Source organism: Paenibacillus dendrobii (genome assembly GCF_009807035.1).
Lineage (GTDB): Bacteria > Bacillota > Bacilli > Paenibacillales > Paenibacillaceae > Paenibacillus_AQ > Paenibacillus_AQ dendrobii.
This window is the reverse complement of record NZ_WUBI01000003.1, coordinates 230,687-288,357: the sequence shown is the minus strand read 5'-3', so window position 1 is coordinate 288,357 and position 57,671 is coordinate 230,687. Positions and strand designations below refer to the sequence as shown.

The following is a 57,671-nucleotide window of genomic DNA, read 5'->3' as shown; positions in this document are numbered from 1 at the left end:
CCGACAAACATCGTTTGCATGGAATCCAGAACCGCGAGCAGAGAGATATTAATCTTGAAAGTGCGCTGCTCTTCCGCGTCGAGAAGAGGAAACTGCTGCGCGTCTTTGGACATCGGAATTTCATCCGCAATCCAGTGGTTGAGCAAAAGAACCTTGTACAATTTATACATATGAGGCATGCGGATATCGTTCCAGTTCAGGATACCTGAGCATTCGCCTTCGATAATTTTTGTAGATTGGTTTGGCGCTTCGGTATTGAAAATTTTCTGTAATTGCACCGTCCGTTCACTCCTTAATGGTTAAGTTGTAAAAGCATCTATATCAACATCGGCATGATGTTGTGATCGTATGAGGATATTGCTATCTGTTTGTAATGTTTTACTGGTTCTATTTGTTAAGATTCGTGTTTTGAAAAAAACAAGCCGAGGCCGACCGCATTTTGCGAAGCAAAACAGGGAGGCCTGGCGTAGTTATTGTTTTTATTGCAAGTAAAATTACAGCGTGTCCCGTAGCGATGTTGCAAAGCAACAAGCGGGGGACGAAAGCGCTCCTAGCACGTCGTCACTTGCAAGCACTATATACCCTATCTCCACCAAACTTTCGGGTGTCCAGAGGGCAGAGCCCTCGGGGCCCTCCCTTAGTAAGGGAGGGTTTGGGAGGGATGGAAAAAAAGAATTTTTCTTAAACTTTACGATGCGCAAGACTCACATTCCTCAATCGTCAGCGCGCGGCTGCGCACATAGTACGTCGATTTGATGCCGGCACTCCAGGCATGCAGGTGCAGCTCAAGGAAATCAGATGCACGGATGTCCGGACGAACGTACAGGTTGAAACTTTGTCCCTGGTCAACGTGACGCTGGCGGGCCGAAGCCATCTTGATGGACCAGTTCTGATCAATCATGAAGGCCGTTTTATAGTACCAAATCGTCTTCTCGGACAGATCCGGAGCCGGATTGGCGATTTTGTATGTTGTTTTCTCTTCGTAAGACAGCAGATCATAGAGCGGATCGATACTTGCGGTAGAACCGGCAATGATCGAAGTCGAGCCGTTTGGCGCGATGGCGAACAGCCAAGCGTTGCGGACGCCGTTCTTTTGAACTTCCTGCTGAAGTTCTTTCCACTGCTCGGTCGTCACGAATTTGCCAACATGCTCGCCGTCTACATAACCGCGGCTGGTGAAGTAAGCGCCGCTTTCCCAATCAGAGCCCTCGAATTTCGCGTAACGGCCCTTTTCCTTGGCCAGCTCCATGCTGGAGCGGACGAGCAGGTAGTTAATTTTTTCGTACAGGTTATCGTTATATTCCACGGCTGCGTCGGACTCCCAGCGGATACCTTCGAGTGCGAGGAGGTGATGCAGTCCGAACGTACCCAGACCCACAGCGCGGTATTGGCTGTTCGTGTATTGAGCTTGAAGCACTTCGATATTGTTGATATCGATGACGTTGTCCAGCATGCGTACTTGGATCGGAATCAGACGCTCAAGCACGTCTGCCGGCACAGCGCGCGCCAGATGGATGGAGTTCAGGTTGCACACCACGAAATCGCCAGGAATTTTGGAGATCACGATGCGGGTCTGTCCGTCCTTCGTCACGAGCTCTTCTTTTTCCACCACGGTTGCGGACTGGTTCTGCATGATTTCCGTACACAGGTTGGAGGAATACACCATACCATGTGCTCTGTTCGGATTCGAACGGTTCACCGTGTCGCGGTAGAACATGTAAGGCGTACCGGTCTCGAGTTGGGACTTCATGACGCGCTTCATAATGTCGATGGCAGGCACGGTGATGCGGGAGAGCAGCGGATGGGCAACGGCTTCAGCATATTTTTCGCGGAATTCGCCTTGTCCAACAGTCTCATCATAGAAATCCTCAAGGCCGAGCGGCGTACCTTTTTCATCCTTCCAGCCCATTACTTTTTTCACTTCATGCGGACAGAAGAGGTTCCACTCGTGACGCTCTTGAACAGCCTCCATGAACAAGTCAGGAATACATACGCCGTGGAACACGTCATGCGCTCTCATGCGTTCGTCACCGTTGTTCAGCTTGAGATCCAGGAAGGCCAGGATGTCTTTATGGAACACATCCAGATAAACGGCAACCGCACCTTTGCGCGTTCCGAGCTGGTCAACGCTGACCGCGGTGTTGTTCAGCTGGCGGATCCAAGGAATGACGCCGGAGCTGGTATTTTTATGGCCACGGATATCCGATCCGCGGGCACGAACCTTGCCAAGGTAAACGCCGATGCCGCCGCCCATTTTACTGAGACGCGCAACGTCGGTGTTGGAATCGAAGATACCTTCGAGCGAGTCGTCCACGGTATCGATAAAGCAGCTGGAAAGCTGTCCGGCAACCTTTTTACCGGCATTGGACATCGTCGGAGTTGCTGCAGTCATATAAATGTTGCTCATGGCCCAGTAGGCTTCTTTGACAAGTTCCATCCGTTTCTCGGCTGGTTCGGTGTGCATCAGGTACATGGCAATGATCATATAACGTTCCTGAGGAAGTTCCATGACACGACCGTCGAAATCACGGGCGAGGTAGCGGTCGGACAAGGTGAGAAGACCTATGTAGTCAAACAACAAGTCACGGCTATGATCGATGCATTTTCCAAGCTCTTCAATCTGTTCTTTGGTGTAGCATTCCAGAAGCTCTTCCCGGTAGATGCCTTTTTGCACCAGCTCGGAAATGAGAGGATAGAGGGCACCATATGGTTCATCAGGGTATGCTTTATAGCGGCGGTTGTACGCTGCTTTTTTATATAAAGAAGTCAGTAGGGAGCGGGCTGCTGCGAATTTCCAGGCCGGCTCCTCCTTCGTTACAAGCTCAAGTGCCGACATCGTAAAAGCATTGCTGATTTCATCGCCGGTAACTTCCTCCCGGCGCAGTTTGCTGGTTACACCGCGAAGCAGGCGTTCCTTATCCAGCGTCTCCAATCCTTCCAGAACGCGGTCCGCGTAAACGGAGAGACGGATTTCATCGAAAGCCAGCTGACGATTGTTCGGTTTGGTCACGAGCTGAGGCATGTGCAGTTCTCCTTTCAAAAATGAGATAATATGGGTGAAATAAGTAAAATAAAACGATTGGAGAGCAAACGCTCTTTTTGAGGAGGTGCCGATGCCATATAAAAAGCATTTCCGGCGACCTTTCCTATTGTGAGGCCGAAAATGCTGCATGCCATTCTTATAGGCCCTAAAAATGGGCGCAAAAGAATATATCTACACACTATATGTAGACATGTTCATGACAACACGTTTCCTATTCCTCGTAGGTATTTTGTGCAACGAAACAGGCAGGTCTCCTGACTCCCGGAGCTTATATTGGCGCCTTCCCGTAAGGCTATGCTTACAGTGGCATCTGCCGATTTTTGCCGAAGCTGAAATCCTTCCGGCTGTCCGGTTACAGTGGCGGGACCGTGACGGATTTACACCGTTCTTCCCTATTAGGAACCATGGGCTGTTTGAAGCCTGATTCACCCGTCTCTACTATATTTGGTTATTGCTTTATTAATTTAACCCAATATGTTGTGTTTGTAAACACAAAAATCAAAAAGACAAGCAAGATGAATTATAGCAGAGAAGCGGTCTATTTGCTACTATGAGGGTGAAGGGATGGACCCGAAAAATGTCCGAAAATGCCCCTTTAAGGGCAAAAAAGCAGATGTGGCGCGATAAAAAAAATTTTTGGTGAAGACTTGGGACTTTGCTATCTTTTCCGTAGTTGGATACAATAAGGAAAGAGTCCGCAGAAGATCACGGGATTGTCTAAATATAGGGGATAGGGAGGAAAAAACATGGCAATTGCAGAAGTCACGGTCATTCCGATCGGAACAGCGACGACAAGTCTAAGCGCCTATGTGGCGGATATGCAGAGGGTGCTGGCATCCCAGCAGGGAATCAGCTATCAGCTGACTTCGATGAGTACGATCATTGAGGGACCGCTGGAAGAGGTATGGAAGGCTATTTCAGCATTGCATGACGCACCTTTCATGTCGGGAGCGCAGCGGGTGTCCACTTCCGTCAAAATCGATGATAGACGCGATAAAGCAGCTTCCAGTGAGCAGAAACTGCAATCGGTGCGGTCGAAGCTGCAATAAGTTCCAATGGGACAAGTATTGCATTTTGAAATGAAAGTTGTATAATAGTTTTTGTTTCGTTGGTTGCATCTAAATGAAATGATTTGTTTTAAGCTGGTGTAGCTCAGGGGTAGAGCAACGCACTCGTAATGCGTAGGCCGGGGGTTCAATTCCCTTCACCAGCATCTTTCAAAAGCCTTACAGGGCGCGGTATTCCGAGTTTCGGAAGCCGCGTCTTTTTTGTTGAAGAGGCCATGGAGACTTAGTTTTGCTCCATTTTATGGTCATGAAGGATTCTCTCCATGATGATCGGAATCAACAGTTTTTAGTGACGTAGGTCTTTTTTTGAGTGATTTCCATGGAACCCGTAATAAGGATTCTAAAATATCCTTGGGAAGCATCGGTGATAACGGGGCCAAATATGGGATTCCAAAGGTCCGGAGTCTTGAAATATAGACCAACAGAAGAATGATCCCGAGAATCAAGCCGTACATACCCAAGAAGGAGGAAACAAAAAACAGACCAAATCGGATGGTACTGGCGACAGAGCTCAAGGTTTGATTCACCAGCGTTGCCCCCGCAACTGCTGTGATAGATCCGACGACAACGGAAGAGGGGGAAACAAATCCAGAACGGATAGCAGCATCGCCAATGATTAATCCACCAATGACCGTCAATGTTTGACCAATGGATTTTGGAAGCCTGACGCCAGCCTCCCTGAATATTTCCAGTAGGACAAGCAGGAGAAATAACTCCATTTGGGCCGAAAGAGGAAGCCCGAGTCTGGCCGTTGCTATGGTTGCCATAAGCCGAAATGGAATTTGATCCTGATGGAAAGCGGCCAATGCAACCCAGAAGGAAGGCAGAATGATGGACAACAGCAAACTTAAGCCGCGGATCAGTCTTACAAAAGAAACATAGATATAGTTGAAGTGAACATCCTCTGGAGATTTCATCAGGAGCGAGAGCGTCCCGGGTCCGATTAATACCATCGGGTTACCATCGATGATCATAACAAAACGGCCGCTTAAGAGGCAGGTCATTACATAATCCGGGCGTCCCGTAAAATCCAGAAGTGGAAAGAGTGAATATTTCGAATCGGCAAGCAGTTCCTCCAACTGGTTGATGGAATACAGACCGTCGATATCAATCTTCGAAAGACGCTTTCGCACCTCATCCAGGATTTCGGGTGAGATGATATCGTCAAAATACATCAAGGCCACTTTGGTGCGGGTACGTTTGCCCAGGATCGATTCTTCGCAGCACAGCGAATTGCTTCTTACCCGTTTACGAATAAGGGCTATATTCGTGACGTAATCCTCGGTAAAACCGTCCTTTGGACCTTTAATGGATATTTCAACGCTTGACTCCTCAGGAGAACGCTTGGGAATGCTACTGATATCCATGGAATACAGATCGTTGTTATGAGGAAAGAACAATACAAGTTCGCCTTGATATACCATATCCTCTAATGCCTGATCGGTTATGGGACTTTTAAATTGAACGAGTGGAAGTTTGCCGTACATCACGTCACCCTGTTGTGAAGAATAACCAGTATCATGATACATCTCTTCAAGCTCAGGCAGAACAACGAGACTTATTTTACTGGAATCGGCAAGCCCGGTGGTATAGATCAACACAACATCTGATGCGGGTTCATCCTTTTTTATACGGTATTTTCTGATGACAACATCGGAACTTTTGATAAACAGCTTTTTTATTTTCTGAAGTGTCCAGAGTGTACTTTCTGCATGGGCAACGTTTGAGGCCACGATAAAGCCCTCCTTTCTTATATTAGAGCAATAGTGACGCAAGCTACGTAATGGGAAAATCAAAGTTGAATATTCAAAAACATTCAGACGACTACCAGAAAACCATCATTTGTATTTTGACTTTCCTCATCCAAAATTATGTAAAAAATTAAAATGCAATCGGCTAACGATCTGCGGCCATAACCTATGATCGATCAGAGACAGACACGGCACGGCTTTGTCAGATGATCAACACATACCTGAAAGAGATCAAGACTGATTTTTGGGTCCTCTGGAGACGAATATGTTTCTAACATCTTTTTCTAACGGATCTTCTAACCACATGCCAATATCTGAAAGCATCTATAGCATCTTAAATTAAAGCGCGGTGTCCGATATAATCGGAGGCCGCGTATTTTTATATTTGCAAACCGATTCCAACCCGTATATTCCAATCGGCGGAATCCTATCAGAAGCAGATTATTCTCATTAGTATTGTGCCGAATGGTAGGCTGATTCTTCATGTTTCGGATTTGTTCGCTTTGCTGTTGAAATGGTCCACACAACAAGGAAGAGGGGCTCATATGGTAATAAAAAAAGAATAGAAAGGTTGTGAGTTCATGGCGACAACAACAGGCATCATTACGAATACGGGAACGAGCCCTGCATCGACTCTTGTCATTAACATTAGCAATGATAACCTTAGCTTTTCATCCAACGTGGTTTATCACGTCTATGTATGGAATAGCTTGGTGAGCAAGTCACTGGTATATTCCAATTCACTGACGGTCAATGCCAATACTGCACAAATTCTTAGTTTCAATATCGCTGGCAATACTTCTTACGAAGTTCAATTTCTGGTTACAGGCACGGTTCCAACAGATACAGTCATCACGGTATTCGGAACGGATTCATCCGGGAACGTCATTCCTCATCAAAAAGTGCTGAATACACAACTCACCCAAATTGCCCAGCTCAACCCATAAGTGATGAAAACCGCAGCTTTCTAAAATATAGCAACAAGGGAGGTTACCATGGTCAACATACAAATCTCGCCAAGTTCAAGTGCTCAGTTTGAGCCAACCATTGCGGTGAATTGGCTCAATCCCTCGGTCATGGTGGCAGTAGCGGTGGATCTCAGTGCAGGACCGCCGAATATCGGCTTGTACAAGTCAATTGATGCAGGAGCAACATGGAGCACGACGTTACTCCCGTTACCAGCCGGGTTCGCGGGTATCGAGGCGCCTCATATTGATTACTTTTTTCCCAATTCATTTGTTGTATTAGCCCATGCTTTTGATTCGGATGGACTCAGCGGTTCGATCGTCTCCTACACCTCTAACGATAATGCTTCTTCATTTGCTCCTCCGGTGATTGTTAACCAGGGATTTGGACAGTTTGTCAATGATGACCAGGTGGTGGTTGTCGCCGATAAGGCCGGATCGAGCCCTTTTTTTGGAAACATCTACACCGGTTATACCCATGATTACAACACGCAATTTATACCGGGAAATACGATATTCTTTAATCGTTCTATAGACGGGGGGGACACTTACATGAGCCCCAGTCTGCTGTCTTCGATCGCTGATTTTGAAGAGTTTCCAGGCATCGCCGTCACATTAAACGGCATCCTTGTTGTAGGTTGGATAACCCAAAACCCCCAAAGAAACGAATTTAATATACGTACGTCACTTGATGGGGGGGTAACATTCCAGACTGAAACCATGGTCTCCCCGGTAGTTTCGCCTCCCTCGCCGCTACCCGGATATCAATTCAGATGTCTGACGTATCCTACCATGGCAGCGGACATCTCGAACGCACCAGCATCACAAGGCAATGTTTATTCCGTGTGGCAGGACTTTCGGCAAGGTTACTCCGATATCTTCATCGCAATCTCCACGAATTTCGGCGTGGACTGGGGTGCACCGATGCCTATTACGGGCAGTCCGGTAGGATCCCAGAGTTTCTTCCCGGTTATTACCGTTTCCCCAACGGATGGAGCGGTGTTTGTTTCCTATTACACCAACCGACTGAATCCGCCTGATATTGACGTTTATCTTGCTACGTCCAGGGATGGAGGAAACACGTTTACTAACACCCGCATTACGACAACCTCATTTAACGTCACAGGCCTTCCTCTCATTGGCGACTACATTGGAAATGCGATTGTCCCACAGACTGGACGTCTTGTAACCGCTTGGGCAGATACGCGAACAGGAACTTTAAATATTTGGTTTGGTGATAATCAATAATTTACTTGCAGCAGCAATGAGGATGGGTTCGATCTCAACAGATTCCGGATCGCAGCTAGAGATTACGTAAAGACGCATGCGCGGAGTGGGATTATAGAGCATTCATACGAAGCGCGGTTCATGATGAAATGGACTGTGCTTTTTTTATGAATAGAAACGTCAAATTCCTGGAACAGTTCGCAAGTTGATGACTTTCACATCCTGTATAATAGCTGCATGAGGTGATGAAAATGATCGTTGTGAGTTCCTGCCTTGCGGGGATGGAAGTCAGATATAACGGGACGCACTGTATGCAGGATGTGATCCGTAGATGGGGCGGAGCGGGTCATTAAAGAAGCAAAAGAAGAGTGGATCAATACATACCGGTCTATTTCATGATAGCAGAATGCATTGATTGTGGTTAAGTAAGATTGCCCTCCCTCCAATCCGTGTAAATAAGAAATAAAGGAATGGGGTATACTTCCTTGAAGTGACAAGCCAATTTTTGGAGGTGCAAGCCATGAGCGACAGCAGTGTTACGATTCATTTTGTGGGCGGAGAGTCATTAAACATCATTACGGACGACATTCCGGGTGTTATCGCAATGCTTAAAGGCGAAGAGTGGGTTGAACTGAGCGAGCACCATGTGAAGACATCAAGTATTTCCTTTTTCAGCGTATATGACCCGGGCTTTAACAAAAACAGTGAGAGAACCGTACCGGAACGAGGTTGAAGCTTCGCACGCAATCATTGGAAAGATATCGAATGACAAATGCGCGGTCCACGCTAAAGTGGGCTGCGCTTTTTTCGTCAAAGGGACGAAAGGGTACCACTTTTTGTGCAGTAGGGCTTTTTTCACATTGCCAAAAGAGCAGGAGTTGGAGTATAATAAGAACACTTGTTCTTGAAAATGTAATGGGAGATGATAATTTTGAACAGACAGCATCTATCCCCTTTGATGGCTTCGGATATAGCAGGAAAGATTGTCGGTACGGATGCAGCCGTACAACAGAAAGGCACGCCGGATTGGCCTTTGATGGAACGCGAGCTTTCCCTGTCGCTTGAAAAGCATGTCAAAATTCGTTTGACGGTGGATACTCCGCATGGAACCAGCCAGCTTCGAGGCTTCGTGACGGTGATTAATACATATTTGAAGGAAATTAAGCTGCGGGAGGAAGACGACTGGCAGTGGATCAGGTTTGAAGACATCAGGTCCGTGCAGACATAAGGATACGAAGGGAGCTCCCGATTCAAGATGGGAACCTTACATGGAAGCACTATAAAATAGATCCTCGCTAAATCCTGCCATGGGCGTAAGTCATCCGCATCTGCTTCCTGGACCAAGGTCCAGTATCAAACTGGTCTTCGGCTAGGTGTGGAAATATCCCCCAATCGTATAATAGATAATATACATAATCAGCGATATAAGAGGATTAAAGAAAACTCGGTTTATACGATTTGGAGGGTAAAGGAAGAATATGGGGATATCGTACAAATGGATCGGAGCCGGAACGATGCTTTCAGCTATACTCCTTTCAGGTTGTGATTTGGTGAATGATGCCGCGCAGGCTGTCAGGCAGGACGCGCAAGAGGTGGCATTTGCCGCCGGGAATACGGTGGTGGGAACCGTCAATGACTTCGCTGAACATTTGACACAAGATGGGGAGCGGATCGAATTGAGTTCACAGCGCGATATCGGTTCGGAAGCGGTGCTTCAGATCGACCATAAGGTAGGTAACATCAAGATCGTGCAAGGAACGGGGAACTCGGTATCGGTGAAGACAACCATCTGGTTTCTAAATGAAAAATCGTACATGAAAATAGCGGAAAATGCCGAAACTTCATTGGTATCTCGAAACGGCAAGCTGGAAATTGTAACGAATGCCAAGGGCCATTCAGACCGTGACCTGTGGGATTGGAGTCAGTCCAAATATGGATACTCCGAATTTAAGATTGACTATGAAGTGGAGGTTCCGGCAGCGATCACCGGCTTTGAGATTGCTAATAATGTTGGCGAAGTAACGATGGACCAACTTAAAGGTTCCTATCAGGTTGAGAATAATGTCGGGAAAATCGTAGTGAATGGAGCAAGCATCATGGGCAAATCTAGCATCAAGTCGGATGCTGGAAGCTTGCAGCTTAACATTAAAGATGCGGAGAAAGGCAGCAGCCTCAAAGCTAACACCAATGTGGGCAGCATACATGCCAGTCTGGAGGAAACGCTTGCCTGCTCACTGAAGCTGGATAGCGACCTTGGCATTATTTCTGGCGCACCCAGAGGCAAGAGCGACCTCAACGGCAGTGGGCCGCTCATCACGCTGTCTTCCTCGGTTGGGTCCATCTCCGTCGAGTAAGTCAGCAGAATGATCCATTCAGTCATCCTGCTAGTTATATCAAACCCGTTCTCTGTTATTGTATAGGAACAAACCCCTGATCGCGTAAGATCAGGGGTTTTTGATCTAGAGGTAACCCTTCAAACGCAAAAACCTGCGGATGAGCGGGCCGCAGGTTTTTTGCCGAGCGAGGGGAATGTTGGGTGAAGCAAGTGGTAGGCGGAGAAACGAAAATGTTATATATCATCTTCGTTTCTATTAATATATTCAGGTGGCATAAGATGTTTCGTGATAGAAACAACGGGAGAATCGCTCATTTCTATGGATGCATCGGTAATGGGATGAGCTGGAGAAGTCATCATGCAGTCTTTCAGCTGCAAAGGCGGGAAGATCTTTTTGAAAAGATGATCAAAAGAGAGATAGAACAAGCATAGAGGCGATAGGATTAATTTGAAGCGTTTACATGACGTTTTGTTAATGCTCCTTTTCATGCTTATAATGAAAAAAGTGAAAAATCGGACCCGGCAAACCTGAGAGTGGGGCGCCATGAGCAGGACATTCATCGTAAGGGAAAGACGAGCGGACGTTTTTAAACCAAACATCATTGGAGGGGTTATTTCTTTGGTTTTAGATTGGATCAAGCAAGGCTTCTTAAGTAATGTCAGAAAAGATATTTTATCCGGGCTAACCGTTGCGTTCGCGCTGATTCCGGAGGCAATTGCATTTTCGCTGATGGCCGGGGTGGACCCGATGGTGGGACTGTATGCTTCATTTCTGATCGCGGTTTCGATCTCCTTCTTCGGAGGGCGTCCGGGAATGATTTCGGCGGCGACTGGCGCTATGGCTTCCCTGATGGGACCGATAGTAGCAAAGTACGGGATAGAGTATCTGTTTGCAACGACCGTATTAACGGGGATATTGCAGTGGTTCATGGGGGCGCTGAAATTTGGCCGATTCATCAGCTTCGTTCCACAACCGGTCATTGTGGGTTTCGTTAATGCGCTGGCAATCGTGATTTTCATGGCACAGCTGCCGAATTTCGTGGATGCAACCTGGATGATGTACCTGATGGTTGCCGGAACGCTGCTTATTATCTATCTGTTCCCGCTATTGACCAAGGCGGTGCCTTCTGCGCTGATGGCGATTATCATCATGACGATTGTCTCGGTACTGACGCATGCCGATGTCAAAACGGTAGGGGATATGGGAGCCATTACCCAGACCTTGCCTTCATTCCATGTTCCATCCGTGTCATTATCCTTTAATATGATTCTGACCGTTCTGCCTTATGCACTGGCCTTGGCTGTGGTAGGGATGACGGAATCGCTGCTCACGGCCAATCTGGTGGATGAGCTGACGGATACAGGAAGCAACAAGAACCGTGAAATTAAAGGACAAGGTATTGCCAATATCATCACCGGCTTCTTTGGCGGGATGGCAGGATGCGCCATGATCGGACAGACCGTTATTAATGTGAAATCCGGCGGACGCTCCCGGCTCTCCACGTTTGTGGCAGGCGTGTTCCTGCTGTTCTTGATTATCGTCCTGGGCAGTGTGGTGAAAGTCATTCCCATGGCTGCGCTTGTTGGCGTGATGGTCATGGTATCGGTGGGTACCTTCGATTGGCATTCTTTACGGACACTCAACAAGGTACCTCTGGGAGATACCGTGGTCATGGTTGTTACGGTTGCCATTGTGGTAGCCACATCCAATCTGGCTTTGGGCGTCGTTACGGGCGTGATCCTGAGTGCTCTCCGGTTCGGATGGAAGATGGCCCGGATTCATGCTTCGGCGGTGGTAAGCGAAGAAGGTATCAAGGTGTACGGCATTGAAGGACAACTGTTCTTTGGGACAATGTCGCATTTCATTCAGTTGTTTGATTATCAGAATGACCCGGAGCGAATCCTGATCGATTTCAGCCGCTCTCATTTATGGGATCAATCGGCAACCAATGCTCTTTCCAAAGTGGTGGGCAAGTATGAAGCTTTGGGAAAACGAGTCATGGTAGCTGGAATAAACAAGGAAAGCCAGCATATCATGGATAAAATCGGCCTTTCCATCGATTCATCCCATTAATATTTCATAGGTTAAAGGCGGCCTCCGTTTGATAGGAGCCCGCCTTTTTTGTGTTCCTGTAGAATGGGGTGAGCCTAATCCGCTGACGGCTGCATTTTCTCATATAGATTAAAGCCGCTTGGCGTTTGTCCCTTATATGTAAAGCCTGCTCCGCTGTAAAGGCGGTTGAGTGCAGGTACGGATGCAATGCAGTCAAGCCGAACCCGATCTTTGCCCGGAAAGCGGACGCCATGCTCTGCCCAATGAAGAATGGCGCTGCCAAGCTGTTTGCCGCCGAACTCGCGATTAATGGCCAAACGGTGCAGATAGACCGCAGGCTCATGGCCGTCTTCTCCCCACAAGGACTTATCCCAATCGCTTGCATGCTGCTGGAGAATGACCATTCCGGCCAGCATATCATTCTGCTTGAAAATAAACACATCGCCGCGGTCAATCGCGTCGGTGACCCCGTGCCTGTCTTCACCGGCTAGAAGCTCATACCACTGTTTGGACCCCTTGTTTTGCAGCCATGCCGCTGCCTGAACCATAAGGGCGTTCACGGCCTCCTTATCCTCCGGCCCAGCTTGAACGGCTTGTATCCCAGGCTGAATCTCCTGCAATGTAATGCTGCATTCAGTGGTATTCATACTCATGTTTTCACCCTCCATAACCATATGATTCTATTGTAAGAAGTCGTCGGAGAATACGCAAATAAACGTAGTAAAAGGTTAAATTGGGCTTGTTCTCCCCCTTGTGCAGGTGTGTCCATACAGGCCACTCCAAGCAGGATTGCATTGTATAGAAGCAGATGAAGAAAGGGGGTGAAAGAGGGATGAATAGGGCTGATTTTATTGCGAAAATAGCGCCTCTTGCCACAGCAGACCAGCTTCAGACGGGGGTCCCGGCTTCGCTCACGATCGCTCAGGCGGCACTCGAGTCCTCCTGGGGAGGCAGTGGACTTACGGCCAAGGCGAACAATTTGTTTGGAATCAAGGGGGAGGGGCCGGCTGGCAGCATACGCATGCTGACCTCGGAATATATTAAGGGCACGCTGGTGCAAATAGAAGCTTATTTTCGAATGTATCACAGCTGGGGGGAGTCCATCCAGGACCATTCACGCCTGATTGTGAACGGAGTGGCCGGAGACAGGCGTTATGCGGGAGCCTTGAACGCGGACGGCAAAACGGCTGCACGGTTGGTGGCGAAGGCCGGATATGCAACCGACCCGCAGTATGCGGATAAGCTGATTCAAATCATGGATCAAAATAACCTGTATCAATACGATGCCAAATCGGAGGAGGGGGAACCGATGACGAAGGAAGAAAAGGCGGCCTTCGAAGCGCTGCAGGCTGCCGTTGCGAAGCAATCCGAATGGATGAAGCAGCAGGATAGCTTGCAGAGCATGCCTTGTCCGGTTTGGGCGAAGGATGCTTATGAATTTTACAAACCGTTTATTTCCGATGATAAGGGAAGCTATGATTACTGGCGGCAGCTGGTCATTCAGTATCGGCATGAGAACGGGATACGGGTGAACAACGCCGGCGGTTCCAAGTAAGATGCCCGCTTTCCGAATCGCGCATGATTAAAGTGTCAGAAATCCCTGCGGAAAGCCATCCGGCAGGGATTTCTCTGGGTTACTGCAGCAGGCTACTGCCGGATGGTGACCCGGGTACCGACGGGAACGTAGGTTGACAGATCCAATACGTCCTCATTATACATACGGATGCACCCATGAGAGACCTCGTGTCCGATGGAGGCTGGATCGTTCGTGCCATGGATGCCGTAATGCGGCTTGGACAGACCCATCCAGAGGACACCAAATGGACCTCCGGGATTCTGCTGTTTGTTGATAATGCGGTAATCGCCTGTCGGCGTGCTCGTCAGCATTTTGCCGATGCCAACTGGATACGATTTGGTTACTTGATCGCCGTCCAGCAGGTAGAGCATGCGGTCAGACAGGTCGACAATGATCCGGTAATCGGGCATTTGCATCACTCCTTATTTTCAGAGTATGTTTATCATGTGGAGAACGTATCTCCGACCAGAACGAATATTTTTTCGGATAAAGGAGCTATGAACGACATGCGCCGCAAAAAGACACTCCAGTACAGCACACTTGGCATTTTATTGCTCATCGCCTCCTTGTTTCTATGGAGACAGGGACCCTATGCTTACCATCCAGCCCGCACGAGCCATGGCAAGGATGGAACCAGCGCAGTCCGGGTCCATGGTTTTATCTCTACCAAACCAACGCCTAACGCAATATATTATAAAAATAAAGTCATTGTTCTAATGTATCACGACGTCCAGCCCCATCCCACCAACAGCAAGAGTCTCGATACGGAGGTATTCAAGCAGCAGTTGGACGCTATGAAGGCGAATGGCTTCCACTGGATTACGATGGACCAGTATGCGGATTTCATTACCAAAAAACAGCCGGTCCCGGATAATGCGGTGCTGCTGACGTTTGATGACGGATACGAGACGTTCTACCAGGACGTGTATCCGATTTTGCAGCAATATCATGTGCCCGCAACGAGTTTTCTGATTGTTGCAACGGTAGGGAACAAGCTGCATCCGGGCATTCCGAAGCTCGACTGGCAGCAGGTTCAGGCGATGCACCGGTCGGGAGTCGACTTTTACAGTCATACCTATGATTCCCATGCCTACGGCTATATCCGGATTGCGGGGAAAGGGAAGGATCGCCAAGAGCCGATGCTGATGGGACCGGAGGATAATAAGACGCTGCATCATGTGGAAACCGATCAGGAATACACTTCGCGTGTGACTCGAGATTTGGGGCTATCCGATGAGATTCTCCGGCAAAAGCTCGGGAATACGCGGAATATTCTTGCTTTTCCTTACGGCGGATACTCTAAACCCGTGATTGATATCTGTCAAAAGCTTGGTGTACAGGTCACGTTCTCCGTTAAGCAGGGGATTAACAGTCCGGGCCAATATATCGGCTATCGCGTTAACGCTGGAGGAATGGATAATGATCCGGTAGCGCTTCTGGAGTACATGAAGAGAGGGGCACCGATCAAAACGCCGATTAAAGGCTATAAGGTATAAAAATGGGCGAACCCCCGGGAAGCTGCCGCTGGCAGTTCTCCGGGGGTTCTATGTGTTTTTGGTCTGGCGCAGCATGACGCCAACTATTTAACCCCTGACAGTCTAACAACAGACTGCAGCCGGTTCCTGGTTTTTCTTGTGATATAAAATGAACTAAAGTTTAACTCTACATCTGCTGTGAGTCAGGTTATGAATACAAAGGGAAGGTATCTACCCTTTAGTTCAATTTATATGGTGAACAGAATAATGACATTTCTAAAACAACAAAAGCCCTACCTCTCTTTTGTCCTTGCGGCTCCGATGACCGCGCCAGTGTGAATCAGAATCTCGTCTTTACATAAACTCATACTTCGTTTGGGTTATTCAAAATAGGAATTTAAAACTTCGTGGTCACGAAGAGTTATTCTTCTTGCGAGGAACGTGAAAGGGGTTAAATGAAACTTACAATATTAAATAATATCATAAATCCAGGTTAATGGCAAGGGATGGAATGTGTAAGGCAGAATGCGAACAAAAAAATCATATGATCCCCATATGTGTTACCCCCCTTTCAGGTGGCCCTCTTTTCTTAGGAACAGCAGATATTCAGACAATTTACTGCAAAAAAGCAGATAAATATCATAGAAAGGACGAAAAAATTGTGAGAAACGAAACGTTTCGCCAGTTTATTGTCACAATTTTCCGTCTTTCGACCGATATTTATAGTAGTATTGGACCATATAGATTGAGCTGAAGAGAAAGTCAAGGTTTCTCCATTTATAAACGGCATAAGATCGAAGAATGGCAGAACGGGCTTTAGTTCATTTTATATAGCTATTTTATGATAAGGAAGGCTTCGTTGTATGAATACCGAATCTGCCTGTTCCGGGGCTAAAAAGCTTTACCGGTCATTTCTGAACAAATTGGTACGCAATTATCTGATTGGTTCGCTACTGGCCGTTCTAGTTGTAGGCAGTACAATGGTTCTGACGACTTTGGACGTGCCTTCGGAGGAATATAGACGTCTTGTATTCATCCTTCTGTCCTCGCTCGCCGTCATGGCTGGAGCAGAGCTGGTTGCATTCTCGCGCCATGTACACCCTATTCGGCTGGGGATACTGTCATCGGATGCTGATCTGGATATGCTGAGAAAAGCTTACATACAGACACATCGTCTACCGCTGCTGTCTGTATATCGGATTCTTGTACCGCATCTGCTGGGCCTGTCCATTCCGGCGATCCTGCTTACAGCATGGATGCTGAACAAGGGATTGTTAACCTTTCCCGGCTTTTATATGGCCATAGCGGCGATGGGAGCATTTCTCGTGGCGGGTATGCATGCCATGTTCGATTTTTTTCTGACGGCGGCTGCGATACGTCCTCTACTGCTTGAATTGAAAATGAGTGCGAAGGAAAAATTTCAAGTGGAGCTGGATGCGGGCGGCCATGTGTTTTTGTCCATCCGTCCCAAATTTCTGGTCAGCGCCATGCTGATGGGCATTTCGCCGCTGCTGCTGTTCAGTCTGGCTGCCCAAATCCGGCTGAAGAGCCTGGACAGTGCCATGTTCCAGAACTACTGGGGCTGGGCCAGTATTATTCTGATTATCGACATTGCCTTCGCCTACACAGGTGCAAGATTGATCACCTTGGATATCGAGCGACCGATCTCTAAGCTGTATGATGCGATGAACGACATCAAGGATGGACGCATGACGAAGATCCAGAACATTTACTCGGATGAATTTTCTAAACTGGTTGACGGATTCAATATGATGGTGGGCGCTCTGGAATTGCGGGAAAAACAGAGCCAAGCGATGCTGGACAGTTATTTCGTTACGCTGGCCGTGGCTTTGGATGCGCGTGATCCTTATACTGCCGGCCATTCGCTTCGCGTAGCTGAATACTCGGAGCTCATCGGCAGGCTTTGCGGGATGTCTCCGGAAGAATTGGTGGTCATCCGGAAATCCGCTTTGTTGCATGACATCGGAAAAATTGGCGTCCGGGATACGGTTCTGCTCAAAGAAGGCCGTCTGACGGAAGAGGAGTTCGACCAGATCAAGCTGCATCCGGGCCTTGGGGAAAATATTCTCCTGCAGATCGAACCGAAGGATGCCATGGCAGTGCTGCTGCCCGGCGTGCGTTCCCATCATGAGCGGTACGACGGCCAGGGTTATCCGGACGGACTTGCTGGGGAAGATATTCCGGTACTGGGACGGATCATCGCTGTGGCCGATGCGTATGACGCTATGACATCCGACCGCCCTTACCGCAAGGGGATGGCATCGCAGGTTGCGCTCCTGATCCTGGACGAGGGTAGAGGAACCCAGTGGGATCCCGTGTTTGCGAAGGTATTCGTCGAGCATATGCGCAAGCAGCTGCCATCCATACCGAAGCATGGGGCATAAAACGAAGGAAAGCGTCCGCCGGAAAAGGCGGACGTTTTTTTGATATATCGAAGGAATGTCCTGGAGAATATGCGGGCATTCATGCATTTGACTGGCGGACATGCCACAAGAGGATGAGGTGGCAGGCAAGGGGTGATGATCATTTTGTGAAATTCGCAACAAATAATAATTTTCATCGACATCGCTCATTGAAGCTTGCGGAGAACACAGCTATAATGGGGGCATCTAAGATTTGAAACTTTAAAAACTAAGGGAGTTTCGCGCTATGAAACGTGGAGACCTGCTGCTTGTTTCCGGGATTTTGGCGGCCGCCCTGCTGGTGATGGTTCCAAGATGGGTTCAAGGCGGTCAGATAAGTGAAAAAAATCACAATATTTCAAAAACAGCCGTGATCAAGGTGGAGGGGGAGGTGTACCGGACCGTAAAGCTGACAAAAGAAGAGCAGACGATCGAAATCCGTACCGACCGCGGCTATAACCTGCTCAAAGTTCATGATTACGGGATTGAGATGGCGGACGCCGATTGTCCGGATAAGGTGTGTCTGACCTTTGGCTTCCGGAGCAGGCAGGGGGACACCATCGTCTGCCTGCCGCACAGAGTCATCGTAGAAATCGAGGGTGCGAGCGGGGAAGGAGGGGGAGCCGATGCCGTTATCTGATGAAGAAACCTCGCTTGTGCTGAAGAAAACGGTGATGATCGCGATTTTTGCCGCAGTGGCCGTGGTGCTTAGCATTGCCGAATCGATGATACCGGTCAACATTCAGATTCCGGGTGCGAAGCTGGGGCTTGCCAACATCATGATTCTGACCTGCTTGTATTTTCTGAGAGCGAGGGATGCGCTCACGCTGGTGGTGCTCAAGACGATCTTGACCGCGTTTATTTTCGGGACCTTTTCCAGCCTGCTGTTCAGCCTGTTCGGGTCGCTCCTTAGCTTCGCAGTTATGGCGGTGCTGATGAAGCTCGGACGCCGTCAATTCAGCCTGATCGGCATTAGCATTGCGGGCGGCATTGCCCACAATATCGGCCAGCTGGCGGCCGCCTCCATCGTTTTTTCGACCTTGAATATCTTCTACTATTTGCCCGCCCTGCTGATCAGCGGCATTGCCACGGGCATCTTGGTCGGCATCGCCGTCAAGTATCTGGCCCCGGCCTTATCGCGGTTGACCTTGTTCAATGTATTCCAGAAGAGCTGAATTTACCTTACGGCAAGGGAGGGGAATCGGTATGAACAGAGTGAAGACGAGGCCGCCAAATGGCAGGTCTGCAGTGGGAAATCAGGTGAATTTCACCGCCGCCGGCGGGAAGGAGCATGTGGCGGCGAGGATGGCCGAGCAGACGGACATGGTACTGCTGGACAATGTGTCGTTTGCCTATGACGGTCAGCATGAGGACATTAAGAACGTATGCCTTGCCATCGGCAGAGGAGAGTGGGTCACACTGGCGGGCGCGAACGGCTGCGGGAAATCGACGCTCATCCGGTTGATGAACGGGCTGCTACGGGCCCGCTGCGGCTGCATTTCGATCGGCGGCGTCCGGCTGGAGTCAGGAACGGTTGGAGTCATCCGGCAGAAGGTGGGCATGGTATTCCAGAACCCGGACAATCAGTTCATTGGCGCGACGGTAGAGGAGGATATGGCATTCGGTCTGGAGGGGATGTGCCTGGGTGCGGAAGAGATCGGAAGCAGAATCACCCGGTACGCCATGCGTCTAGGGATCAGCGGGCTCCTTCACCGCCATCCGCAGGAGCTGTCGGGCGGCCAAAAGCAGCGCGCGGCCTTGGCCGCCATCCTGGCCATGGAGCCTGAGCTGATCATACTTGACGAAGCTTCCTCCATGCTCGATGAGAAGGCGAGGGGCGAAATGCTGGAGCTGCTGCGGGAGATGCACCGCGAGGAGCGGTACACGCTGCTGTCCATCACGCATGACGCGGAGGAAATCGCGGCTTCGCAGCGGGTATTGGTAATGGACCGGGGCCGGTTGACCGCGGATTTGGCACCGCGGGAACTGTTCCGAAACGGGGATTTGCTGCGGCTGTGCCGGATGGAGCTGCCGTTTCGGCTTCAGCTCGCTCAGGAGCTGGAGAAACGGGGGATACCGCCTGTGCCGGAAGGAGATCCGGCGGGCACTGCGGCGTATCCGGTCACGGAGGTGATGCGGAAATGGGCATTCAATTGGAGCATGTGAGCTATACGTACGATGCGCGGAGTCCGCTCCGGCAGACGGCACTTCGGGATGTGGAGCTTGATCTGGCGGAAGGCGCTTTGACCGGCATTGCGGGTTCATCCGGCTCGGGCAAATCAACGTTGCTACAGCTGCTGAATGGCATCCTGCTCCCAACGGAGGGGAGCGTGAAGGTGCTGGATGTAAGGCTGAACGCCGGGGAAAAGCTGCCCAAACTGGCGCCGCTGCGCAAACGGGTAGGGCTCGTCTTTCAGTTCCCGGAGCAGCAGCTGTTTGCCAGAACGCTGGAGGAGGACCTGGTCTTCGGCCCTTTGAACTTTGGAGCGTCGCCTGAGGAAGCAGCCGCATCCGCGCGAAAGGCGCTTGAAGCGATGGGGCTCGAAGAATCGCTGCTCGGCCGCCACCCGCTGCAGCTGAGCGGAGGACAGCGGCGCAAAGCGGCGATTGCCTCAGTTCTGGCGATGGAACCGGACATCCTGGTGCTGGATGAGCCGGGGGCGACGCTGGACCAGGTCAGCCGGACGGAGCTTATCCGGCTTCTGCATCGGCTGTGCAAGGAGGAGGGCAAGACGGTCATCATCGTCACGCACCGGCTTGATGAGCTGCTGCCCTATGCGGACCGCTGGATCATCATGCATGATGGCCGCCCCGTCTTTCAGGGGGCGGCGCGCGGGCTTGTGGATACGGCCGCGAAGCTGCCGGATTATGGCTTGTCGGTGCCGCTGTCCATCCGCTGCTGGCACGAGCTTGAAACGGCATACGGGCTTCAGGCGGAGGAGCCCTGCCTCAGCCCGGCTGCCCTGGCAGAGCGGGCCATGCAGCTCATGGAAGCCGATGCAAGGAAGGAGCTTAACCTATGCGTGAAAAGCTGCTGATCGGCCGACTGATTGATACCGGATCTCAGGTACACCGGCTGGACCCGAGAGCCAAGCTGACGGCCATGCTGCTCTATGCCGCCGCAGTGGTCGCGGCCAGGTCCTGGCCCGCATTGCTGAGCCTGGCTGCCTTTTCGATCGCGGTCATGGCTTTGACCCGCATTCCGCTCGGCACGTACCTGAAGGCGGCAAAGCCGCTGCGCATCCTGATGCTGTTCATCCTCATCGTGCAGTGCCTCGCCGTCAAAGGCGGCAGCGTGCTGCTGGCCGCCGGCTCCTGGCATCTGGATTCGGCCGGGCTCGAAGCCGGTATGCACGCGGTCTTGCGCATGGCGCTCCTCGTATGCTTCACGGCGCTGCTGACGTTTACGACATCGCCCGGGCGGCTGAATCAAGGCCTCGAAGGGATGCTCCGGCCGTTCGCGCGGTGCGGTATCTCCCCGGAACGTCTGTCGCTGATGACCGGCATTGCCCTGCGGTTCATTCCGGCCATTCTGGATGAGGCACAGACGATCATGAAGGCGCAGGCCTCGCGGGGAGCGGACCTGAAAGAGCTGCCCTGGAAGGAAAAGGCGCGGATGCTCACGGCGCTGCTGGTGCCGGTTACCGTCTCGGCATTCCGGCGGGCGGAGGATTTGACCGCTTCGATGGAGTCGAGGGGATACCGGCTCGGGGCACCGCGAACGCAGTACCGCCCGCTGAGCTGGAGCTTAAAGGATACATGTTTTGTCGCCGTTTTCGTGTTGATCTGCCTGGAAGTGGTATGGGTTGGATTTTATTAAAAAGAGATGGTGGAGGGGATCGCTGTGTCACGCTGGTTTGGACAAAAAGAGATTGAGCTGCTGGCGCCCGTAGGTACGTTCGAGATTTTCAAGGAAGTGATTCAGGCACCGTGCGACGCGGTTTATTTAGGAGGACCGGCCTTTAACATGCGTTTGATGCGCAAAGGCTACAATTTTACGCTGGAGGAAATCACGGAAGCCGTAGGCATGGCCCATTCGCTTGGGAAAAAGGTCTACGTGACCGTCAACAATCTGCTGAGCGAAGCGGAGGTCGAGGGGGCAAGAGAGTATCTGCGCTTTCTCGAGCAGGCCCGCGTGGACGCATTGATCGTGCAGGACTTTGCCGTGCTGGCTTTGGTGAAGGAAATGGGGCTGAGGCTGCCGCTTCATGCCTCGGTCATGATGAACGTGCACAATCTGGAAATGGTCAAGGCCTTGCAGGAGCTTGGCGTCACCCGCGTGGTGACCTCCAGGGAGATGGACCTGCAAACGGCTCGCTACATTCATGCCGTCAGCGGCATGGAACTCGAGTATTTCATCCATGGCGACATGTGCGTCGCGCACGGGGCGAACTGCCATTACAGCTCCTATGTGTTCGGCATGAGCAGCAGCCGGGGCAAGTGCATGAAGCCGTGCCGCTGGGATTACCGCGTGAAGAAGGACGGCAGCGTCTATCCTGCCGAATATCCGCTGGCCGTGAAGGACATGTACATGTATGAGCATATTCCGGAGCTGATCGAATCGGGGATTTGTTCCTTCAAAATCGAAGGGCGGATGCGGGATGCCTCCTTTGTCCTGATGCTCGTGAACAGCTATGCGGATGCCATTGACCGTTATATCGGCGATCCCGTCGGGTTTAACCGGGCGCAGGACGCGCAGTTTTTATATGAACATCGAAAACGGGACTTTTCCACCGCTTATGCATTCGGCAAACCGGGTCTTGCGAACATCAACCGCCGCTACGAGGGAACCGGCAAGTTTTACAGCACAGGCCGTGTGTTCAGTACTCCAACGCCGGAGAAGGAGATGAGTGATCAGCGAATATCGGAGGTGCGCGGGTGCTTGTCGGGCGTGCTGGAGAAGGCTCGCACCCCTTTGCAGAAACAGGCAGGTGCGCGGCTGTCCGTCAGGGTGAACAACATGGCCCAGGCCTGGATGGCGCTTGAGGAGGGCGTGGACGATGTGTATCTCTCCGGTGATGTATTCCTCCCCGATCTGCCTTTCACGAAGGCGGATATCGAATCACTGTGTGCGGCAAAGGGCCGTTCACGCATGATCCTCGGGCTGCCGCGTATGATGAGCGAACTGCATTTCGAGCAGTACGCACAGCTGCTTGGCGGCGGCGAAAGATTGGATCTGGATGGGCTGCTGGTGACGAATCTCGGGGCGGTGCATGCCTTCCGGGAGCTGGGTTATCCGATGCTCGGTGATGTGAGCCTGAATATTTACAACCATCTCGCGGCCGACTTTTATGGTGCGCAGGGGCTGGACAGAGTAACCGTATCGCCGGAGATCACGGCCGGACATCTCGGCGATCTGCTGATGCATGCCCGCGTGCCGCTGGAGATGACCGTGCATGGTTCCCCGACCGTCATGTATATGGAACATGACCTTTATGAAAATACGGAGCTGATGGAGGCGGTCGGCGAGGAAGATAACCGCTATGTCCGAAACGATATTCTGGTGCTGATGACCGATAAAGGCGAGAATCCGGTATACCGGGACCAGCATGGACGGAATCATCTGCTGCTCAGCAAGGAGTTGTGTCTTCTCCCACTGGTGCCTGAGCTGATTGGAGCAGGCGTAGGCTGCTTCCGGATTGAGGGAGCGCCATATTCTGTGCATGATCTGCGAACGGTGATTCAAGCTTACCGTCAAGCTCAGACTCGCAGAGCAGAGGCGAAGACCGTAGACGCTATGGAGCTTCGTCCGGTGTTTGCCGGCTATACGCTCGGATCACTGCAGTTCAACTAACACGGACGAGAACATCCTGAAAGGGGAGACAACGATGTCGGAAATTTTGAAATCACTGGATGCGTCCAGCGTGGAAGAGCTTCGCCGGCAATACTTTTATCCGTGCACACAGCATTTTTACAAACGGCCGCCGCTCATCGTGCGCGGCGTGATGCAGTATTTGTTCGATGCCGGCGGCAGGAGGTACACCGACTTTTTTGCCGGCGTTTCGGTGGTAGCGTGCGGCCACTGCAATCCCGTCATCGCCGAGGCTGCGGCTGAGCAGCTGAAGCGGCTGCAGCATACGTCGACGATTTATTTGACGGAGCCGAATGCCCTGCTTGCGGAGCGCCTTGCCGAACTGCTGCCGGGCGATTTGCGGCGGACGTTCTTCGTGAACAGCGGCACGGAAGCGAATGAAGGCGCGCTGCTGCTGGCACGTAGGCATACCGGACGCAAGCATTTTATTGCGCTTGAGCACAGCCTTCATGGCCGCAGCCACTTGACGATGGAAGTGACGGGGCTTGCGATGTGGCGGTCCGATCCATTCCTGGAAGGAAACACCGCATTTATTCCGCGGCCGTTCCAGCCGGGGCTAACGCCCGAGGAGGCCGAGCTGCGTTCCCTGGAGGCGCTGGACCGGGTGCTGGCTGAACGGGGGCACGAAATTGCGGCGATGATCGTCGAGCCGATCCAGGGTAACGGCGGAATGATCATTCCGCCCGCAGGATATTTCCGCGAGGTCCGGAGGCGGCTCGACCGCTATGGCATCCTGCTGATCGCGGATGAGATCCAGACCGGCTTCGGGCGGACGGGGCGGTTATTCGCCATGGAGCATTTCGGCACGGTGCCGGACATCATGACGATGGCCAAGGCGCTGGGCAATGGGGTTCCCGTGGCGGCATTCTCCGCGACAGACGCCATCGCGGCTTCAATGAACCAACCTTCGGCCTCCACCTTCGGGGGCAATCCGGTGGCAGCCGTGACCGCGCTTGCCGTGCTGGACTACATCCGAGACGCCGGCCTCGTCAGCCGCTCCAAGCTGCTGGGCGAGACGCTTCAGGCTGGACTGATGCGGCTGAAGGAACGCCATGAGCCGTTAATATCCAATGTCCGCGGCCGCGGATTGATGGTGGGCGCCGAAATATCCGGCAGCTCGCCGGAAGAAAGCGCGCAGCGGGTGGACCGGGTGCTGGAGGAAATGAAGGACCGCGGCTATATCATCGGCAAGAACGGCGTTCACCGTAATGTGCTTGCTTTCCAGCCGCCTCTGGTCGTTACGGGGGAGGATATTCGCCTGATGCTGGATGCGCTCGATCAGGTGTTGGCATCGATTCAAGACGAGATGAGGCCCTCAGAACGGCATCCCGTCACCGCCACGAAAGAGAGGAAGTGAGGAGACATGCAGGCTGCAGGCGTTCAGAAGGTACTGCATAAGACACGGCAGTTCAGCGAGCTGGTCATGTTCTCGCATACGCTCTTCTCGCTGCCGTTTGCCGTGATATCGATGGTGTGGGCCGCAGGCGGCTGGCCTTCATGGCATGTCATGTTATGGGGGCTTATTGCCCTCGTTGGCGCGAGGAACGGGGCGAACGCCTTTAACCGGCTTGCCGACAGGCGCTTCGATGCCGCCAATCCCCGCACGGCGCACCGGCATTTGCCCCGGCATCTGCTCGGAACGCGGGAGGTGGGCGTGTTCGTTGCGGTGAACTATGCGATTTTCGTGTTCGCCGCCTCGATGCTGAATCCGCTGTGCATGGCGTTGTCGCCGGTAGCGATTCTGCTGATCACGACCTATTCCTATACGAAGCGGTTTACCTGGCTAAGCCATCTGTATCTCGGCTTCGTGATCGCTTCCGCGCCGATCGGGGCGTGGTTTGCCGTTACCGGCGCCTTCGCGTTCACGCCGTTCGTGCTCGGGACGGTCGTGATGCTCTGGATTGCGGGCTTTGATGTCATCTACGGCACGCAGGATATCGAGTTCGACCGCTCCCACGGCCTCTGGTCCATGCCCAGCTTTTTCGGCCTCACTAACGCGCTGCGGATGTCCAAGGCGATGCATCTGGTCATGATGATGCTGCTTCTGTTGCTATATTATACGCAGCAGATGGGTTGGCTGTATTTGACGGGGCTTGGCATCGCTGCCTTGCTATTGATGACGGAGCATGGAATCATCCGGCCGGGAAATGCGCGTATGATGAAATTGGCTTCTTATAACTTGAACCAGGTCATCAGCATGGTCATTCTGTTCTGCACGCTCCTGGATTTCTTTTTCATATAATTGTCCATGTGATTTCACAAAAGTGGGAACATTTGTTAAACTATGGGCGAGGGAAGAATGGAGCGAACGGGAGGTGGGGATATGAGTCTGGGAAAAGCCGCGGCCTGGATACTGGAAGCGATGCGCAGCATCGTCTTCTTGCTGCTTGGCTTGATGGCTCTCGGGGCAGTCCAGCGTCCATTGCTAAGGGGCGGGCAGCTGACGTTGATCGAAATGCTGCTCGTTTCGACGGCGGATCTTGCCATCTTGTATGTCGTGCACCGCAAATTGCTGGCGCAGCGCAGATTCTACCGGGCTTCGCAAAAGCCCGTGCTCACTGCGGGTAAAACCTTGATTTTGCTCGGTTATGCTGGCGCCGCATTACTGATTGCAGCTTTATAAAATGACGCACAGGGTCTTAAGCTGCCCAGCCCATCGGAGAGTAATGACGATGAGAGAAGAGATGAATGAACGGGACGGAAATGTAGCGGCAAGGCCGAGTAAATATTGAAGCCAAGACCGATACGGATCGCAACTTGCCAAAACCGGAGCTCGAAGTCAGGGGAACCCGGGCAAGCTTTCGAACGAGCAGGCTTTCTTGAAGATGTATAACCCACTCATGGATAACAAGAAAAAAGCCCTCTATATATAGAGGGCTTTTTACTTTGAATTCGCTGGAGTGGAGACCGGGGATGGATTATGCAGCTCTCGCTTTATGCCGTCTTTCCGCCGAAATACCGGTGGAGCACCTCCAACTGTCCGTACGCCGGGTGACTGCGCAGCGGCTCGACCGCTTGCATGGCGCTCCGCAAATATTGCCTGCGCATCTGCTCGGATCTTTCGAGCGCGTCCCCGCTGCGGATGCGCTCAAGCACATCATTGACCTCCGCCGCCGGGGTTTCCGGCTGAATGGCGCGAATGTAAGGTTCGAGACCGGGATCTGCGAGCGCATAAAGAACGGGGAGGGTCACCTGCCCCCGGACGAGGTCGCTGCCGGCCGGCTTGCCTAGCGTCTCGGCCGTCGCGGTGAAATCGAGGATGTCATCCTCGATTTGAAACGCCATGCCAAGCGCTTCGCCGAAGCGGTAGAGCATGGCGGCCGTTTCGGGCCGCGCATCCGCGGACAGCGCGCCCGTACGCAGGCAGGTGGCCATGAGCTGGGCGGTTTTGCAGCGCGTCTTTTCAAGATATTGCTCCAGGGTCTGATCATAATCGTAGGCATGCCGCAGCTGTTCGTATTCCCCGAGGCAGAGCTGAGCTGTGGCCAGGGAAGAGAGGTCGTGGACGAAACGGTCATGGTCCGCGGTGTACCCGGAGAGCAGCTCTACGACCCTGGCGGACATGTAGTTCCCGATATGGATTGCCGCGGACACGCCGGTCTGCGTATGCAGGGAGGGGGCGCCCCGCCGCAGCTCCGAGCGGTCGATGATATCGTCATGGATCAGGGACGCGGCATGGATGAACTCGGCGGCAGCCGCAAGCTGATACTGGCGGCTGCCGGTCGCTGCGCAGCCAAAGCGGCTGCCGGCAATGACCAGCACGGGCCGCAGCCGCTTGCCGCCGGAGCGGATCAGCTGCAGGACGCTGCGCGCAAGCACCGAGGTGCGGGGAACGTCCTTGTCGTATTTGACGATATGCTCGATTTCGCGGTTGATGCGCTTGATATCGATATGAAGGGTTTCAGGCAGGGATGGCTTCATGTCACATTCCTCCAAGTCCTCATCTTTGTTATTGCTCGTAAATGCGGCTGACAAGCCAGCAGTTAGATGGCATGTTCTTCGCGGGACACCGCTTGTTCGGCCCGCAAATATCCTTCCAGGCTAACCACGAGCCGCTCGCCTCCGGCCTCGCCCAAGGCTAAGCGGACATAGTGCCTTTTGAGGAGCGGAGCGAGATATCGAACCAGTTCCATTTCTTCAAACTGAACGGCCAACTGGACGTAGAGGCTCTGAAAGTAGTCGCCGTCCAGTATTCGCCCGGTGAGTCGTTCATCGGCGAGGGTAAGGCCGTCATGGCGCTTGCGGGCCAGTTCCAACAGGGTAACCAAGGCCAAAAGCTTGGCGCCGCGGGAACGGGGAATCGCGTATCGCTCCAGCAAGGAAGCAGTCTCCTTAAGCTCTGAAGGATCCGCGTCCAGCACGGCCATGGCTTCCGGTGCGCAGGCGGCGGCAAGCAGCTGCAGGGCTTTTTCGATAAGTTCGGTCATGTCAAGCACCCCCTGATAAAATCGTTTAAAACGAAGATGGAGCAACGTGCGCGTTGCTGCACATTACTCCATCCTTGTGAGGTTCCGTACTGTGGCGTCAATCGGTATACAGATACCAGCGCCGTACCAACGGAATTCGTTTCCAATGCTTTTTCAACCAAGGAAGGACGTAGTAGTCCAGTCCGAATATACTGCCCGATCCTCCGATCAAAGCGACACCGGCGGTGAGATACCAGAGCATTTCATAAGGCGCCATGCCCGAGCACCAGATCATGAGGCCCATAGCGATGGTCGCGACCGAAGAAAGGGCGGTGAACAATCCGATGATCAGCAGGATGCCGAAGGTGATTTCGGCGAGGACCATGCCCGTCTGGAACACCTTGGCGAGTACCGTGTAATCTCCGTTTGATTGATAGAAGAAGATATCCATGAAGCCGTTCATCATGCTTGTAATAAAATGCGGCACAGGCAGGGCTTCGACCGCATCCTTGGCGTTCGTCACGGCCGATGCGGCTGCTTGGGCGTCCACCGTCTTGGCTACCGCGTCAACGGCCTGACTGGCCGCCGAGGTAGCATCCGCAGCATGCGGAGAAGGCGGAATCAGGAAGATGCGCGATGGATTGTCGATGATTTTCCATAGCTTTTCGAGCCCCTCCGACAGCCACATATAGCCTACATAGAGCCGCAGAGGCAGCAGCCAGAAGTTCGGCGAGCGCTTGGAAAAGTGTCCTCCGACGAAACTGCGGCGGTGATGCACATGGAAGAACTCGTGCATCATGTACGACCACACTTTATTGAAGCCTGCGACCGTGAACAGGTAGAACATATTGATAAAATGCTTGGCGAACAGCGCCATGAAACCGCTCAGCATGAACATGCGGTTCGGCAGGCCGACGTTGGCTACGCCGTAATGGCTGCCGATGCAGACCATCGTGCCGTGAAAGCCCGGCTTATACGATTTTTTCGGCTGGTTCTTGACGTCGGCATGGATGTTATGGGCAATGATCGGCGCTGCTTGCTCGGCGTTCTCCACCATTTGCGGAACCGGCCGCTCTTCGCCCTCAGGGATGTAGAAAATGTTATCGCCCACGACATACACATTGTCATGGTCCACGCTTTGCAGCTTGTCGTTCGTTACGATCCGTTTGCGGCCCTGCTGCTGCACGTCGAGCGAGCCCACCAGCTCGGAGCCTTCCACGCCTGCGGTCCAGACAATGGTATGTGCGGGAATCCGCTGATCGCCCATAATGACGGCCTGGGAATCGACGCGGGTTATTTTGGCGTTCGTGATGACCTCGACGCCCATCTTCGCAAGCCGCTTCTCCGACTTCGCGATCAGCTTATCGGGCAGGATCGGCAGGATTTTCGGAGCCATATCGGCAACGACAAGGCGGACCTCCTGCGGATCGATGAAGAACTCCTTGCACAGCTCATCGCGGAATTCGGCCATCTCGCCGACCAGCTCCACGCCGGTAAAGCCTGCGCCTACCACGACAAAGGAGAGCTTGGTCTTGCGCACCGCTGGATCGGTTTCCTTAGCGGCTTCGCCGAACATATCGCGGATTTGCTCTTTCAGCCGTACCGCATCCTCATAGGACCAGAGCGTGAAGCTGTTCTCTGCGGCGCCGGGGATGCCGAAGAAGGTAGGCTTGCAGCCCGTGCCGATGACCAGATAGTCGTATTTATATTTGCATTTCCGGGATTCCAGCGTTTGGGCCGTGAAATCGATATGGCGGACTTCATCCATAACGACCTGAACTTTTTGTCCCTCGAATATTTTTTTAAGCTCGATTTTGACCGCATCCTCGGGCGTGCGGTTGGCCGCCACCTCGTGAAGCTCCGTCAGCAATGTATGATAGGGATTGCGGTCGATTAGTGTGATCTCGACATCGCCGTCTTTCTTGAATTTCTTCGCCAGCTTCTTGGCCGTGAGGACACCGCCGTAACCGCCGCCCAGCAAAACGATTCTCTTCATGGAATGCTCACCTCGTTTGACTTAAATTCTGACCCTGAGCCTTGCCTCAGTGCGATGTAGTGCTTGCCTGCCTCGTTACTTCGCTTCATCAAGCGCTTTTTGGGCCAGGGTCACGTAGTCCTTGATGTGAATGCTGACGCCGGAGATGGCATCGGTCGTACCGTCATCCTTGAGCGTAATGGCCGCCGGATCCTGCTTCTCAATCAGGTAATCCTGCGCTTTGATTGCTTCTTCATGCCATTCGGCTTGTGCTCCGCCGGCTTTCATGCCATATTTGCCTTCCTTGGAAACGGTCTGTTTGTCTTCACCTTTGGTGTTGACACCGCTGAAGTAGGCATAGATGATTTTGCCGTTCGCGACCGTGATATCGACCGTAGGCTTCCAGCCGCTTTCCTTGTCGAATGCATCGCCTTCGGCATGATAGGAGCCGTCTTTATAAGTACCGTGGACTGCAGGTCCTGCGGACAAGGCTTGCTCGGATAAAGAGGTGAAATCTTTCACATGAATGGATACGCCGGAAACAGCATCGGTTTTGCCTTCATCCGTTACCGTAATCGCTGCCGGATCCTGTTTTTCGATCAGGTATTGCTCGGCTTTTTCGGCTTGCTCATACCATTCGGATGATCCGCCGCCGGCCTTCATGCCGTATTTGCCTGCTTTGTCGAGAGTCTTTTTGTCGGGTCCGCCCTTGGCGCTGACGTAGTTCCAGTCGGCCTTGGTGATTTTACCGCTTTCGACGGAGAGGACAACGAAGGGCTGCCAGCCGCTTTTTTCATCCATGGCACCTTCGGCAAAATACGTGCCGTCCTTGTAACTGCCGCCGTCGGCGGGAGGAGTTGACGCTTCTTTCGTGCCGGTTGCTGACGGTGCGGGATCGGTAGTTCCGGCTGCCGCATCCTTGTCGCTGCCGCATCCGGCGAGCAGGCCTGCCATCAGGGCGCCGGATAATAAAATGGACCATCTTTTGTTCATGTCTATTGACCTCCAATGTTCATTTGATAAGATCTATGGAAAAATATTAAAACCATCATCAATATGCTCTTATGCGCATTTTGCAGGCGATCGTCCATGATTATTAATCATGTTGATATTCCAAATTCTCTTGTCGATCGCATTGTAGCATAGGAGCACAACGTAATTATGTGAAAGTAATCACAAGTGTCACGGCGTTTAAGATGGGTCTCGGATCATTCCGTTATTACGCGGGAGAGAATGGCGCGGGAACGAAAAAAAGCCTGAATCGGATCATTTTACATGTCCGTTCCAGGCTTTGGGTAAGCATAAGGCTTTTCGAAAAGATTAGTTGGCTGCCGAGCGAAGGAACCCGGGAAGCCGGATCAGGGCGATCGTCAGCCCGGCCAGGCCAAAGGCCAGCAGGATGAGCGCCGAACCCCAAATGTCGCCGAGATGCGCGCCGTGGGCGATAATATCGAGCAGGGAATGCTGCGCCCAGAACTGCGGAAGGAAATGCCCGATCGTCTGTACGCTTTGGGGCAGGAGGTAGGACGGAACCCACAGACCGCCGAGCATCGCGCCTCCCATCGAAATGATTTGCGTAACGACCATCGCGGCGCCTTCACCGGGAACGAGAAAGGACAGGCCAAGGCCGATGCCCGTCCCGGCAATGCTGAGACTGAGAACGACGGCAGACAATGCGGCGATATCGCCAAGCTTCAGGTCATAGACATAATGTCCGAAAGCGAACAGGATCACGCACTGGAATATCACGGTCAGCACGAACGGGAACCACATGCCGATCAGGTAGTGCAGCGGCTTGATGCGCGTGGTGCGGATACGGGACAAGAGGCCGGTTTTCTTTTCTTCGAAAAAGCGGCGGGCCATCGTAATCATGATGAAGAACACGAACATGACGGTCATGCCCGGCACGACCTGATCAATCATGTTCAAGTGGTCGGAATTCGTAGATACATTTTCAATGTGAATCGGGGAAGCGAGTGCCGCATCCGCCTGCGCCTTGGAATCGCCTTTTGCCATCAGCAGGTCCGTCAGTTTCTGTTCGCGGTAGCTTGTTGAGATGCTGCCGAGAATTGCCTGGATCGGCGCGGTTTCCGTCTGGGCGGCCGGATCTTGGTACAGCTTGATGTTCGAGGCTTTGCCTTCCTTCATGGACTGCTCGAAGCCGCTCGGAATGACCAGCATGGCGGAAAACTGCCCTTGTTTGATTTTATCGAGCTGATCCTCCCAATGGTCGGTTGGCAGCTGCTTCACGTCCATGATGCCTTTCATCTGTTCGATCAGCGCCTTCGAAGCCGAGGACTGATCCTGGTCCACCGTTCGCAGCGTGATGGAGGAGCCGCCTTCCTGGTTGAAAATGGACCCGAACATCACAATAAAAATGATAGGCATGAGGAGCAGGAAGATGAAGCTGCGCCGGTCCTTGCCGATGAGCCGAAGCTCCTTGATAATCATCGCTTTCATGGTCTATAACTCCTTTTTGATATCGAGTTTATTTGTTAATCGCGCAGCGCCGTTCCCGTAACCTTCAGGAACACGCTTTCGAGCGAAGGGCGGACGACCTCGAGCTGCTTGACGTCCCAGCGGTGCTGCGAGGCCAGGCGAAGCAGACGCTGCATGACGGCGGCGGAGCTGCCGGTCTCCAGCAGCCAGCCGGAGCCTTCTTTTCGATAGGAGGTGACATCGGGGTCATGGGGGAGTTCCGCAAGCCCGGGCACCTCCAGGTAAATCGCATTGCTGCCGTACTGCTCCAGCAATTCTCCGAGCGGCCCCATCGCCTTGATCGAGCCTTGGTCCATGATGGCGACTTCGTCGCAAAGCGCTTCAACCTCCTCCATATAGTGGGTGGAGTAAATGATCGTCACGCCTTCGCGGTTCAGCTCCCGGATCATTTCGAAAATATGATTCCGCGACTGCGGATCGATCCCGACGGTCGGCTCATCCAGAATGAGCAGCTTGGGCCGGTGGAGCAGGGCGGCGGCGATGTTGATTCTTCGCTTCATGCCGCCGGAGAAGGTGCTGACGATGTCTTTGGAGCGTTCCAGCAGTCCGGTTCTTGCCAACACGTCGTGAATCCGCTGCTTGAGCTCTTTACCGCTGACGCCGTACGCTTCGCCGAAAAATAGAAGGTTATCGTACGCGCTCAGCTTCTCGTACAGCGTAATCTCCTGAGGTACGTAGCCGATAAATCGGGAGACGGCGGCCGGCTCCCGGGTCAGGTCCTTTCCGAACAGACGGGCAGAGCCGCTGTCCGCCTTCACGATCCCGGTCAATATTTTCATGGTCGTCGATTTTCCCGCGCCGTTGGGGCCGAGAAAGCCGAAGGAGGTGCCGGGTCTGAGCGAGAAGTTTACGTTTTCTAGAGCCTGTTTTTTGGCATAAGCTTTTTTAAGTCCGTTCACCTCTAGCATATAATCGTTGTTAGATGAATTGGGGGTATGAAGGGGCTCGGCCCCAATCATGACTTGAACCATTCGGTATTCCTCCTATAATTCCAATTTATTCTCAAGCAGGTATCCTGAAAATTTCAGCACGGCATAGGTCAGAATCCAGCTAATCCCCATGACCATAGGCAGCTCCCAAGCGTAAGGGAACCATTCGGCTCTTATCTGCTCCGTTCCCTGCTGAATCATGTTTTCCGATATAACGACGTCCGGCAGCTGAAATATCAAGCTCAGGCCGCCCATAAACACAATCCATAACACCGGAGAAATCGGGCGAAGTGAGCTGTTTTGAACGATGGAAATCAGGATGCCGAGTGCGATGATGAGCGGGCTGAAGCCGGCGACCAGCGTGAGCCAATCGACTCCCGCAACCATGAAGGAGCCAACATCCGCAAGCGAGTAGGCAGGAAGTACGAGCGACAGGATCAGGACGTACACCGACAGGACGGCAAAGACGATGACGATGCCGATCAGAAGCTTCAGCCAGATGCCCAGCCATTTGGCGGTGATCAGCTTGGTCCGCGGATACGGCATGGTTAGCCACCAGCCGTAGGTGTCATTTTCCCATTCCCGTTTCACGGAGCCGTAGCCCCAGAAAAAAAACATATAAGGAAATCCCATGGTAACGAACCAAATGGAATTGATCTGCAGTTGTTCATTAATGGCAAAATAAGTCATGGTGCCGATGGCGGCGATGAGAATAATAAGGCAATACGCCAGCCACCAGCTGCGCGAAATACGTGAGCGGCTTTGCTTGCGCCAGCTGCCTTTGCCCTTGAATTCATGCCGGACCAGATTCCGGAAAACAGCCGAGTCCATCACTTGTTCCACTCCTTCATGTACATTTTGCGGAAAACGTCGCGCAGCGAGCCGTATTCTGCCCTTAAATTTTCCGTGCTGCCGGTCCAGATTGCGCGGCCTTCCTTCATCATGACCGTGTAGTCGAACAAGCCTTCAACCTCTTGAATGTCATGGGTGCTGATCAGGACCGACTGCTCGCTTTCCTCCAAATAATCGATGAGGCTGGCAACGATCGTCTCTCTCGAAATAACGTCGATACCGGTAAAAGGCTCATCCAGTACGATCATCTGTACATCTCGCGCAAGGCAGAGAATCAGCATGATCCGGGCTTCCTGACCGCGGCTCATGCCGCCGACTTTGGCGTCAAGGTCAATGTCCATGTAGTCTGTCAGCTGGATCGCTCTTTCCATGGAAAAGCCGGGAAGAAAGCTGTTTCCCCATTCCAGCGCCGCCCGCGCGGTATGGTTCGGGTACCATCTGGCACGATCGGGCAGGTAGGCAATGTCCTGGTTGGTCTGCCAGCTCGGAGCTTTGCCTAGCACTTCGATGTGTCCGGCATCCGGTCTGACCAGGCCGGTCAGCATCCGGAAAAACGTCGATTTCCCGCAGCCGTTCGGGCCGAGAATGCCGGTAATCCGTCCTGAGGGAATGGCAATCTCAAACTGGTCCAGCGCTTTTTTCTTGCCGTAGTGCTTGGTAATTTGATGGCACTCCACGATATTCGTACTCATAAATCGCTTCCTCCTTGCTCCGTGTCCCTTTTCTGGCGAATGTATGTCTCGATGTCCTCCCAGGCTAGCCCGAGGCTTTCCATCTGTTCCATGAAGCTGTCGATATACCGGGCCGCCAAGGCCGTCCGGAAGGAAGCGACATGTTCGGGCGAGGAGGTGACGTATGTTCCCTGGCCCCGGCGCTTTTCCGTTAGTCCGTCCCGCTCAAGCTCCTGATAGGCACGCATGACGGTGTTCGGATTGATCCGCAGCTCCTGCGCGAGTTCTCTAACCGATGGCATTTTATCTCCCAAAGCGATCTCTCCTTTTGCAATGGCGCTTCTGGCTTGATCAAGTATCTGCTCATATAAAGGTTGACTGAAGTCAATGTGAAAATGCAGCGAGCCAACCTGCTGTTCTTCCATAGACGCTCCTCCTACCGTACCGGAAGTACGATTAGTGATTTAAGTGTATTATATCACCTAATACACTTAATACAATAGGCTATTTTTAAAAAAGTATTTGGTCAATTCTAGAAAATCAAAAAAAGCCCGCCAGCTCCATGCGAGGAGACAGGCAGGCTTTCGCGGTAATCCGGCTCCATGCTTGCAGAGCTTTATTGAAGCGCAGGCAGGGAGCGGTTTTTCCGTTTGACATAGATGAAAATGCAGGCGGCGACCACGCACTCGGAGAGCGGAATCGACAGCCAAACCCCATTGGTACCGATCAGATGGGGGAGCGTAAGCAGGAACAGGACCATGAGAATAATCTCCCGGGAGAGGGTAATCCAGACAGCGGCTTTAACCTGTTCCGATGCCTGGAAATACGTCATCATCACGAAGTTGATACCCATGAACATATAGGCCGTGAAGAACAGCCGAATGCCGCTGATGGCGAGCGAGCGGACCTCTTGCGAGAAATCGCCGAACAAGGATACGATGCTTCCCGCGAACACCAGTCCGAACAGGAAAACCGCTATTCCGGAAAAGAAGGCCGTAAAGGCGGCGATCCGGATCGTTTTCACTTCGCGGATACGAAGCTTGGCTCCGCGATAATAGCTGATCAGCGGCTGAATGGCCGAGCCCATGCCGAGGAACAGCATCAGCATGACGTTGTGGGCGTAGTTCAGTACCGAGAAAGCAGCAACGCCTGCGGTGCCCGCCCAGCGCACCATCGCGACATTGTATCCAATCGTGAATACCGATAAGCCAACCTCGGAAATAAAGCTTGGAAAGCCGATCGTCAAAGTCCGGATCGCCAGCTTCCATGAGAAATACGGCTTCACGAAGGCAAGGGAGCGCTCCTTGCGCAGGAAGTGGGCGAACAGCACAACCGCTCCGACGAGCGTGGCGGCAACGGTAGCCAAAGCCGAGCCTTTGACGGTCATATCGAACACGTATAAGAAAATGTAGTTCAAAATGATATTCAGCACGGCAGACACGACCATGGAAATCATGGACAGGTTCGGGTTGCCGTCATTGCGGACGAACAGGCTGAACGCATTCTGAATCGTAATGATGAACCCGTAGGTCAGCAGCACGGTCATGTACTCCAGCGCATAGGGCAATGTATCTTCGTTTGCGCCGAGCGCATAGGCCAGAGGGACGCGCGCCAGGTAGGCCGTCACGGCGACCAGCAGGGTCAAAACGAATATCAGGATCAGCGAGTGGGTGAAAATTTGCTGAGCCTGCTTGATGTTCCTGGCGCCTTTGGACTGCGAATACAGCGTTGCGCCTCCGATGCCAAGCCATAACGACATGGCGAAAAACACGGAAAACACGGGGGATGCGATGTTGATGCCGGCAAGTGCAAGGGCGCCGAGCCGGTGGCCGACGAAAATGCCGTCTGCGACCACGTTGATCGACATCATCAGCATCCCGACCAATGACGGAATTAAATAACGTACGAATACCTTCCCTACGGAGTCCGTCTCCATCGAAGGAAGCATAACTTTTTCTTGACTCATGATGTCCTCCATAGCCCCGAAAGGGGCGTTAAGCAGATTATATATTTATTGAATGAACGGTTTGGATTCGGCGATGCCGTACAAAAACACATGGATCGCCTTCCGGTAGAGCTCTAGTGCCTCATCTAAATCAAGCTTGTTGGTAGAAAATTCGATGCCTGCCAGCATGCCCTCCAGAATGATGCTCAAAAGATGCGCGTCATCCTGCTTGAATTCGCCGCTGCGCATGCCCTCCGCCAGCAGTTCCTCGTAATTGCGGAGATACATGTGCATCATCTCTTCAATTTTGTCCTGATTTGGCGAAGTAATGAGCTCGGTTGCGTAAAATTCATTGGTAGCCCGGGTCAGCGGGTGATGGAACCCGTCCACGACGAAATGCTCCACCAGCGCAATGATTTGTTCCTTGACCGTTTGAAAACGGGCTTTTTTGGCCTGAAACTGCTCGGCCCATTCCCGTGTCCATTCCTCGAGCAGGTAGAGGAAGAGGCCTTCTTTATTTTTAAAATGATAATAAATATTGCCCTTACTGATCTGCGTGGCCGACACGATGTCCTCGATCGAAGTGGAGGCATATCCCTTTTGGCCGAAAAGCGTCCGTGCGGCGTCGGCTACCTTTTGCTTCGTCTGTTGGCTGGAAAGCTGTTTTTTATTTAGAATCATGATCACCTCACAATTATACTGAACGTTCATTCTAAAATAATCCCTCTTCAGTATAGTTTCATATTTTTAAAATTTCAATCCCTGATAGAAGAGATGCGATAAAGAATTACCATGTAGTATTGGATGATTCTACCAGACTGTGCGGGATTCAGCCTCTTCGCGGACGGGTAATATGAACATACAAGGGCAGCGCAGAATGCGCTGTACAGACAACCATCAAACGTAAGGAGCTGATCATAATGGATAACAACGTATTTAAGGGAAAATGGAAACAGTTGAAAGGCGAAGCGAAGAAGCAATGGGGCGAGCTTACGGATGATGATCTGGACCAGATCAACGGCGAAAAGGACAAGCTCGTAGGCAAGCTGCAGGAGCGCTACGGACATACGAAGGATGCCGCCGAAAAGGAATACCATAACTGGTCCCGTTCCCACACGGATTGATATTATGGATTAAGCATATAGACATCATGCCACCCCAAAACCACCTGAGCCTTCAGGTGGGTTTTTTGACATTTATTTGTATGAAAAACCTGATTAACTGGCATCATCGTGATATGATAGAAAGTAATGTTCTATGAAAACACTCAGGAGTGAGTCCATGGAGTTTTCCAAAATATTTCTTGGCAATACCGCTTTGCTCGTTACCGTTGCATACCTGGCCAATTTGATATATAAATATGCGCTCAGTCGGACCTCGTCATCTGTGAAATATGTCAGCTCGGTGCTGCTCATTATATTTTGCGGTTGGTTGAGCATGTTCTTCGGATACAATGTGAGCGAGAACGTCATTTTTGATCTTCGCATCATTCCCTTGATCATAGCCACGGTTTCCTATGCGGAACCATTGACGCTGGTGATCATCGGTGCCAGCATTGGAATATCGCGCCTTTTATTCGGCATAAATGAGGCCTCGATCGCGGGGTGCCTGAACCTGTGCATTTTGGGTGTGGCAGCGGCTCTGCTTCATGTATGGATGAACCGCAGAAGTTTTGGATTGATTACGCAAGGACTTATCACAATTATAGTGATCAACCTGCTGAACTGTTTGGATATCGCCTTTCTGGGCGTCATTTCGGCGAAGACTTATTTTATGGAAATCATGCCAATCGCTTTGCCGCTCAGTCTTGTTCTCAGTCTCATTTTTTCGCTGATTCTGCGTGATTTCCAGCTGGAGGGAAACCGGATGGTACAGATCAAGCACAGCAATGTGCTTCTCTCCGCCCAAGCGGAAGAGCTGCACAAGGCCAAAATCGTTCTTGAAGAGCGTGCCCGCGAGTTGGCGTTATCATCCCAGTATAAGACGGAATTCCTGGCTAACATGTCGCATGAACTGAGAACTCCGCTGAATAGCATCATTAACTTCGCCCAACTGATCAGTGAGCCTGATGAAGGACGGACGAAAGAAGAAATAGCCGAATACGGAGAAATCATTTATCAATCGGGTCAGGAGCTGCTGACGATTATCAATGACATTCTTGACCTGACGAAAGTAGAAGCCGGACAGCTCGAAATCGTAAATGAGGATATGAACATCAGCGAAATTCCGCAGCTGGTTGCCATGCACTTCGAACATGCGGCCGAGAGAGGAAATATTTCCTTTGAAATACAGTTGGATGAGCGCCTGCCGCAAACGATGTATACCGATCCCAACCGGGTGCAGCAGATTTTACGGAATTTGCTCTCAAACGCATTTAAATTTACCCATGATGGGCAAGTGAAGCTGAATATCCGGCTCGAACGGCTCGGAAGCACTGATCAGAAAGAGGATTGGATCGTCTTTGATGTCATTGATTCGGGCATAGGCATTCCCAAGGAGAAGCAGGCACATATCTTCGAAGCGTTCAAACAGGCGGACGGCTCCATCAGCCGCAAATACGGCGGTACAGGACTAGGCTTGTCCATCAGCAGGGACTTATCGAGACTACTTAGCGGGTACATAGAGATGGAGAGCGAAGAAGGCAAAGGCAGCCGGTTCTCCCTTCATCTGCCGTTGATCGGATCGGAAGCATTTTACCTTCATAACAGTTGAAACGGGGTAGCTGCAGCAGGTAGAATGAGTACAAGCAGGAGCATTGAAAGCGGGGTGAGGAAGATCGGGCTGCAGGCATTAGTGCTTGGTGCCACTGGCCTTGTCGGCGGGGAAGTCGTTCAGGAGCTTCTCCGGAGCGAAGCATATAGTCTGGTCAGGGTATTGTCGAGACGTCCGCTAGGTTTCCAGCATCCGAAGCTGCAGGAGACCATCATTGATCTGGAACAACTGGAGGAGCATGCCGAGCATTTTTCAGGAATGCGGGATGTATTTTGCTGCTTGGGCACGACCATCCGGAAGGCTGGCTCACAAGTGAAATTCCGCAAGGTTGATCTGGAATACCCTCTGCGAGCCGCAAAAGTATCGAAACAGCAAGGCGTGAAGCAGTTTCTTGCCGTCTCGGCTATGGGAGCAGACCCCACATCGCGTATTTTTTACAACCGCGTGAAGGGTGAAGCCGAACAGGTTGTGTCTTCCGTGGGGCTTCACGGGGTCCATTGGTTTCGTCCATCACTGCTGATCGGCGACCGGAAGGAATTTCGTTTCGGCGAATCTGCAGGTGCATTGGTCATGAAAGGACTTGATCCACTTATGCGCGGTCGCGCATCGAAATATCGGGCAATGCCCGCCGCGACACTTGCACGGGCCATGGTGAGCATCGCTCTGACGGGTACAGCGGGAACGCATGCATATCCGAATGATGTCATTCACGTGCTGGGCACGGTTCCGGCGGATTGAACATACATACATTGACACGGGATTCTGTAGCGGAATTCCATACATGAAAGGATGAATGTAATGAGTAAAAAAGTGATTTCTACAACATCGGCGCCAGGAGCAATCGGACCATACAGCCAGGCCGTTCAAATTGGAGATCTTGTCTTCACGTCCGGCCAACTTGGTCTGAATCCGGAAACCGGAGAATTCGGCAGCGGCGTGCAGGAGCAGGCCCGTCTTGCCCTCAGCAACGTAAAAGCCATCCTCGAAGCTGCAGGCAGCAGCCTGGACCAAGTCGTGAAAACGACCGTGTTCCTGAAGGACATGAACGATTTCGCAGCCGTCAACGAGATTTACGCTTCTTACTTCTCTGAGCCGTATCCGGCGCGCAGCGCGGTAGAGGTAGCGCGCCTGCCGAAGGACGGATTGGTGGAAATCGAAACCATCGCGTCGCTGAAATAAACCATATGCCATAAGCGCAAAGCGCCGCCAGGATCAGCGATCCGGCGGCGCTTTTTTTTTGTGTGTATAAACAGAGCGGGTTGCATGGGTAGACATAAATGAAGGGGCACCAGCGATTGCAGGAACGATTCGTTTGCGCAGCGCCCTCCAGAAAGCCATGCGAAGCTCCTGCGCACAAGAACTTAATTACGTCCCCCCGGAGCGCCGACAAAAAGCCTCAGTCCCGATCCCGATTCCGCGCAAAAAACAAATAAATCGCATAAATGAACAATATCGCCGCCAGAATAAACGCCGCTACGAACACGTTCTCCGCCATATCCTTCTGTTTGATGCCGATTGCGACATAAGCCCAGACGAAGACCAGCGGATAGATGCTATCCCGGTAAGGGAAGCTGACCAGAATGGCGATCAGCGCGCCAACGAGCAGCATGATGACCGCCCAGGTCGAATCGCTCAGGCCGAAGCCGTCCCAATTGTTTTTCTCAAGCGCAACACTGACATTGACGATCGTAGCGACGCTGATCCAGCCGAGATACAGGCTGAAGGGCAGCTTCACGAACCACATCTCGCCCGGCGTCGGATAATGGATGCGGCGCGTGCGCATATAGACCATAATGAGCGATAGCAGAAGCAGCGCCATCGCGACCACCGACAGCTCAATGTAAAGATATTGCCAGAGCAGCAGCCAGGCAACATTGAACAGACAGCTCAGCAGGAACCATGGGCCGATTCGCTGCACCGATTCGCGGGATTCCGTCGTTCTCCGGAACTGGTAAACGATGAACCCGAGCAGCAGCAGATAAATCAGCGACCAGATCATGAACGCGTAACCCGCCGGCGTAATCAGCGTCGGATACTTGTCCGATATTTCCCCTGTTTTCATTCCGTTCAATACGGTTGTATTCGCAAGCACGTTTACGATGATGACAGCAATGAAACCCAGCAGGTTCCACCATTTGTACGGATTACTCCTCAGCAAAATCATCAGCCTCCCAAACGGATCTATTCAGTTTCTCATGAAGTCCTCATGAACAGCTTTTCCCTAAAGATATACCCAAAAACCCGGCGGCAGAACATAAGCAAGTCCGATTCATTTTCCCGGTATGCAGGTAATATTAGGGAAAATTGAACTTTCGAGGAGTGAGCAGCTTGAAATCCAAAAAGACCTCTCAGCTGCTGCAGCAGCTGGTTTTCGTAGGGCCTTCCGCCTTGGTTTTTCTTGTTATCGTTATCTTTCCTTTTTTATTGGGAGTCTATTATTCATTCACGAATTGGAACGGCGTGTCCCGGCATGCGGGATGGGTCGGACTCCGCAATTATGTTCATATTTTCAGTGCCGATCCCCAGTTTCTGCATTCCTTTTGGTTCACCGTGAAATTTACCGTATTGGGCGTGGTGCTGACGAATATTCTCGGGTTCGGGCTTGCGTATCTGCTGACACGGCCCTTGTTTACTCGCAACGCGCTGCGAACCGTATTCTTTGTGCCGCATGTCATCGGCGGGCTGCTGCTCGGCTTCATTTGGCAATTCATCTTCGTGAAAGGGTTTGCAGCCTTGGGTCAGTCAACCGGTTTCTCGTTCTTTAATCTGCCTTGGCTGGGGACCGATTCTACCGCATTCTGGGCCATAGTCATCGTGTTCGTCTGGCAGAATGCCGGTTACCTGATGGTGATTTATATATCATCGCTGAACAATGTACCGAAGAACCTCATCGAGGCCGCTCAGATCGACGGCGCATCGAAAGGGCAGGTGCTCCGCAAAGTCATGGTACCGCTGGTCATGCCTGCCGTGACGGTATGCTTGTTCCTCGCGATATCCTGGTCCTTCAAGCTGTTTGATCTGAACCTGTCGCTCACCAAAGGCGGCCCGTTTAAAGCGACGGAATCGGTCGCGCTGAATATTTACAACGAAGCCTTCAATATCAGCCGCTTCGGCATGGGCTCGGCGAAGGCGATTATCTTCTTCATCATCGTGGCCATCATCTCGATTATCCAGGTGCGCGCCACGAAGAGCCGGGAGGTGGAGATTTAATGGGAACGACTAGACGCCGCGGCAAGTGGCTTGCCGCTGAAGCAATCATGATTGTCATTGCGCTCATCTTTTTGGTTCCGTTCTATTTTCTGCTTGTGAACTCGGTCAAATCCTTCGGTGACATCTTGACGAATGCGGCCGGCTGGCCGAAGAGTTTCCTGTGGGGGAACTACGCCGAGGCCTGGAAGCTGACCGCATTTCCGAAGGTGTTCTGGAATTCGCTTGTGGTAGCCGTCGTCAGCAACGTGCTGCTCGCGCTCATCAGCTCCATGGCCGCGTACCGGATGGTGCGGCGGGATACGCGGTTTAACCGGCTGCTGTTCGGCGCTTTCGTCGCAGCCATGGTGATTCCGTTCCAATCCATCATGATTCCACTGGTGAAGGTCGTCAGCACCATCGGACTAATGGATTCGCGGACTGGACTAATCATCTGTTATCTCGGCTTTGGTGCTCCGCTGTCGGTATTTCTGTTCCACGGATTCGTCAAAACGGTTCCGAAGGAGATTGAGGAGGCCGGGCGGGTGGATGGCTGCTCGACCTACGGCATTTTCTTCCGCATCGTGCTGCCCCTGATGCAGCCCATGGTCGTTACGGTCATTATTCTGAATGCGCTTTGGATCTGGAACGACTATTTGATGCCATATCTGATTTTACAAAATCCCGATCTGCAGACGATTCCGATCGCAACGTATTCCTTCTTCGGACAGTTTACGAAACAATGGGATTTGGCGCTGCCCGCCCTCGTGCTGGGCATTACGCCGATCGTCATCTTCTTCCTATTGATGCAAAAATACATTATCGAGGGCATTTCCCAAGGCTCGGTTAAAGGGTGATCTTCATACACGATTCAATCGCACGATCCAATCCGGACATGATCCAATCGAACAAATCATAGAACCCAGGTGAATCTGGGAAATGGGCAAAGGAGGAGACGCGCCATGAATAAAGGCAAGCAATCCCGTACCGGCGCCGCATGGGCTCGCGTGACTGCTGTGGTGGCGCTGATTGCCCTTTTGGCGGGCTGCGGCAGCGGAAACGGCAGCGGAACGAAAACCGTTCATATTTTCCAGTTCAAGGTGGAAATTGCCGATGCGCTAAAGGAGCTGAAGGTAGAATATGAAAAGACCCATCCGGGCGTGAAATTGGATATTCAGACGGTGGGCGGGGGCAGTGACTACGGAGCATCGCTCCGGGCTAAATTCGCGGCTTCCGAGGAGCCCGACATTTTCAATATCGGTGGCTATAATGAGCTCGACATGTGGCAGGAATACCTGGAAGATCTCTCCGGCGAGCCTTGGGTGAAGGACGTGAAAGACATCGCCAAAGAGCCGATGACCAAGGACGGCAAGCTGTATGGACAACCGATGAATCTGGAAGGATACGGATTTATTTACAATAAGGATCTGTTCAAAAAAGCGGGCATTACGGAGCGGCCGGTTACGCTGAGCGAGCTTGAAGCGGCTGCGGAGAAGTTGAAGGCTGCGGGCATTACGCCGTTCGCGAACGGCTACCAGGAGAACTTCGTGCTCGGCAACCATAACATCAATCTCGCTTTTGCCGACCAGAAAGACCCGGGAGCCTTCATCAAGGGGCTGAATGAGCACAGCGTAGAATTCGCCTCGAATGAAATCGTCTCAGAGTGGTCCAACCTGCTGGATCTGACACTGAAATACGGGAATCCCAATCCGCTGACAACCGATTACAACACGCAGGTGACGATGTTTGCGAGCGGCAATGTGGCCATGATGCAGCAGGGCAACTGGACGCAGGTGCAGATCGACGGAATCAATCCGAAGCTGAGCCTTGGCATGTTGCCGATGCCGATTAACGATGATCCAGCACTTGGAGACAAATTGTACGTAGGCGTGCCGAATAACTGGGTAGTGAACAAAAACTCCCCGGTAAAGGAAGAAGCCAAGGAGTTTTTGGACTGGCTGGTGACATCCGATATCGGCAAAACGTACATCACCAGTAAATTCAAGTTTATCCCTGCCTTTAAAAGCATCAAAGGCACGGATGAAGAACTGGGTCAGCTTGGAATGGACGTACAGAAATATACGGACGCCGGCAAAACGCTGACCTGGAACTGGTTCCGGTTCCCGAACGGCATGTCGCCCGAGTTTGCCGCAGCGATCCAGGCATACATCGGCGGCAAAGTTACCAAGGAAGGCATGTATGAGCAGTTCCAGCAGAACTGGGACAATTTGAGCGTTAGGTAATTCAAACACGTTAACGGGAAGTCTGCTCCTTCCGGTATTCATTGGGAGTGCGGCCTTCCTGTTTTTTGAATACCTTGCTGAAGTATTTTTCGTCCTGGTAACCGACCATTTCGGCGACCTGCGAGATGCGAAGCTGCGGATTGAGTAGCAGCAGCTTCGCTTTTTCGATGCGCACCCCGGCAAGAAAATCCGATATGTTGACGCCGAATTCCTGCTTGAAGCGGCGGGAGATGTACTCCCGGCTGAGGAAGAAGCGCGCAGCCATGTCCTGCAGCGAAATGTCCTCGGCGTAATGATGCTCGAGATAACGGGCGATATCATGAATGATATGGTTTTCCCGCGAGTGCTGTTGCGTCAGAATCCGGCTTGCCGCCGTCAATCTGCCTTCATATTGGTCTTTCCACAGCGGATAGGAGATTTTGCCCTGCAGATCCATCGGAAGCGAGCGGGGCAGTTCCAGCAGCGCATCTTTGTCCGGACCGGGACTTGAGGGATCGGAGCTTCTGTCCATCCACTGTTTCAGCATCCAGTCCCACTCGGCGTTCCATTGCTCAAGCTCTGCCGGCGTGACGGTTCCGAGCCTTCGGACCTCTTCCATCCAACTGTCGACTGCACTGCCGATCTGCTCCATGCTGCCGCTTAGCGCAGCCATGCGGAAGCTTTCTTCATGCGTGGCCAGCCGCAGTGGCTTTTGCGGCTGCGGGGTGCCGACGTGAAGCCAGCCCGTGAGCTCCCCCGCATTCCGCTGCCATAACGCGTGATGCGCCTGCTGGTACGAGCCGGACACGCCCGCCGGAAAAGGCTGGCGCGAGCCTGCGCCCATATGAATCTGCCGGTGCAGCGTTAGGTCGATTCCGCTTCTGATTTCTGCGAGCGTCGCCTGCAAAGGCATGGTGTCATCCCAGATCAGCAGCACGACTTCTTCGGGATTGCCGAGATGGTGAAAGGCAATCCCCTTTTGTCCGGACAGCAGCACTTCATTGCAAATGTTGGTGAGCGTGAAATACAGCAGCTGACGCATATGCTGGAACTTGTCCAGAAGGTCCTGATCCAGCTGCGCGGTGCTGATGACGGCAGCGTAGCAGCTGCCGATGTTCTCGGGCAGGCCGAATTCGGCCATCAGCTGCCCGGCAAGTTCCTCCTTGCTTCCATGGCCGCTGATCAGATCGGACAGCAGCTTGTCGGCGTAATGGGGCTTCATGCGGTTCAATTCTATATTTTTTTGCGCGCTCAAGGAGTCCTGTAGCGTTTCCAGGCGAATAGCCTCCACGGCCTTGCCCAGCGCTTCGTTGAGCGCGTCCGGGTCCACGGGCTTCAGGATATAATCCAGGCCGCCGCTGCGGATGGCATGCCGCACCAGCTCGAAATCGTCGTATCCGCTGATGACGATCGTCTTTACGGCAGGCCGATTGCTTTTGATCCACTCCAGCAGCTTGGTTCCGTCCATGCGCGGCATACGCATGTCGGTTAGCACGATCTGTGGCGATTCCGCCATGATGAGTTCCACGGCGGTTTGCCCGTCGCCAGCCTCAAGGATTGCCGTGATGCCGTGGCCCTCCCAATCCGCGAGCAGTTTGATGGCTTCTCTGACATGCTTTTCATCGTCCGCAATCAATACTTTTGTCATTCCTCATTCTCCTCTGTATGTTTCGCTTCGGTGTGAATTTCCACGGTAATTCGAACGCCTTGCGGTTTAATGTTGTCGATATAAAGCGCGGATTCATGCTCCGTATACAGCCGCAGGCGCATAAGCACGTTATGCAGCCCGATGCCGTCTTCATCCGTCCATTCGGCCTGAATTCCGCCGTTTGGCTTGCGTTCCAGCTGCCACTTCAGCTCCTTCAGCTCTTCCGGCGGAATTGATTCCCCATTGTTCTCGATCACGATTTCGAGGACGCCATGCGGCTTCATGCGGCTGGTAATTTCCAGTCGGCCCTGCTGGGCCCCGGTATCGAGTCCATGCTTGAAATAGTTCTCTACGAGCGGCTGCAGGATCATTTTCGGCATCGGGACCCGCAGCGTGTCCGGCGCAAGCTGTATGTTGAACTCGAGCTGATCGCTGAACCGCTCCTTCTGCAGATCGAGATACATCCTCACATGCTCGGCTTCTTCCTTGAGCGTAACCCTTGCATCGTTATTGTTCATGCTGTAGCGCATGATTTTGGCGAGTGAGGAGAGCAGGGCATAGATCCTCGGCACGTTATTTTGCAGCGCCAGTGTTCCAATCGACTGCAGTGTATTGTACAGGAAATGCGGGTTGATTTGCGCCTGCAGCGCCTTCAGCTGATTGGTCTTGTTAGCCAGCTCCAGGCGATATTCCCGCAAAATCAGGTTGTTGATCGTATCCATCATCTGCCGGAACCGCGCGAACATGATGCCCGTTTCATCGCGGCTGTTCCAGTCGATATCGACGTTCAACTGCCCGGACTGAATCCGGTTCATATAGCTGGTCAGACGCTTGATCGGCTCGGTTATGCGCACGGAGATGAATAGCGTTCCGAACACTATGATGAGCAGGGCGATCACGGCGATGGCCGTATTGATCTGGGTCAGCTGGGTCGCGCGTTCGTATAGGGTGGCGTTCGGAATCCGTTTAATGATCGTCCATTCTGCATAGGGTGTTTGCATTTTCTCGAATACATGCATGGCTCCGCCATTTTCGAAGGAACCGCTGCTCTGGTTCATGCGAATATGTTCCAAGACGACCTTGTCCTGCAGCTGTTTGCCGATTTGATCGTCCCTGGCGGAATAGATGATGTTGCCATTCCGGTCGACGACGAGCAGCTGCTCATGATTCTTATTAAACAGCTGCTCACAAATGGCGGCAACCGCATCCAGCCGGACGTCGATCGCCATTACGCCAAGCACCTTTTCTGAAGGGATGTTGGTGATCGTCCGGTGGAACGTAAACACCTCGCGCTTGGAATAAGAGGTAGGCGAGGGGGGGAAACCATAATCATGGCTTTGATGCGTCGGTTCAACGGACGTCGTGTATTTTTCATAAGGTCTTGTACTCACGTAAGGCTCGGACCGGTATTCCCTTTTTGGAAAAGTTGCGGGCGTCACGAGCGTGGATTGGCCCGACTGGCTCGCATGCAGGTAAATCCGCTCAATTCCGTTGATCGTGTTCTGAATATTTTGCAGCAGCGTGTATACTTCGGCGACGGCCCGATAGTCATCGGGTATTTTGCGCAGGTTCCGCAGAAAGTTGGTGTCCGTGTATACCACCAGCGAGGCCTTGTTGATGTTGTCGAGATAGTTGTTTAGATTCGTCTTCCCCTGAAAAATCAAATGCTTATTCTCTTCGAGCGCCTGCTCCTTAATTGTTTCCTTGGTATGGGTATACGTAATGCTGATGGAGAGCAGCAGCGGAATCGTCGTCGCCAGCAGCATGAACTGGATCAGCCGCGAACGGATGCTGCGGAACTTCATCGGTTTATCGCTCTCATGAACATAGTTACCCTTTTTCGGCATATCAATATTTTCCCCCTAACGGTTCACGATCCTCCGTGTTTTTCGACTTCTGTTTCCCGCATACTGAAGCTACGAACAGTATCGAAACTTTCAAAAAGGGGAGATCGGGATGAAAAGCAAAAAATCATCCGGGCTGCTCCAGCAGCTGGTATTTGTGGGCCCATCCACAATCTTTTTTGCCATTATTATTGTGATTCCGTTCCTGCTGGGTCTGTATTATTCCTTTACCAACTGGAATGGGGTCTCCGGCCAAGTGACTTGGGTCGGCATCGACAATTTCAAACAAATATTAACGAAAGATCCCGATTTTGGGAAGGCCTTCTGGTTTACGGTAAGGTTTACGGTGGTTGGCATTATTTTAACCAATCTTCTCGGATTTTTCCTTGCCTATTTCCTGACCAAGCCGCTGAAGACGCGGAACGTGCTGCGTACGATTTTCTTCATGCCGAACGTGATCGGCGGCCTGCTGCTCGGATTCATCTGGCAGTTCATTTTCGTCAAAGGCTTCTCGGCACTGGGTGAAGCCACTGGCTGGCACTTCTTCAATCTGCCGTGGCTCGGTGACGCAACCACCGGGTTCTGGGGCATCATCATGGTCTTCGTCTGGCAGACGGCCGGCTATCTGATGGTCATCTATATCTCGTCGATCAACAACATTCCGAAGGATATCATCGAAGCTGCTGAAATTGACGGCGCAAGCAAAATGCAAATTCTGAAATCGGTCATCGTACCGCTTGTGATGCCTGCAGTAACGGTATGTCTATTCCTGGCTATTTCCTGGTCCTTCAAAATGTTCGACCTGAACTTGTCCTTGACCAAAGGCGGACCGTTCCGCTCGACGGAATCGGTAGCGCTGAACATCTACAACGAAGCGTTCCAGAACAACCGTTACGGACTAGGTACGGCCAAGGCGATCATATTCTTCGTCGTCGTTGCAATCATCACCAGTCTGCAGGTTAAATTAACGAAAAGCAAGGAGGTCGAATCCTGATGGAAGTATCGAAAAAGTACCGCTTCGGCACGCTTGCAACCGAGATTATCATGGTTCTGCTGGCGCTCGTCTTCCTGATTCCGTTCTACTTCCTGTTCGTGAACTCCGTCAAAACTTTCAGCGATCTGCTGACCAATTCGGCCAGCTGGCCAAGCAGCTTCGAATGGCATAACTACGCAAGAGCCTGGGACATCACGAACTTTCCGAAGGCTTTCGGCAACTCGCTGATCGTCACGGTCATCTCGAACGTTCTGCTCGCCTTGTTCAGCGCGATGTCAGCGTACCGCATGGTCCGTCACAACAGCCGCTTTAACAAGTTCCTGTTCGCAGTCTTCGTGGCTGCGATGGTTATTCCATTCCAGTCAATCATGATCCCGCTCGTGAAAGTCATGAGCAGCCTGAACCTGATGAACAGCATTCCGGGACTCATCGTCGCTTACCTCGGCTTCGGCGTTCCGCTCAGCGTGTTCCTGTTCCACGGCTTCGTGAAAAGCATTCCGCTCGAGATCGAAGAAGCGGCGCGCGTGGACGGCACCAGCATCTACGGCACGTTCTTCCGCATCGTGCTGCCGCTGATGAAGCCGATGTTCGTAACCGTCATTATTCTGAACACGCTGTGGATCTGGAACGACTATCTGCTTCCGTCCCTCGTACTGCAAAACGCGGATCTGCGGACGATCCCGATCGCGACCTTCGCGTTCTTCGGACAGTTCACGAAGCAGTGGGACCTGGCGCTGCCGGCGCTGGTGCTGGGTATTCTGCCGGTCATCATCTTCTTCCTGGCGATGCAAAAGTATATTGTGGAAGGTATTACGCAGGGCGCCGTAAAAGGCTGATTCTTACAGAAGCAGGGGCGGCTGACGGACAGGTCAATCCCGTCCCCCTGTTTCGTCAATATCGTAAGTGCTCTACCTTGCAGCCTGTCCCTATAATGAAAGAGTAAGCGATTACAGTATTGTTATCCAAACGAATGACCTTAATATTTAATGATGCGAAGGACAAGAGAAAAGGGAGGATTCATTCATGAAAAAACGTTCCAAAATTACACTGGCTTCTATGCTCGCACTTTCCGTCGTGCTTGCCGGCTGCGGCTCCAAAACAGACAAAAATGCCGACAGCGCAAGCGGAGACAGCGGTAAAGGCGCCACCAAAACGATTCATATTTTCCAATTCAAAGTCGAAATTGCGGAAGCTCTCAATAAGCTGAAAGCCGATTACGAAGCCAGCCATCCGGGCATCAAGCTCGACATTCAAACGGTTGGCGGCGGCTCCGACTACGGCGCAGCGCTGAAAGCGAAGTTCGCGTCCGGCGAAGAGCCCGACATTTTCAACGTCGGCGGTTACACCGATTTGAATACCTGGGCGGATAAGCTCGAAGATCTCTCGGGCGAAAAATGGGTAAGCGACATGGTTGACGTATCCAAGGATCAAATTACGAAAGACGGTAAAATCTATGGTATGCCGATGAACCTTGAAGGCTACGGCTTCGTGTACAACAAGGATCTCTTCAAAAAAGCGGGCATTACCGAAATTCCTAAGACGCTGACAGAGCTGGATGCAGCCGCCAAAAAGCTGCAAGACGCCGGCATCACGCCATTCGTTAACGGATATCAAGAAGGATGGATCATTGGGCAGCATACGCTTAACGTGGCGTTCGCGCATCAAGAGGATCCTAGTGCTTACATCGAAGGTTTGAATAAAGGCACTGCCAAATTCGCAGGCAACAAGCAAATGGATGAATTCATGAAGTTGTTCGACCTGACGCTGAAATACGGCCAAAAGAACCCGCTGACGACCGACTACAATACCGAAATGACGATGTTCGCAAACGGTCAGGCAGCGATGACACAGCAAGGGAACTGGACGCAGGTTCAAATCGACGGCATTACGCCGAACATGAACATTGGCATCCTGCCAATGCCGATCAACGACAATGCGGATGAGAACGACAAGCTGCTCGTTGGCGTGCCTAACAACTGGGTTGTCAACAAGAATTCCAAAGTGAAAGACGACGCGAAGGAATTCCTGAGCTGGCTCGTGACCTCCGATCAAGGCAAAAACTACATCACCAAAGAATTCAAATTCATCCCTGCATTCAAGAGCATCAATGCTACGGAACAGGATTTGGGAGCGCTCGGCGCAGAAGTGCTGAAATACAGCAAAGAGGACAAGCTTCTGAGCTGGCAGTTCGCGAGATTCCCTGAAGGCGCATGGAATGAATTCGGCTCCAGCATGCAGAGCTACATCGCGGGCAAATCCGACAAAGACCAGCTCCTTGCAGACTTCCAAAAAACGTGGGATAACCTGAAGAAATAATCCTCGAGTACGAGTACGCATAGGTTTTGAAAAAAGAGGCTCCCTTTTGACGACAAAAGGGGCCTCTTTCGATCATGAAGGGGGAAATGACATCATGGAAGGCAGTGAAGCAATCCGGCCGGACAAGCACGAAATGACTACAGTACCGGAGAACTGGAAAGACCTTGGCCCGGTTACCGGGATGGAGAAGCGCGGGGATGTTTTTATATGCCGGACGGAGCGGGGAGGGGCAGCGGCCCTGTTCACTGCCCCAGGGATTTTCAGGATCAAATTTTTTATTGGGAGCGAGGCGGATCTGGCGCAAACCATCGCGATTGACCCGGCATACCGGTTGAAGACGGAGAGTGGAATCCAAGCGGAAGAAAAGGAAGGATTCCTCATTTTCCGTTCCTCCGTCATGGAGGTGGAGCTTGAGAAGCAGACCTTCATGATTACGGTGCGCGATTTGGACGGCAGCGTTGTATCCCGGCAAACCAGCATTTCCTTTGATCCGCGGGGAGGCGCCCGCGCGGTTTATGATATGCCGGCGAATTCCCATTTTTATGGACTCGGAGAGAAATCGAGCTTTCTGGATAAGCGAGGCGAACGGTACACAAACTGGAATACGGATGTGTATGCGCCTCACATGCCGGAAATTGAAGCCTTGTACCAGTCGGTTCCGTTTCTGATTCATAGGAGTGGTGAGAAGAGCTGCGGCCTGTTTCTCGATAATCCGGGGCTGACTGAAGTGGATATGCGGTCGCATGGCATGGCTTATACGATGGGCTGCTCCACCGGCGCATATGATCTGTATTTCATCGCGGGTCCGAGTATGAAGGACGTGGTCATGCGCTATACGGCCCTGACGGGACGAATCCAGCTGCCTCCGAAATGGGCTCTCGGTTATCATCAATCCCGCTATAGCTATATGAATCAACAGGAAGTACTGCAGCTCGCCCACACCTTCCGCGAGAAGGGAATTCCGTGCGATGTTATTTATCTGGATATTCACTACATGGATGAATACCGGGTCTTTACGTTTGACCCCGTTCGATTCCCCGATCCGAAAGCCATGATGAATGAACTGCGGGAACTGGGGATCCGCATCGTGCCGATCGTCGATCCGGGAGTCAAGAAGGATCCGAACTACCGCGTTTACCGCGAAGGCGTGCAGCAGGAGCATTTCTGCACGAAGCTGGAGGGGGATATCTACTTTGGCGAAGTGTGGCCCGGCATAAGCGCATTTCCGGACTTTACGGATGACCGAACCTCTAATTGGTGGGGCGATCAGCATGCCTTCTATACTCAGTACGGCATTGAGGGGATCTGGAATGATATGAATGAGCCGGCTGTCTTTAATGAAAGCAAGACGATGGATCTGGATGTCATCCACCGTAATAACGGCGACATGAAGACGCATGAGGAGCTTCATAATGCGTATGGCCTGCTCATGTCCAAAGCCACCTCGGAGGGAATGGAGCGGCATATGGATAACCGCCGCCCGTTCGTGCTGACCCGGGCAGGTTACGCCGGAATCCAGCGTTATGCTGCGGTTTGGACAGGAGACAACCGCAGCTTCTGGGAGCATATGGCGCTGGCCATGCCGATGGTGCTGAACATGGGATTGTCGGGGCTGGCCTTCTCCGGACCTGACATCGGCGGCTTCGCCCACCATACTTCCGGAGAGCTGCTTGTGCGCTGGACGCAGATGGGCGTCTTCTTTCCGTACTGTCGCAACCATTCCTCTATAGATACCCTCCGGCAGGAACCGTGGTCGTTTGGCCCGGCGACGGAGGGGATTTTGCGGGATTATATTGGTCTGCGCTACCGCTGGATGCCGCATCTGTACAACCTGTTTCACGAGGCGGCATCCACTGGGCTGCCGGTGATCCGCCCGCTGGTGCTGGAATATCCGGAAGATCCGAAGGTCACGAACCTGTGCGACCAGTTCCTGCTAGGGGATTCGGTGCTCGTGGCTCCCGTATACCGGCCAGATACGGATCATCGTGCGGTATATTTGCCGGCAGGCGAATGGTTCGATTACTGGACGGGCGATAAATATGAAGGGGGACGCCATATATTGGCGGAATGCCCACTTGAAATAATGCCTCTGTATATCAAGGCCGGGGCCATCGTGCCGGAAGGAATGCTCATGCAGCATGCGGAAGAGGATGCCGATGAAACGGTGACCTTCCAAATTTACGGGGCTGAGGCTCGGGAAGGTTTCACTGCGGATTACAGTCTATATGAAGACGATGGAGTGACCTTTGATTACCGAAACCAGGTCTCTTCCCGGTTACATGTCAGTCTTAAAGGCGGGGATGGGATGCTTCATCTCTCCTATGAATACGATGACAGACGTTATGAAGCTAACCGGAACCTGCTGGTGTTTAAACTTCGTTATTCGGGTTTTGCTCCACAAGGTGTGGAAGGTCTGCATGCTGTGACTGCTGAGCAGTTGCAAGGGGGAATGGAAGGCTGGATGCTGGATGAACCGGGCGGAGAGCTTTGCATTCAGGTCCACGACCGACCGACTGGAGCGAGCTGGGTTATTCGTACCGGCGAGTAAACCGGACTATGCTCCATCAATGAAGAAGCCTGTTTTGCCGGTAAATCCGCAAAGCAGGCTTTTTGAATGTTATGTCTGCATCCGTTTTTTTGCATGATGGACGATTGAAGCGAATGAGATGTTCGCCATTTCTTTCGTTCGAATTATATAAAAAAGTCGATTGCGGTTTTTAAATTGAGTCGTTTTCGTATAAGATGGAAGTATATGTGTTATTACGGAAACGACAGGAGACAACCATGAATCAACCGCTATATGGGGTATGGCTAGGTGATGTGTTTTTTTGTTTTTCGGGAGAAATGTCCGAACCGAGAGTGGATGCGTGGAGCAAGGTCATGAGAACGCTTGTCATGACCGAAGGCTCGAAACCTTTCGCGCAAGCTGCGCTCCGTCTGGCGGAGCTGCGTTATCCCTCCCCTACGGCCGGACAGCGTACAGCTCGGCGAGGGGAGCGGCGTCAGCTGATGGGCAGAACCCTCGAGGGGCTTGCCTTGATGCCTGCCGACGCCTTTACCATGCTGCTGGCATGGGATGAATCCTCCTGCGTTCGTCATGGCCTTCAGCCGGGAGCGGAGATGGGTTACTGGTCCAAGGCGGCACGGTTTGCCCTGGAGTTGCTGCTGCGCGGCCAGATTGCTCCAGGCGCTTCAGAAGTGACAGCGGCCGGCACACGCCGGCGGGCGGGAGTCCTTGCGCTGACGGGCAGCTGGAAGCCGAAGCTGAAAGAACCGCAGGATATTGAACGCTTCCTGCAACTGGCGGGCGCCATGCCTCCGGTTGCGCTTGGAGTGCCAGCGCTTTTGGGGAGTGAGCCGCTAACGAAACAGGAGGCGGGAGCTGCCGTGCTGCATTCCTTCATGAGCGCGATGATTCACTCACGCGTGCAGGAAATCGTCCGGATGCAAGAAGGCAAGCTGTCGCGCTGCCAGGCCGATTACCGCAGAGGCACGTCGCCGCTGACGGAGCTCTGGTGGAACAGCCTGCTTACGGTGAGCCGAACCATTGCCGTGCAGGGAACGGCTGAGGAAATCACCGCACTCGGCGAGGAGGTATCCGCTTTCGGCTCGACATCGATTCCAGAAAGTCCGGAAGGCGAAGAGCGTTCCCGCGTAGGGCAGTTGCAGCTCGGGCTGCGTCTTGCACCAAGCCATACGGAGGAGCAGGAACGCTGGCGTGTGAGCTTTTGGGCAGAATTTCAGGATGAATTCGGGGCCTGGCTGCCGATCGCGGCGATTTGGGGATACGGAGAACGCGATATTCAGCGGCGCGGAAAAAAATATACGAATGTGCAGGAGCAAATGCTGTTCCTGTTGGGAGAAGCAGCGGCGTTATCACCGGAGATAGCGGAGGCGCTTTGCGTTCCCGCCCCTCAAGGGATGGAACTGACCTCCGAAGAGATGGTGGCCTTTGTGCGGAACGCCGTTCCGCGTTTGAATAAAGCCGGCATGACGGTGCAGATGCCTTCCAGATGGAGCCGCAAGGGACGGCGCCGGGTCGGGTTGTCCTTGAAAATGCAATCGGATGAGAGTAAGCCGGGATTGCCCGTAGTCGGTATGGAGCAGCTTGTCTCGTTTCATGTCGAGGCAGCGCTTGAAGGTCTGACCCTTTCGCGCGAAGAGCTGGCCGAGCTGGCGGAAGCCTCGCTGCCTTACGTGCAGTTCCGGGGGGAATGGATCGAGCTGGACCTGAAGGAAATCCGCCAGGTTCTGCGCTATTTGAAGCGGCATGAGGAAGGGGAAATGGACCTTTCGGAATGGCTGCATTTATCGGCGGAAGACGGCCAAGAACGGTTGTGGAAGGGCATTCCGATACTGGGGATCGAAACCGCCGGATATCTCCAATCCTTGCTGGGAGAGGAAGGACCGAGGAAGGTTCCGGTCAGGCCGGTGCCTGCTTCGCTTCATGGCGTGCTTCGTCCGTATCAGGAACGAGGTTACCAATGGTTGTCTGCGATGAGGGACATGGGTTTTGGCGTTTGCTTGGCAGATGATATGGGTCTGGGAAAGACCATTCAGGTGATTACCTGTTTGCTGGAGCAACACCGGAAAGAAGGCAGCCCGGTTCTGATCGTCTGCCCGACTTCGCTTCTGGGTAACTGGCAGCGTGAGCTGCAGAGGTTCGCACCCGATCTGAATCTTTATATACATCACGGGAATCGCCGCCAGCATGGGCAGGATTTCCTGGATGAGGCAGCCCGGCATGATATTGTACTCACAACTTATCATCTGGCGGGCCGGGATGGGGCGGATTTGGCAGCGATGACATGGACCTCGGTTGTGTTGGATGAGGCGCAGTACATTAAAAATCACCGCACTAAGCAGGCCCAGAGCGTCATGAAGCTGTCAGCTCCGCACCGCATTGCGATGACGGGGACGCCAGTGGAGAACCGTCTTGGGGAGCTGTGGTCGATTTTTCACTTTTTGAACCCGGGATATCTCGGTTCGGCGTCTTCGTTCCGGCAGCGCTATACGGCAAGCGACGTAGGGACCGGGAAGCTGCAGGAGCTTCATAAGCTCGTGGCGCCCTTTATGCTGCGCAGGTTGAAGAGCGATCCTGATATCCGCAAGGACCTTCCGGAGAAACTGGAGATCAAGTCGTATTGTGCGCTGACTCCGGTGCAGGGGGCAATGTACCAGTCCGTGGTCGAACAGGTCATGGAGCAGATCGGGAAAGAAACCGGCATTGCCCGCAAAGGGCTTGTACTGTCTTCGTTAACCAAGCTCAAGCAAATCTGCGACTCGCCGCAGCTGCTGGGAAGGGAAGAGACCAAGGGATCGAAAGCGGAGTCTTCGGGTAAAATGGAGCGGCTCTACGATCTGTTGGATAACATCGAAGAGTCGGGAGAATCTGCGCTTATCTTCACCCAATACGTGGCGATGGGACATCTGATCGTATCAAAACTTGAGCAGCGTTATGGCGTCAAGCCGTCCTTTTTGCACGGAGGGGTCTCGAAGCAAGATAGGGATCAGATGGTGCATGCCTTTCAGAATGGCGAAGGATCTCCGTTTTTCGTGCTTTCATTGAAAGCCGGAGGCGTAGGCCTGAATCTCACCCGCGCCAACCACGTAATGCATTACGACCGCTGGTGGAATCCGGCAGTGGAGAATCAGGCCACCGACCGCGTTTTCCGCATCGGCCAGAATAAGAACGTCCAGGTGCATAAACTGATATGCCAAGGTACGCTGGAAGAGCGTATCGAC

Annotated in this window: 50 protein-coding genes, 1 tRNA gene, 1 pseudogene and 1 riboswitch (2 of these 53 running past the window's edge); of the genes and pseudogenes, 32 read left to right on the top strand and 20 right to left on the bottom strand. The window is 52.5% G+C overall.

All coding sequences use genetic code 11. From position 1 onward, the window contains the following. Both GRF59_RS19470 and GRF59_RS19465 read right to left on the bottom strand, forming a co-directional pair. A protein-coding gene (locus GRF59_RS19470) for a ribonucleotide-diphosphate reductase subunit beta (RefSeq protein ID WP_160499381.1) crosses the window boundary here: on the bottom strand, positions 1-278 show its 5' portion. 754 nt of this gene lie to the left of the window's left edge; only the first 278 of its 1,032 coding nucleotides appear in the window; its start codon is at positions 276-278; its stop codon lies off the left edge, out of view. Positions 279-688: 410 nt separating this feature from the next. Beyond that, positions 689-3,022: a ribonucleoside-diphosphate reductase subunit alpha gene (locus GRF59_RS19465; RefSeq protein ID WP_160499380.1), complete on the bottom strand. Its 2,334-nt coding sequence runs from the start codon at positions 3,020-3,022 to the stop codon at positions 689-691. A gap of 248 nt (positions 3,023-3,270) precedes the next feature. Next, positions 3,271-3,491: riboswitch (cobalamin riboswitch) on the bottom strand. A 298-nt stretch (positions 3,492-3,789) separates the two neighbouring features. Here GRF59_RS19465 and GRF59_RS19460 point away from each other — a divergent pair. Together GRF59_RS19460 and GRF59_RS19455 are read left to right on the top strand one after the other, a co-directional pair. Then, complete coding sequence (locus GRF59_RS19460; RefSeq protein ID WP_160499379.1) at positions 3,790-4,092, top strand: MTH1187 family thiamine-binding protein; 303 nt, start codon at positions 3,790-3,792, stop codon at positions 4,090-4,092. 92 nt (positions 4,093-4,184) lie between these two features. Then, positions 4,185-4,256: transfer RNA gene (locus GRF59_RS19455), tRNA-Thr, on the top strand. A gap of 99 nt (positions 4,257-4,355) precedes the next feature. Here the strand turns inward: GRF59_RS19455 and GRF59_RS19450 are convergent. Continuing rightward, on the bottom strand, positions 4,356-5,843 hold the full coding sequence (locus tag GRF59_RS19450) for a spore germination protein (RefSeq protein ID WP_160499378.1): 1,488 nt from the start codon (positions 5,841-5,843) through the stop codon (positions 4,356-4,358). Positions 5,844-6,442: 599 nt separating this feature from the next. Here GRF59_RS19450 and GRF59_RS19445 point away from each other — a divergent pair. The 6 genes from GRF59_RS19445 (at position 6,443) to GRF59_RS19415 (ending at position 12,462) form a co-directional block, all read left to right on the top strand. After that, positions 6,443-6,808, top strand: coding sequence for a hypothetical protein (locus GRF59_RS19445; RefSeq protein ID WP_160499377.1), 366 nt, complete (start codon positions 6,443-6,445; stop codon positions 6,806-6,808). Positions 6,809-6,856: 48 nt separating this feature from the next. Next, positions 6,857-8,074 (top strand): exo-alpha-sialidase, encoded by a 1,218-nt coding sequence (locus GRF59_RS19440; protein WP_160499376.1) that lies wholly within the window; start codon positions 6,857-6,859, stop codon positions 8,072-8,074. Positions 8,075-8,573: 499 nt separating this feature from the next. Beyond that, on the top strand, positions 8,574-8,786 hold the full coding sequence (locus tag GRF59_RS19430; protein ID WP_160499375.1) for a hypothetical protein: 213 nt from the start codon (positions 8,574-8,576) through the stop codon (positions 8,784-8,786). Positions 8,787-8,984: 198 nt separating this feature from the next. After that, entirely contained in the window at positions 8,985-9,281 is a 297-nt protein-coding gene (locus tag GRF59_RS19425) for a YolD-like family protein (protein ID WP_160499374.1), read from the top strand. A gap of 250 nt (positions 9,282-9,531) precedes the next feature. Next, entirely contained in the window at positions 9,532-10,407 is an 876-nt protein-coding gene (locus GRF59_RS19420) for a DUF4097 family beta strand repeat-containing protein (RefSeq protein WP_160499373.1), read from the top strand. A gap of 600 nt (positions 10,408-11,007) precedes the next feature. Further along, positions 11,008-12,462 (top strand): SulP family inorganic anion transporter, encoded by a 1,455-nt coding sequence (locus tag GRF59_RS19415; protein WP_237391925.1) that lies wholly within the window; start codon positions 11,008-11,010, stop codon positions 12,460-12,462. 74 nt (positions 12,463-12,536) lie between these two features. On the opposite strand, the gene GRF59_RS19410 is transcribed toward GRF59_RS19415, so the two are convergent. Next, a complete protein-coding gene (locus GRF59_RS19410) occupies positions 12,537-13,094 on the bottom strand; it encodes a GNAT family N-acetyltransferase (protein WP_237391924.1) in 558 nt (185 codons plus the stop codon). 179 nt (positions 13,095-13,273) lie between these two features. Between GRF59_RS19410 and GRF59_RS19405 the strand changes: the two genes are divergently transcribed. Beyond that, complete coding sequence (locus tag GRF59_RS19405; RefSeq protein ID WP_160499371.1) at positions 13,274-13,996, top strand: glycoside hydrolase family 73 protein; 723 nt, start codon at positions 13,274-13,276, stop codon at positions 13,994-13,996. Between the two features lie 92 nt (positions 13,997-14,088). On the opposite strand, the gene GRF59_RS19400 is transcribed toward GRF59_RS19405, so the two are convergent. Next, positions 14,089-14,427: a L,D-transpeptidase gene (locus tag GRF59_RS19400; RefSeq protein ID WP_160499370.1), complete on the bottom strand. Its 339-nt coding sequence runs from the start codon at positions 14,425-14,427 to the stop codon at positions 14,089-14,091. Between the two features lie 96 nt (positions 14,428-14,523). On the opposite strand from GRF59_RS19400, the gene GRF59_RS19395 reads away from it, so the two are divergent. The 11 genes from GRF59_RS19395 (at position 14,524) to GRF59_RS19345 (ending at position 26,350) form a co-directional block, all read left to right on the top strand. Beyond that, a complete protein-coding gene (locus GRF59_RS19395) occupies positions 14,524-15,513 on the top strand; it encodes a polysaccharide deacetylase family protein (protein WP_160499369.1) in 990 nt (329 codons plus the stop codon). An 842-nt stretch (positions 15,514-16,355) separates the two neighbouring features. Further along, the gene (locus tag GRF59_RS19390; protein ID WP_160499368.1) at positions 16,356-17,897 is read left to right on the top strand and encodes an HD-GYP domain-containing protein; all 1,542 of its coding nucleotides are present in this window, start codon (positions 16,356-16,358) and stop codon (positions 17,895-17,897) included. A 265-nt stretch (positions 17,898-18,162) separates the two neighbouring features. Then, complete coding sequence (locus GRF59_RS19385) at positions 18,163-18,555, top strand: NusG domain II-containing protein (protein WP_160499367.1); 393 nt, start codon at positions 18,163-18,165, stop codon at positions 18,553-18,555. Beyond that, the gene (locus tag GRF59_RS19380) at positions 18,542-19,090 is read left to right on the top strand and encodes a Gx transporter family protein (protein ID WP_160499366.1); all 549 of its coding nucleotides are present in this window, start codon (positions 18,542-18,544) and stop codon (positions 19,088-19,090) included. Before GRF59_RS19385 ends, GRF59_RS19380 begins: the two co-directional genes overlap by 14 nt. A gap of 31 nt (positions 19,091-19,121) precedes the next feature. After that, a complete protein-coding gene (locus tag GRF59_RS19375; protein ID WP_237391923.1) occupies positions 19,122-20,081 on the top strand; it encodes an ATP-binding cassette domain-containing protein in 960 nt (319 codons plus the stop codon). Further along, positions 20,057-20,953: an ATP-binding cassette domain-containing protein gene (locus GRF59_RS19370; RefSeq protein WP_160499365.1), complete on the top strand. Its 897-nt coding sequence runs from the start codon at positions 20,057-20,059 to the stop codon at positions 20,951-20,953. The genes GRF59_RS19375 and GRF59_RS19370 overlap by 25 nt, the downstream gene beginning before the upstream one ends. Then, positions 20,935-21,735: an energy-coupling factor transporter transmembrane component T family protein gene (locus tag GRF59_RS19365; protein ID WP_160499364.1), complete on the top strand. Its 801-nt coding sequence runs from the start codon at positions 20,935-20,937 to the stop codon at positions 21,733-21,735. Before GRF59_RS19370 ends, GRF59_RS19365 begins: the two co-directional genes overlap by 19 nt. A 24-nt stretch (positions 21,736-21,759) precedes the next feature. After that, a complete protein-coding gene (locus GRF59_RS19360; protein WP_160499363.1) occupies positions 21,760-23,709 on the top strand; it encodes a U32 family peptidase in 1,950 nt (649 codons plus the stop codon). A 34-nt stretch (positions 23,710-23,743) separates the two neighbouring features. Next, positions 23,744-25,084, top strand: coding sequence for an aspartate aminotransferase family protein (locus GRF59_RS19355; protein ID WP_160499362.1), 1,341 nt, complete (start codon positions 23,744-23,746; stop codon positions 25,082-25,084). 6 nt (positions 25,085-25,090) lie between these two features. After that, positions 25,091-25,969, top strand: a complete 879-nt coding sequence (locus GRF59_RS19350; protein WP_160499361.1) for a UbiA-like polyprenyltransferase — start codon at positions 25,091-25,093, stop codon at positions 25,967-25,969. Positions 25,970-26,050: 81 nt separating this feature from the next. Continuing rightward, complete coding sequence (locus tag GRF59_RS19345; protein WP_160499360.1) at positions 26,051-26,350, top strand: hypothetical protein; 300 nt, start codon at positions 26,051-26,053, stop codon at positions 26,348-26,350. A gap of 311 nt (positions 26,351-26,661) precedes the next feature. Here the strand turns inward: GRF59_RS19345 and GRF59_RS30155 are convergent, their stop codons facing one another. From GRF59_RS30155 to GRF59_RS19290, 12 genes and pseudogenes are all read right to left on the bottom strand, one after another. Further along, positions 26,662-26,919 (bottom strand): polyprenyl synthetase family protein, encoded by a 258-nt coding sequence (locus tag GRF59_RS30155; protein ID WP_341480120.1) that lies wholly within the window; start codon positions 26,917-26,919, stop codon positions 26,662-26,664. 21 nt (positions 26,920-26,940) lie between these two features. Next, positions 26,941-27,648, bottom strand: a pseudogene (locus GRF59_RS19340) (polyprenyl synthetase family protein); the annotation flags it as partial. A gap of 62 nt (positions 27,649-27,710) precedes the next feature. Continuing rightward, complete coding sequence (locus GRF59_RS19335) at positions 27,711-28,154, bottom strand: hypothetical protein (RefSeq protein ID WP_160499358.1); 444 nt, start codon at positions 28,152-28,154, stop codon at positions 27,711-27,713. Between the two features lie 97 nt (positions 28,155-28,251). Beyond that, a complete protein-coding gene (locus GRF59_RS19330) occupies positions 28,252-30,129 on the bottom strand; it encodes an FAD-dependent oxidoreductase (RefSeq protein ID WP_160499357.1) in 1,878 nt (625 codons plus the stop codon). A gap of 75 nt (positions 30,130-30,204) precedes the next feature. After that, on the bottom strand, positions 30,205-31,101 hold the full coding sequence (locus tag GRF59_RS19325) for an FMN-binding protein (RefSeq protein ID WP_160499356.1): 897 nt from the start codon (positions 31,099-31,101) through the stop codon (positions 30,205-30,207). Between the two features lie 327 nt (positions 31,102-31,428). Then, positions 31,429-32,568: an ABC transporter permease gene (locus GRF59_RS19320; RefSeq protein ID WP_160499355.1), complete on the bottom strand. Its 1,140-nt coding sequence runs from the start codon at positions 32,566-32,568 to the stop codon at positions 31,429-31,431. Between the two features lie 35 nt (positions 32,569-32,603). After that, a complete protein-coding gene (locus GRF59_RS19315; RefSeq protein WP_160499725.1) occupies positions 32,604-33,515 on the bottom strand; it encodes an ABC transporter ATP-binding protein in 912 nt (303 codons plus the stop codon). 75 nt (positions 33,516-33,590) lie between these two features. Next, a complete protein-coding gene (locus GRF59_RS19310) occupies positions 33,591-34,367 on the bottom strand; it encodes an ABC transporter permease (protein WP_237391922.1) in 777 nt (258 codons plus the stop codon). After that, entirely contained in the window at positions 34,367-35,080 is a 714-nt protein-coding gene (locus tag GRF59_RS19305; RefSeq protein WP_160499353.1) for an ABC transporter ATP-binding protein, read from the bottom strand. Before GRF59_RS19305 ends, GRF59_RS19310 begins: the two co-directional genes overlap by 1 nt. Next, positions 35,077-35,484, bottom strand: coding sequence for a GntR family transcriptional regulator (locus GRF59_RS19300; RefSeq protein WP_160499352.1), 408 nt, complete (start codon positions 35,482-35,484; stop codon positions 35,077-35,079). The genes GRF59_RS19305 and GRF59_RS19300 overlap by 4 nt, the downstream gene beginning before the upstream one ends. A 191-nt stretch (positions 35,485-35,675) precedes the next feature. Beyond that, a complete protein-coding gene (locus tag GRF59_RS19295; protein WP_237391921.1) occupies positions 35,676-37,025 on the bottom strand; it encodes an MATE family efflux transporter in 1,350 nt (449 codons plus the stop codon). Positions 37,026-37,070: 45 nt separating this feature from the next. After that, on the bottom strand, positions 37,071-37,685 hold the full coding sequence (locus tag GRF59_RS19290; RefSeq protein ID WP_160499723.1) for a TetR/AcrR family transcriptional regulator: 615 nt from the start codon (positions 37,683-37,685) through the stop codon (positions 37,071-37,073). 239 nt (positions 37,686-37,924) lie between these two features. On the opposite strand from GRF59_RS19290, the gene GRF59_RS19285 reads away from it, so the two are divergent. The 4 genes from GRF59_RS19285 (at position 37,925) to GRF59_RS19270 (ending at position 40,895) form a co-directional block, all read left to right on the top strand. Beyond that, on the top strand, positions 37,925-38,128 hold the full coding sequence (locus tag GRF59_RS19285) for a CsbD family protein (protein WP_160499351.1): 204 nt from the start codon (positions 37,925-37,927) through the stop codon (positions 38,126-38,128). Between the two features lie 157 nt (positions 38,129-38,285). Next, positions 38,286-39,716, top strand: coding sequence for an ATP-binding protein (locus tag GRF59_RS19280; protein WP_160499350.1), 1,431 nt, complete (start codon positions 38,286-38,288; stop codon positions 39,714-39,716). A 24-nt stretch (positions 39,717-39,740) separates the two neighbouring features. Beyond that, positions 39,741-40,454, top strand: coding sequence for an oxidoreductase (locus GRF59_RS19275; RefSeq protein ID WP_202128767.1), 714 nt, complete (start codon positions 39,741-39,743; stop codon positions 40,452-40,454). Positions 40,455-40,514: 60 nt separating this feature from the next. Then, positions 40,515-40,895 carry a RidA family protein gene (locus tag GRF59_RS19270; protein ID WP_160499349.1) on the top strand — a complete coding sequence of 127 codons (381 nt, stop codon included), beginning with the start codon at positions 40,515-40,517 and terminating at the stop codon, positions 40,893-40,895. A gap of 217 nt (positions 40,896-41,112) precedes the next feature. On the opposite strand, the gene GRF59_RS19265 is transcribed toward GRF59_RS19270, so the two are convergent. Next, on the bottom strand, positions 41,113-41,874 hold the full coding sequence (locus tag GRF59_RS19265; RefSeq protein WP_160499348.1) for a tryptophan-rich sensory protein: 762 nt from the start codon (positions 41,872-41,874) through the stop codon (positions 41,113-41,115). Positions 41,875-42,044: 170 nt separating this feature from the next. On the opposite strand from GRF59_RS19265, the gene GRF59_RS19260 reads away from it, so the two are divergent. The 3 genes from GRF59_RS19260 to GRF59_RS19250 all read left to right on the top strand — a co-directional run bounded on the left by GRF59_RS19260 (position 42,045) and on the right by GRF59_RS19250 (position 45,145). Further along, the gene (locus tag GRF59_RS19260) at positions 42,045-42,926 is read left to right on the top strand and encodes a carbohydrate ABC transporter permease (protein ID WP_160499347.1); all 882 of its coding nucleotides are present in this window, start codon (positions 42,045-42,047) and stop codon (positions 42,924-42,926) included. Further along, entirely contained in the window at positions 42,926-43,759 is an 834-nt protein-coding gene (locus GRF59_RS19255) for a carbohydrate ABC transporter permease (RefSeq protein WP_160499346.1), read from the top strand. The genes GRF59_RS19260 and GRF59_RS19255 overlap by 1 nt, the downstream gene beginning before the upstream one ends. Positions 43,760-43,864: 105 nt before the next feature. Next, complete coding sequence (locus GRF59_RS19250) at positions 43,865-45,145, top strand: ABC transporter substrate-binding protein (protein ID WP_160499345.1); 1,281 nt, start codon at positions 43,865-43,867, stop codon at positions 45,143-45,145. Between the two features lie 10 nt (positions 45,146-45,155). On the opposite strand, the gene GRF59_RS19245 is transcribed toward GRF59_RS19250, so the two are convergent. Both GRF59_RS19245 and GRF59_RS19240 read right to left on the bottom strand, forming a co-directional pair. Further along, entirely contained in the window at positions 45,156-46,772 is a 1,617-nt protein-coding gene (locus tag GRF59_RS19245) for a response regulator (RefSeq protein WP_160499344.1), read from the bottom strand. Then, positions 46,769-48,577 carry a cache domain-containing sensor histidine kinase gene (locus GRF59_RS19240; RefSeq protein WP_160499721.1) on the bottom strand — a complete coding sequence of 603 codons (1,809 nt, stop codon included), beginning with the start codon at positions 48,575-48,577 and terminating at the stop codon, positions 46,769-46,771. The genes GRF59_RS19245 and GRF59_RS19240 overlap by 4 nt, the downstream gene beginning before the upstream one ends. 151 nt (positions 48,578-48,728) lie before the next feature. Between GRF59_RS19240 and GRF59_RS19235 the strand changes: the two genes are divergently transcribed. From GRF59_RS19235 to GRF59_RS19215, 5 genes are all read left to right on the top strand, one after another. After that, positions 48,729-49,610: a carbohydrate ABC transporter permease gene (locus GRF59_RS19235; protein ID WP_160499343.1), complete on the top strand. Its 882-nt coding sequence runs from the start codon at positions 48,729-48,731 to the stop codon at positions 49,608-49,610. Beyond that, positions 49,610-50,446, top strand: coding sequence for a carbohydrate ABC transporter permease (locus tag GRF59_RS19230; RefSeq protein WP_160499342.1), 837 nt, complete (start codon positions 49,610-49,612; stop codon positions 50,444-50,446). Before GRF59_RS19235 ends, GRF59_RS19230 begins: the two co-directional genes overlap by 1 nt. A 187-nt stretch (positions 50,447-50,633) precedes the next feature. Beyond that, a complete protein-coding gene (locus tag GRF59_RS19225) occupies positions 50,634-51,926 on the top strand; it encodes an ABC transporter substrate-binding protein (RefSeq protein ID WP_160499341.1) in 1,293 nt (430 codons plus the stop codon). A gap of 94 nt (positions 51,927-52,020) precedes the next feature. Then, complete coding sequence (locus tag GRF59_RS19220) at positions 52,021-54,474, top strand: glycoside hydrolase family 31 protein (protein ID WP_160499340.1); 2,454 nt, start codon at positions 52,021-52,023, stop codon at positions 54,472-54,474. Positions 54,475-54,710: 236 nt separating this feature from the next. Beyond that, on the top strand, positions 54,711-57,671 hold the 5' portion of the coding sequence (locus GRF59_RS19215; protein WP_160499339.1) for a DEAD/DEAH box helicase. The gene runs 126 nt beyond the window's last position; 2,961 of the gene's 3,087 nt are visible here — the first part of the coding sequence; its start codon is at positions 54,711-54,713; its stop codon lies beyond the right edge, outside the window.

Excerpts from the sequence above, each read along its gene's own strand:
- GRF59_RS19465 (WP_160499380.1), bottom strand. The coding sequence starts at position 3,022 with ATGCCTCAGCTCGTGACCAAACCGAACAATCGTCAGCTGGCTTTCGAT.
- GRF59_RS19460 (WP_160499379.1), top strand. The coding sequence starts at position 3,790 with ATGGCAATTGCAGAAGTCACGGTCATTCCGATCGGAACAGCGACGACA.
- GRF59_RS19445 (WP_160499377.1), top strand. The coding sequence starts at position 6,443 with ATGGCGACAACAACAGGCATCATTACGAATACGGGAACGAGCCCTGCA.
- GRF59_RS19440 (WP_160499376.1), top strand. The coding sequence starts at position 6,857 with ATGGTCAACATACAAATCTCGCCAAGTTCAAGTGCTCAGTTTGAGCCA.
- GRF59_RS19430 (WP_160499375.1), top strand. The coding sequence starts at position 8,574 with ATGAGCGACAGCAGTGTTACGATTCATTTTGTGGGCGGAGAGTCATTA.
- GRF59_RS19420 (WP_160499373.1), top strand. The coding sequence starts at position 9,532 with ATGGGGATATCGTACAAATGGATCGGAGCCGGAACGATGCTTTCAGCT.
- GRF59_RS19410 (WP_237391924.1), bottom strand. The coding sequence starts at position 13,094 with ATGAGTATGAATACCACTGAATGCAGCATTACATTGCAGGAGATTCAG.
- GRF59_RS19405 (WP_160499371.1), top strand. The coding sequence starts at position 13,274 with ATGAATAGGGCTGATTTTATTGCGAAAATAGCGCCTCTTGCCACAGCA.
- GRF59_RS19400 (WP_160499370.1), bottom strand. The coding sequence starts at position 14,427 with ATGCCCGATTACCGGATCATTGTCGACCTGTCTGACCGCATGCTCTAC.
- GRF59_RS19395 (WP_160499369.1), top strand. The coding sequence starts at position 14,524 with ATGCGCCGCAAAAAGACACTCCAGTACAGCACACTTGGCATTTTATTG.
- GRF59_RS19390 (WP_160499368.1), top strand. The coding sequence starts at position 16,356 with ATGAATACCGAATCTGCCTGTTCCGGGGCTAAAAAGCTTTACCGGTCA.
- GRF59_RS19385 (WP_160499367.1), top strand. The coding sequence starts at position 18,163 with ATGAAACGTGGAGACCTGCTGCTTGTTTCCGGGATTTTGGCGGCCGCC.
- GRF59_RS19380 (WP_160499366.1), top strand. The coding sequence starts at position 18,542 with ATGCCGTTATCTGATGAAGAAACCTCGCTTGTGCTGAAGAAAACGGTG.
- GRF59_RS19375 (WP_237391923.1), top strand. The coding sequence starts at position 19,122 with ATGAACAGAGTGAAGACGAGGCCGCCAAATGGCAGGTCTGCAGTGGGA.
- GRF59_RS19370 (WP_160499365.1), top strand. The coding sequence starts at position 20,057 with ATGGGCATTCAATTGGAGCATGTGAGCTATACGTACGATGCGCGGAGT.
- GRF59_RS19365 (WP_160499364.1), top strand. The coding sequence starts at position 20,935 with ATGCGTGAAAAGCTGCTGATCGGCCGACTGATTGATACCGGATCTCAG.
- GRF59_RS19355 (WP_160499362.1), top strand. The coding sequence starts at position 23,744 with ATGTCGGAAATTTTGAAATCACTGGATGCGTCCAGCGTGGAAGAGCTT.
- GRF59_RS19350 (WP_160499361.1), top strand. The coding sequence starts at position 25,091 with ATGCAGGCTGCAGGCGTTCAGAAGGTACTGCATAAGACACGGCAGTTC.
- GRF59_RS19345 (WP_160499360.1), top strand. The coding sequence starts at position 26,051 with ATGAGTCTGGGAAAAGCCGCGGCCTGGATACTGGAAGCGATGCGCAGC.
- GRF59_RS19335 (WP_160499358.1), bottom strand. The coding sequence starts at position 28,154 with ATGACCGAACTTATCGAAAAAGCCCTGCAGCTGCTTGCCGCCGCCTGC.
- GRF59_RS19330 (WP_160499357.1), bottom strand. The coding sequence starts at position 30,129 with ATGAAGAGAATCGTTTTGCTGGGCGGCGGTTACGGCGGTGTCCTCACG.
- GRF59_RS19325 (WP_160499356.1), bottom strand. The coding sequence starts at position 31,101 with ATGAACAAAAGATGGTCCATTTTATTATCCGGCGCCCTGATGGCAGGC.
- GRF59_RS19320 (WP_160499355.1), bottom strand. The coding sequence starts at position 32,568 with ATGAAAGCGATGATTATCAAGGAGCTTCGGCTCATCGGCAAGGACCGG.
- GRF59_RS19315 (WP_160499725.1), bottom strand. The coding sequence starts at position 33,515 with ATGCTAGAGGTGAACGGACTTAAAAAAGCTTATGCCAAAAAACAGGCT.
- GRF59_RS19310 (WP_237391922.1), bottom strand. The coding sequence starts at position 34,367 with ATGGACTCGGCTGTTTTCCGGAATCTGGTCCGGCATGAATTCAAGGGC.
- GRF59_RS19305 (WP_160499353.1), bottom strand. The coding sequence starts at position 35,080 with ATGAGTACGAATATCGTGGAGTGCCATCAAATTACCAAGCACTACGGC.
- GRF59_RS19300 (WP_160499352.1), bottom strand. The coding sequence starts at position 35,484 with ATGGAAGAACAGCAGGTTGGCTCGCTGCATTTTCACATTGACTTCAGT.
- GRF59_RS19295 (WP_237391921.1), bottom strand. The coding sequence starts at position 37,025 with ATGAGTCAAGAAAAAGTTATGCTTCCTTCGATGGAGACGGACTCCGTA.
- GRF59_RS19290 (WP_160499723.1), bottom strand. The coding sequence starts at position 37,685 with ATGATTCTAAATAAAAAACAGCTTTCCAGCCAACAGACGAAGCAAAAG.
- GRF59_RS19285 (WP_160499351.1), top strand. The coding sequence starts at position 37,925 with ATGGATAACAACGTATTTAAGGGAAAATGGAAACAGTTGAAAGGCGAA.
- GRF59_RS19280 (WP_160499350.1), top strand. The coding sequence starts at position 38,286 with ATGGAGTTTTCCAAAATATTTCTTGGCAATACCGCTTTGCTCGTTACC.
- GRF59_RS19275 (WP_202128767.1), top strand. The coding sequence starts at position 39,741 with ATGAGTACAAGCAGGAGCATTGAAAGCGGGGTGAGGAAGATCGGGCTG.
- GRF59_RS19270 (WP_160499349.1), top strand. The coding sequence starts at position 40,515 with ATGAGTAAAAAAGTGATTTCTACAACATCGGCGCCAGGAGCAATCGGA.
- GRF59_RS19255 (WP_160499346.1), top strand. The coding sequence starts at position 42,926 with ATGGGAACGACTAGACGCCGCGGCAAGTGGCTTGCCGCTGAAGCAATC.
- GRF59_RS19250 (WP_160499345.1), top strand. The coding sequence starts at position 43,865 with ATGAATAAAGGCAAGCAATCCCGTACCGGCGCCGCATGGGCTCGCGTG.
- GRF59_RS19245 (WP_160499344.1), bottom strand. The coding sequence starts at position 46,772 with ATGACAAAAGTATTGATTGCGGACGATGAAAAGCATGTCAGAGAAGCC.
- GRF59_RS19240 (WP_160499721.1), bottom strand. The coding sequence starts at position 48,577 with ATGAAGTTCCGCAGCATCCGTTCGCGGCTGATCCAGTTCATGCTGCTG.
- GRF59_RS19235 (WP_160499343.1), top strand. The coding sequence starts at position 48,729 with ATGAAAAGCAAAAAATCATCCGGGCTGCTCCAGCAGCTGGTATTTGTG.
- GRF59_RS19230 (WP_160499342.1), top strand. The coding sequence starts at position 49,610 with ATGGAAGTATCGAAAAAGTACCGCTTCGGCACGCTTGCAACCGAGATT.
- GRF59_RS19225 (WP_160499341.1), top strand. The coding sequence starts at position 50,634 with ATGAAAAAACGTTCCAAAATTACACTGGCTTCTATGCTCGCACTTTCC.
- GRF59_RS19220 (WP_160499340.1), top strand. The coding sequence starts at position 52,021 with ATGGAAGGCAGTGAAGCAATCCGGCCGGACAAGCACGAAATGACTACA.